Annotated in this window: 64 protein-coding genes (2 of these 64 running past the window's edge); 62 read left to right on the top strand and 2 right to left on the bottom strand. The window is 46.7% G+C overall.

Annotation, left to right across the window (positions count from 1 at the left end; all coding sequences use genetic code 11):
* The 9 genes from NYE36_RS12125 to fni form a co-directional block, all read left to right on the top strand.
* Nucleotides 1-283 carry the end of a YpdA family putative bacillithiol disulfide reductase gene (locus NYE36_RS12125; RefSeq protein WP_015417732.1) on the top strand. It extends 701 nt beyond the left edge of the window, so the window shows 283 of its 984 coding nt (coding positions 702-984); the start codon falls outside the window, past its left edge; it ends in the stop codon at nt 281-283.
* 96 nt (nt 284-379) lie between these two features.
* The gene (gene prsW / locus NYE36_RS12120; protein ID WP_064107554.1) at nt 380-1,036 is read left to right on the top strand and encodes a glutamic-type intramembrane protease PrsW; all 657 of its coding nucleotides are present in this window, start codon (nt 380-382) and stop codon (nt 1,034-1,036) included.
* Between the two features lie 130 nt (nt 1,037-1,166).
* Nucleotides 1,167-2,036 carry a spore cortex-lytic enzyme gene (gene sleB / locus NYE36_RS12115; protein WP_094032280.1) on the top strand — a complete coding sequence of 290 codons (870 nt, stop codon included), beginning with the start codon at nt 1,167-1,169 and terminating at the stop codon, nt 2,034-2,036.
* A 24-nt stretch (nt 2,037-2,060) separates the two neighbouring features.
* On the top strand, nt 2,061-3,410 hold the full coding sequence (gene ypeB, locus NYE36_RS12110) for a germination protein YpeB (RefSeq protein ID WP_039254682.1): 1,350 nt from the start codon (nt 2,061-2,063) through the stop codon (nt 3,408-3,410).
* A gap of 87 nt (nt 3,411-3,497) precedes the next feature.
* Nucleotides 3,498-4,154, top strand: a complete 657-nt coding sequence (locus tag NYE36_RS12105) for a flagellar brake domain-containing protein (protein ID WP_094032281.1) — start codon at nt 3,498-3,500, stop codon at nt 4,152-4,154.
* Nucleotides 4,155-4,200: 46 nt separating this feature from the next.
* A complete protein-coding gene (locus NYE36_RS12100; protein WP_003153420.1) occupies nt 4,201-4,377 on the top strand; it encodes a YpfB family protein in 177 nt (58 codons plus the stop codon).
* Nucleotides 4,378-4,455: 78 nt separating this feature from the next.
* A complete protein-coding gene (gene cmk, locus NYE36_RS12095) occupies nt 4,456-5,130 on the top strand; it encodes a (d)CMP kinase (protein ID WP_033574730.1) in 675 nt (224 codons plus the stop codon).
* A 227-nt stretch (nt 5,131-5,357) separates the two neighbouring features.
* Nucleotides 5,358-6,506, top strand: coding sequence for a 30S ribosomal protein S1 (gene rpsA, locus NYE36_RS12090; RefSeq protein ID WP_003153426.1), 1,149 nt, complete (start codon nt 5,358-5,360; stop codon nt 6,504-6,506).
* A 14-nt stretch (nt 6,507-6,520) separates the two neighbouring features.
* A complete protein-coding gene (gene fni / locus NYE36_RS12085; RefSeq protein ID WP_094032282.1) occupies nt 6,521-7,570 on the top strand; it encodes a type 2 isopentenyl-diphosphate Delta-isomerase in 1,050 nt (349 codons plus the stop codon).
* Between the two features lie 34 nt (nt 7,571-7,604).
* On the opposite strand, the gene NYE36_RS12080 is transcribed toward fni, so the two are convergent.
* Complete coding sequence (locus tag NYE36_RS12080; RefSeq protein ID WP_003153429.1) at nt 7,605-7,736, bottom strand: YpzI family protein; 132 nt, start codon at nt 7,734-7,736, stop codon at nt 7,605-7,607.
* Nucleotides 7,737-7,812: 76 nt separating this feature from the next.
* Between NYE36_RS12080 and NYE36_RS12075 the strand changes: the two genes are divergently transcribed.
* From NYE36_RS12075 to NYE36_RS11905, 35 genes are all read left to right on the top strand, one after another.
* Complete coding sequence (locus NYE36_RS12075) at nt 7,813-8,415, top strand: hypothetical protein (RefSeq protein WP_032870086.1); 603 nt, start codon at nt 7,813-7,815, stop codon at nt 8,413-8,415.
* Between the two features lie 192 nt (nt 8,416-8,607).
* Nucleotides 8,608-9,918 carry a ribosome-associated GTPase EngA gene (engA, locus tag NYE36_RS12070; protein WP_003153433.1) on the top strand — a complete coding sequence of 437 codons (1,311 nt, stop codon included), beginning with the start codon at nt 8,608-8,610 and terminating at the stop codon, nt 9,916-9,918.
* Nucleotides 9,919-9,935: 17 nt separating this feature from the next.
* A complete protein-coding gene (locus NYE36_RS12065) occupies nt 9,936-10,973 on the top strand; it encodes an NAD(P)H-dependent glycerol-3-phosphate dehydrogenase (RefSeq protein WP_003153434.1) in 1,038 nt (345 codons plus the stop codon).
* A 318-nt stretch (nt 10,974-11,291) separates the two neighbouring features.
* On the top strand, nt 11,292-11,495 hold the full coding sequence (locus NYE36_RS12060; RefSeq protein WP_003153435.1) for a DUF2768 domain-containing protein: 204 nt from the start codon (nt 11,292-11,294) through the stop codon (nt 11,493-11,495).
* 19 nt (nt 11,496-11,514) lie between these two features.
* Nucleotides 11,515-12,249, top strand: coding sequence for a hypothetical protein (locus tag NYE36_RS12055; RefSeq protein WP_039254695.1), 735 nt, complete (start codon nt 11,515-11,517; stop codon nt 12,247-12,249).
* A 185-nt stretch (nt 12,250-12,434) separates the two neighbouring features.
* The gene (spoIVA, locus tag NYE36_RS12050) at nt 12,435-13,913 is read left to right on the top strand and encodes a stage IV sporulation protein A (RefSeq protein WP_007409454.1); all 1,479 of its coding nucleotides are present in this window, start codon (nt 12,435-12,437) and stop codon (nt 13,911-13,913) included.
* A gap of 374 nt (nt 13,914-14,287) precedes the next feature.
* Nucleotides 14,288-14,566: a non-specific DNA-binding protein Hbs gene (gene hbs / locus NYE36_RS12045; RefSeq protein WP_003153447.1), complete on the top strand. Its 279-nt coding sequence runs from the start codon at nt 14,288-14,290 to the stop codon at nt 14,564-14,566.
* A gap of 186 nt (nt 14,567-14,752) precedes the next feature.
* Nucleotides 14,753-15,325 carry a GTP cyclohydrolase I FolE gene (gene folE, locus NYE36_RS12040; RefSeq protein WP_003153448.1) on the top strand — a complete coding sequence of 191 codons (573 nt, stop codon included), beginning with the start codon at nt 14,753-14,755 and terminating at the stop codon, nt 15,323-15,325.
* 20 nt (nt 15,326-15,345) lie between these two features.
* The gene (gene mtrB / locus NYE36_RS12035) at nt 15,346-15,573 is read left to right on the top strand and encodes a trp RNA-binding attenuation protein MtrB (protein ID WP_003153449.1); all 228 of its coding nucleotides are present in this window, start codon (nt 15,346-15,348) and stop codon (nt 15,571-15,573) included.
* A 156-nt stretch (nt 15,574-15,729) separates the two neighbouring features.
* Nucleotides 15,730-16,485, top strand: coding sequence for a heptaprenyl diphosphate synthase component 1 (gene hepS / locus NYE36_RS12030; RefSeq protein ID WP_015240105.1), 756 nt, complete (start codon nt 15,730-15,732; stop codon nt 16,483-16,485).
* 5 nt (nt 16,486-16,490) lie between these two features.
* Nucleotides 16,491-17,192: a demethylmenaquinone methyltransferase gene (gene menG / locus NYE36_RS12025; protein ID WP_003153453.1), complete on the top strand. Its 702-nt coding sequence runs from the start codon at nt 16,491-16,493 to the stop codon at nt 17,190-17,192.
* 28 nt (nt 17,193-17,220) lie between these two features.
* Entirely contained in the window at nt 17,221-18,183 is a 963-nt protein-coding gene (hepT, locus tag NYE36_RS12020; protein ID WP_003153454.1) for a heptaprenyl diphosphate synthase component II, read from the top strand.
* 120 nt (nt 18,184-18,303) lie between these two features.
* Nucleotides 18,304-18,750, top strand: a complete 447-nt coding sequence (gene ndk / locus NYE36_RS12015; RefSeq protein ID WP_015417727.1) for a nucleoside-diphosphate kinase — start codon at nt 18,304-18,306, stop codon at nt 18,748-18,750.
* A gap of 189 nt (nt 18,751-18,939) precedes the next feature.
* Nucleotides 18,940-19,710 carry a protein-glutamate O-methyltransferase gene (locus NYE36_RS12010; protein ID WP_015417726.1) on the top strand — a complete coding sequence of 257 codons (771 nt, stop codon included), beginning with the start codon at nt 18,940-18,942 and terminating at the stop codon, nt 19,708-19,710.
* A 71-nt stretch (nt 19,711-19,781) separates the two neighbouring features.
* On the top strand, nt 19,782-20,954 hold the full coding sequence (gene aroC, locus NYE36_RS12005; RefSeq protein ID WP_003153459.1) for a chorismate synthase: 1,173 nt from the start codon (nt 19,782-19,784) through the stop codon (nt 20,952-20,954).
* A complete protein-coding gene (gene aroB / locus NYE36_RS12000) occupies nt 20,954-22,042 on the top strand; it encodes a 3-dehydroquinate synthase (protein WP_007409458.1) in 1,089 nt (362 codons plus the stop codon). The genes aroC and aroB overlap by 1 nt, the downstream gene beginning before the upstream one ends.
* Nucleotides 22,039-22,422 carry a chorismate mutase gene (gene aroH, locus NYE36_RS11995; RefSeq protein WP_003153463.1) on the top strand — a complete coding sequence of 128 codons (384 nt, stop codon included), beginning with the start codon at nt 22,039-22,041 and terminating at the stop codon, nt 22,420-22,422. Before aroB ends, aroH begins: the two co-directional genes overlap by 4 nt.
* Nucleotides 22,423-22,645: 223 nt before the next feature.
* A complete protein-coding gene (trpE, locus tag NYE36_RS11990; protein WP_061860672.1) occupies nt 22,646-24,193 on the top strand; it encodes an anthranilate synthase component I in 1,548 nt (515 codons plus the stop codon).
* On the top strand, nt 24,165-25,181 hold the full coding sequence (gene trpD, locus NYE36_RS11985) for an anthranilate phosphoribosyltransferase (protein WP_265451373.1): 1,017 nt from the start codon (nt 24,165-24,167) through the stop codon (nt 25,179-25,181). The genes trpE and trpD overlap by 29 nt, the downstream gene beginning before the upstream one ends.
* A complete protein-coding gene (gene trpC, locus NYE36_RS11980) occupies nt 25,174-25,926 on the top strand; it encodes an indole-3-glycerol phosphate synthase TrpC (protein ID WP_265451374.1) in 753 nt (250 codons plus the stop codon). Before trpD ends, trpC begins: the two co-directional genes overlap by 8 nt.
* A gap of 4 nt (nt 25,927-25,930) precedes the next feature.
* Nucleotides 25,931-26,584 carry a phosphoribosylanthranilate isomerase gene (locus NYE36_RS11975; protein WP_265451376.1) on the top strand — a complete coding sequence of 218 codons (654 nt, stop codon included), beginning with the start codon at nt 25,931-25,933 and terminating at the stop codon, nt 26,582-26,584.
* Complete coding sequence (trpB, locus tag NYE36_RS11970; protein WP_265451377.1) at nt 26,565-27,767, top strand: tryptophan synthase subunit beta; 1,203 nt, start codon at nt 26,565-26,567, stop codon at nt 27,765-27,767. Before NYE36_RS11975 ends, trpB begins: the two co-directional genes overlap by 20 nt.
* Nucleotides 27,760-28,557, top strand: a complete 798-nt coding sequence (trpA, locus tag NYE36_RS11965) for a tryptophan synthase subunit alpha (protein WP_265451378.1) — start codon at nt 27,760-27,762, stop codon at nt 28,555-28,557. The genes trpB and trpA overlap by 8 nt, the downstream gene beginning before the upstream one ends.
* A gap of 11 nt (nt 28,558-28,568) precedes the next feature.
* Nucleotides 28,569-29,651, top strand: coding sequence for a histidinol-phosphate transaminase (gene hisC, locus NYE36_RS11960; RefSeq protein WP_342496856.1), 1,083 nt, complete (start codon nt 28,569-28,571; stop codon nt 29,649-29,651).
* Between the two features lie 51 nt (nt 29,652-29,702).
* A complete protein-coding gene (locus tag NYE36_RS11955; RefSeq protein WP_144664599.1) occupies nt 29,703-30,818 on the top strand; it encodes a prephenate dehydrogenase in 1,116 nt (371 codons plus the stop codon).
* 11 nt (nt 30,819-30,829) lie between these two features.
* Entirely contained in the window at nt 30,830-32,116 is a 1,287-nt protein-coding gene (gene aroA / locus NYE36_RS11950) for a 3-phosphoshikimate 1-carboxyvinyltransferase (RefSeq protein ID WP_251257501.1), read from the top strand.
* A gap of 317 nt (nt 32,117-32,433) precedes the next feature.
* Nucleotides 32,434-33,705, top strand: coding sequence for a tetratricopeptide repeat protein (locus tag NYE36_RS11945; protein WP_265451383.1), 1,272 nt, complete (start codon nt 32,434-32,436; stop codon nt 33,703-33,705).
* 73 nt (nt 33,706-33,778) lie between these two features.
* Nucleotides 33,779-34,318, top strand: coding sequence for a ReoY family proteolytic degradation factor (locus NYE36_RS11940; RefSeq protein ID WP_003153482.1), 540 nt, complete (start codon nt 33,779-33,781; stop codon nt 34,316-34,318).
* Nucleotides 34,319-34,372: 54 nt separating this feature from the next.
* A complete protein-coding gene (locus tag NYE36_RS11935) occupies nt 34,373-34,819 on the top strand; it encodes a YpiF family protein (RefSeq protein WP_158185899.1) in 447 nt (148 codons plus the stop codon).
* A 137-nt stretch (nt 34,820-34,956) separates the two neighbouring features.
* Nucleotides 34,957-35,460, top strand: a complete 504-nt coding sequence (locus NYE36_RS11930) for a ubiquinol-cytochrome c reductase iron-sulfur subunit (protein ID WP_003153484.1) — start codon at nt 34,957-34,959, stop codon at nt 35,458-35,460.
* Nucleotide 35,461: 1 nt separating this feature from the next.
* Entirely contained in the window at nt 35,462-36,136 is a 675-nt protein-coding gene (locus NYE36_RS11925; protein WP_003153485.1) for a cytochrome b6, read from the top strand.
* 31 nt (nt 36,137-36,167) lie between these two features.
* Complete coding sequence (locus tag NYE36_RS11920; RefSeq protein WP_007409471.1) at nt 36,168-36,935, top strand: menaquinol-cytochrome c reductase cytochrome b/c subunit; 768 nt, start codon at nt 36,168-36,170, stop codon at nt 36,933-36,935.
* Between the two features lie 107 nt (nt 36,936-37,042).
* Nucleotides 37,043-37,636 carry a DUF1405 domain-containing protein gene (locus NYE36_RS11915; RefSeq protein WP_061582120.1) on the top strand — a complete coding sequence of 198 codons (594 nt, stop codon included), beginning with the start codon at nt 37,043-37,045 and terminating at the stop codon, nt 37,634-37,636.
* 67 nt (nt 37,637-37,703) lie between these two features.
* Complete coding sequence (ypjB, locus tag NYE36_RS11910; protein ID WP_007612217.1) at nt 37,704-38,486, top strand: sporulation protein YpjB; 783 nt, start codon at nt 37,704-37,706, stop codon at nt 38,484-38,486.
* Between the two features lie 29 nt (nt 38,487-38,515).
* Nucleotides 38,516-39,691: an oxalate decarboxylase family bicupin gene (locus tag NYE36_RS11905; protein ID WP_020955992.1), complete on the top strand. Its 1,176-nt coding sequence runs from the start codon at nt 38,516-38,518 to the stop codon at nt 39,689-39,691.
* Nucleotides 39,692-39,714: 23 nt separating this feature from the next.
* On the opposite strand, the gene NYE36_RS11900 is transcribed toward NYE36_RS11905, so the two are convergent.
* Nucleotides 39,715-40,587, bottom strand: a complete 873-nt coding sequence (locus NYE36_RS11900) for a YitT family protein (RefSeq protein ID WP_094032287.1) — start codon at nt 40,585-40,587, stop codon at nt 39,715-39,717.
* A 142-nt stretch (nt 40,588-40,729) separates the two neighbouring features.
* Between NYE36_RS11900 and NYE36_RS11895 the strand changes: the two genes are divergently transcribed.
* The 18 genes from NYE36_RS11895 to NYE36_RS11810 all read left to right on the top strand — a co-directional run.
* Complete coding sequence (locus NYE36_RS11895; RefSeq protein WP_003153495.1) at nt 40,730-41,065, top strand: nucleotide pyrophosphohydrolase; 336 nt, start codon at nt 40,730-40,732, stop codon at nt 41,063-41,065.
* Nucleotides 41,066-41,073: 8 nt separating this feature from the next.
* A complete protein-coding gene (dapB, locus tag NYE36_RS11890; RefSeq protein WP_003153497.1) occupies nt 41,074-41,877 on the top strand; it encodes a 4-hydroxy-tetrahydrodipicolinate reductase in 804 nt (267 codons plus the stop codon).
* Nucleotides 41,878-41,900: 23 nt separating this feature from the next.
* Nucleotides 41,901-42,314, top strand: a complete 414-nt coding sequence (gene mgsA, locus NYE36_RS11885) for a methylglyoxal synthase (protein ID WP_064115553.1) — start codon at nt 41,901-41,903, stop codon at nt 42,312-42,314.
* Nucleotides 42,307-43,020 carry a bacillithiol biosynthesis deacetylase BshB1 gene (gene bshB1 / locus NYE36_RS11880; protein ID WP_014418244.1) on the top strand — a complete coding sequence of 238 codons (714 nt, stop codon included), beginning with the start codon at nt 42,307-42,309 and terminating at the stop codon, nt 43,018-43,020. Before mgsA ends, bshB1 begins: the two co-directional genes overlap by 8 nt.
* A complete protein-coding gene (bshA, locus tag NYE36_RS11875; RefSeq protein ID WP_007612214.1) occupies nt 43,017-44,150 on the top strand; it encodes an N-acetyl-alpha-D-glucosaminyl L-malate synthase BshA in 1,134 nt (377 codons plus the stop codon). The genes bshB1 and bshA overlap by 4 nt, the downstream gene beginning before the upstream one ends.
* A 4-nt stretch (nt 44,151-44,154) precedes the next feature.
* Nucleotides 44,155-45,345 carry a CCA tRNA nucleotidyltransferase gene (locus tag NYE36_RS11870; RefSeq protein WP_064115552.1) on the top strand — a complete coding sequence of 397 codons (1,191 nt, stop codon included), beginning with the start codon at nt 44,155-44,157 and terminating at the stop codon, nt 45,343-45,345.
* Nucleotides 45,330-46,307: a bifunctional biotin--[acetyl-CoA-carboxylase] synthetase/biotin operon repressor gene (locus tag NYE36_RS11865; RefSeq protein WP_044802159.1), complete on the top strand. Its 978-nt coding sequence runs from the start codon at nt 45,330-45,332 to the stop codon at nt 46,305-46,307. The genes NYE36_RS11870 and NYE36_RS11865 overlap by 16 nt, the downstream gene beginning before the upstream one ends.
* 244 nt (nt 46,308-46,551) lie before the next feature.
* Entirely contained in the window at nt 46,552-47,385 is an 834-nt protein-coding gene (gene panB / locus NYE36_RS11860; RefSeq protein ID WP_064115551.1) for a 3-methyl-2-oxobutanoate hydroxymethyltransferase, read from the top strand.
* Nucleotides 47,386-47,388: 3 nt separating this feature from the next.
* The gene (panC, locus tag NYE36_RS11855) at nt 47,389-48,249 is read left to right on the top strand and encodes a pantoate--beta-alanine ligase (RefSeq protein ID WP_064115550.1); all 861 of its coding nucleotides are present in this window, start codon (nt 47,389-47,391) and stop codon (nt 48,247-48,249) included.
* 1 nt (nt 48,250) lies between these two features.
* Nucleotides 48,251-48,634 (top strand): aspartate 1-decarboxylase, encoded by a 384-nt coding sequence (gene panD / locus NYE36_RS11850; RefSeq protein ID WP_003153510.1) that lies wholly within the window; start codon nt 48,251-48,253, stop codon nt 48,632-48,634.
* Between the two features lie 121 nt (nt 48,635-48,755).
* Nucleotides 48,756-51,542 (top strand): ATP-dependent DNA helicase DinG, encoded by a 2,787-nt coding sequence (gene dinG, locus NYE36_RS11845; protein WP_342496855.1) that lies wholly within the window; start codon nt 48,756-48,758, stop codon nt 51,540-51,542.
* 147 nt (nt 51,543-51,689) lie between these two features.
* Complete coding sequence (locus NYE36_RS11840; RefSeq protein WP_003153512.1) at nt 51,690-51,860, top strand: YpmA family protein; 171 nt, start codon at nt 51,690-51,692, stop codon at nt 51,858-51,860.
* Between the two features lie 9 nt (nt 51,861-51,869).
* Nucleotides 51,870-52,355 carry a cell wall elongation/penicillin-binding protein regulator TseB gene (gene tseB / locus NYE36_RS11835; protein WP_007409483.1) on the top strand — a complete coding sequence of 162 codons (486 nt, stop codon included), beginning with the start codon at nt 51,870-51,872 and terminating at the stop codon, nt 52,353-52,355.
* Between the two features lie 22 nt (nt 52,356-52,377).
* Nucleotides 52,378-53,559 carry a pyridoxal phosphate-dependent aminotransferase gene (locus NYE36_RS11830; RefSeq protein ID WP_020955983.1) on the top strand — a complete coding sequence of 394 codons (1,182 nt, stop codon included), beginning with the start codon at nt 52,378-52,380 and terminating at the stop codon, nt 53,557-53,559.
* A 134-nt stretch (nt 53,560-53,693) separates the two neighbouring features.
* Complete coding sequence (gene asnS, locus NYE36_RS11825; protein ID WP_012117840.1) at nt 53,694-54,986, top strand: asparagine--tRNA ligase; 1,293 nt, start codon at nt 53,694-53,696, stop codon at nt 54,984-54,986.
* A gap of 94 nt (nt 54,987-55,080) precedes the next feature.
* Nucleotides 55,081-55,779, top strand: coding sequence for a DNA replication protein DnaD (gene dnaD, locus NYE36_RS11820; protein ID WP_003153516.1), 699 nt, complete (start codon nt 55,081-55,083; stop codon nt 55,777-55,779).
* A gap of 18 nt (nt 55,780-55,797) precedes the next feature.
* Nucleotides 55,798-56,457 (top strand): endonuclease III, encoded by a 660-nt coding sequence (gene nth / locus NYE36_RS11815; protein WP_007612187.1) that lies wholly within the window; start codon nt 55,798-55,800, stop codon nt 56,455-56,457.
* Nucleotides 56,454-56,923 carry the 5' portion of a YpoC family protein gene (locus tag NYE36_RS11810; RefSeq protein ID WP_064115547.1) on the top strand. The gene runs 22 nt beyond the window's last position, so 470 of the gene's 492 nt are visible here — the first part of the coding sequence; its start codon is at nt 56,454-56,456; its stop codon lies off the right edge, out of view. The genes nth and NYE36_RS11810 overlap by 4 nt, the downstream gene beginning before the upstream one ends.

Raw genomic sequence — 56,923 nt, 5'->3', positions numbered from 1 at the left:
CCGAAATGAGACGGTCCGGCTGAAAAACGATTTCGTATTTGCCATGACGGGATACCATCCCGATCACGGTTTCCTCGAAAAAATCGGTGTGCGGATTGATGCGGAATCAGGCCGGCCGTTTTTCCGGGAAGAAACGATGGAAACAAATGTTGACGGTGTTTTTATCGCCGGAGTCATTGCGGCTGGAAATAACGCCAACGAAATTTTTATCGAGAACGGCCGTTTTCACGGCGGCTTGATCGCAAATGAAATATCAAAACGGCTGGGTGCAGAGAGCATATGATCATTCATATGCTCTTTTTTAAAAAAATTGAAAGATGTAAAAATATGAACAACATGGTACGATAGATATAGGAATATAAAGGAAAGAGGTTGCCTGATGTTTGCAATCATCTCTGCAGGAATTGCTCCCGGCATTGCGCTGTTAAGCTATTTTTATTTAAAAGATCAGTATGACAATGAACCCGTACATATGGTGCTGAGGTCTTTTTTTCTCGGGGTTGTCCTTGTGTTTCCGACCATGTTTATCCAATATGTTCTTGAAAAAGAGCATGTGGGGGGAGGAAGCTTTTTCGTTTCGTTTTTGTCTTCGGGATTTCTGGAAGAATCGGTGAAATGGTTCGTTCTGATGATCAGTGTGTATCCGCATGCTCATTTTGATGAGCATTATGACGGAATCGTTTACGGGGCCAGTGTGTCTTTAGGATTTGCCACGCTTGAAAATATTCTGTATTTATTCGGCCACGGCGTTGAACATGCTTTCATCAGGGCGCTTCTGCCGGTCTCCTGCCATGCGCTGATCGGAGTGATTATGGGATTTTATCTCGGAAAAGCCCGCTTTTCGCAGAAAAAAGCCTGTGTCAAATGGCTTGTGATTTCGCTGGCCGTGCCTTCATGTCTGCACGGTTCTTACGATTTTATTCTTACCGCCCTCAATCATTGGGTATATTATATGCTGCCGTTTATGCTGTTTTTATGGTGGTTCGGGCTGCGAAAGGCAAAAAAAGCACGCTCCGTCAATATGATCCAAGTGTGAAGAAACCGCGCGTCGCGTGCGGTTTCTTTTTTATGCCTTGACAGGGGATAAGAAGGAAACGTGCATAAAAATAACCTCGTGACAGACAATACGGGTACACTTTAAATTTTGCAGTAGGAGGCTTGAAGAGATGAAGTGCAAAGGAGCCTTTATGGCATGTCTCATTCTATTTTCTTTCGCCGCCGCTTTCTTCGATCATCATGAAACGGTTCATGCGTTTTCAAATCAAGTGATTCAAAGAGGCGCGACGGGTGATGATGTTATAGAATTGCAGGCCCGTCTTCAATATAACGGATTTTATAACGGGAAAATCGATGGTGTTTACGGCTGGACCACATACTGGGCCGTGAGAAATTTTCAGGAGAAATTCGGCATGAAACCGGTTGACGGCCTCGTCGGCGCGAAAACCAAACAGGTGCTGATTTCAAAATCAAAATATTACCGTGAATATGTAATGGAGCAGATCCAAAAAGGGAATACGTTCACTCATTATGGCAACGTCCCATTGGAAAACCAAACAAAACCGAGAGCCGGAACGCAGAAGCCGACGGGAACGAATAAGCCTGCTCAAAAGCCGCAAAACAATACAGGCGGTCAGTCAAATCAAAAGCAAAATACGACAGCGGCCAATATGCCTGGCGGTTTCTCAAACAACGACATCAATCTTCTGGCACAGGCTGTGTACGGGGAAGCGCGCGGTGAGCCGTTTGAAGGGCAGGTTGCCATCGCCGCGGTTATTTTAAACCGTATTAAAAGCCCGTTATTTCCGAATACGGTGGCCGGCGTCATTTTCGAACCGCTCGCGTTTACCGCCGTTGCCGACGGCCAAATATATATGCAGCCGAATGAAAGAGCAAAAGAAGCGGTTCTTGATGCGATCAACGGCTGGGATCCTTCTGAAAACGCAATTTATTATTTCAATCCTGATACGGCGACAAGCAAATGGATTTGGGGACGTCCGCAGATAAAAAGAATCGGAAAACACATTTTCTGTGAGTAAAAGTACGCAAAATGAGGTGTTAACATGATTAGAGGAATCATTATCGCTGTTCTCGGTGTCGCGATCGCCGCAACCGGATACTGGGGATATAAAGAGCATCAGGAAAAAGATGCGGTCCTTCTGCATGCGGAAAATAATTATCAGAGGGCTTTTCATGAATTGACGTACCATGTAGATCAGCTTCACGACAAAATCGGGACGACGCTTGCGATGAACAGTAAAAAATCTCTGTCTCCGGCGCTCATTGATGTATGGAGAATAACATCTGAAGCTCATAACAATGTGAGCCAGCTGCCCCTGACTCTCATGCCTTTTAATAAGACGGAGGAGTTTTTATCCAACATAGGAGATTTCAGCTATAAAACATCCGTCCGGGATTTAGACCAAAAACCGCTTGATAAGAAAGAATATACAACACTGAACAGTCTGTACAAACAGGCGGAGAACATTCAAAACCAGCTCCGCAGCGTTCAGCATCTCGTCATGAGCAAAAATTTACGGTGGATGGATGTTGAGATGGCGCTCGCCTCTGACAAAAAACAAAGCGATAATACGATCGTCGACAGCTTTAAAACAGTGGAAAAAAATGTAGGCGCTTTTTCTGAAGACAGCATCAGCCCCACATTTACGGGAGCAAATACAGAACGAAAAGGTTTTACGCATCTGAAAGGAAAACAAATTACGGAAAAAGAAGCGGTCAAAATCGCACAACGGTTTGCGCCTGATCATAATTATTCAATTAAAGTGGTCAAAAGCGGCAGGAAAACGAATCGGGACGTATACAGCATCCGCATGAAAGACGCGGACAACAAGTCTTTTATCTATATGGATATTACCCAAAAAGGCGGACATCCGGTCTATTTGATTCAAAAACGGGCCGTGAAGAAACAAAAGATCAGCCTCAATGAAGCATCTAACCGGGCCGTCGCGTTTTTAAAGAAAAATGGATATGAAACAAAAGGCCTCGAAATTGATGAAAGCGCGCAATATAATAACATCGGCGTCTTTTCTTTTATCCCCGTGGAGAAAAACGTCCGCATTTATCCGGAAGCCATCCGAATGAAAGTGGCGCTGGATGATGGTGAAGTCGTCGGTTTTTCCGCGCGTGATTACCTGTCGGCGCACCGCACGAGAACGATTCCGGCTCCCGCTTTGTCAGCTGATGAAGCGAAAGCGAAGCTGAATAAAAATGTTGAAGTGCGGGAGACCCGGCAGGCGCTGATCACGAATGAGCTCGGTCAGGAAGTGCTTTGCTACGAAATGCTCGGGACGATCGGGAAAGACACGTATCAAATGTTCATTAATGCGGACGACGGAAAAGAGGAAAAAATAGAAAAGTTAAAAAGTGCAGAACCTATATATAAAGACCTATAAAAATAAAGGAGGAAAGGACTAAAAGTCTTTTCCTTTTTTTCGTTACATGCTTTAATAAAAGCATAAATAATGAAAGAGTGAAGGCCCATGATAGCTGTCGGAGATTATATTTGGATTGAATACATAGAGAACAATGAGCCCAAAAAAGCGAGGAGCAAAGCAGTAAGCGTTGAAAACGGCGAACTGCACATCTCATATCCCGTCGATCTGGATTCGGGACGGACGGTCTTTTTGCATAAAGGAGTGGAAATAACAGCGGAATTTATGGGGGATGGCCAAGTGCCGTATCAATTTAAAAGCATAATCAAAGGAAAGAAAAAAGACCCCATCCCGATGATCGGATTGGACATCCCCCCTCAGGAGGAAATGAAGCGGATTCAAAGACGCCGATACGTCCGTGCAGACGCAGTATTGGATGTATCCGTCAAAATGGAAGCGGAAAAAACCGCTTTCCAAACGGTTTCCTCTAATATCAGCGCCGGCGGAATCGCTGTTGTGATGCCTGAGCATATTTCCGCGGAACCAGGTGAAAAGCTGTATGTCTCATTTTCTCTTCCCGGCAAGGAAAATACAGCCGATATTACGGCCGAGGCTGTTACCCAGCGGATTTTTTATGATGAAAAGGCGGATAAACAAAAAATGACGCTTGAATTTGCAGAAATCGATCCCGCATCACAGCAGCTTTTACTCCAATATTGTATGCGCGCGCAGCTTCAGCAGAGAAGAAACAGTCTGTCGGAATAAACAGCAGCGCACTTTTCCATACTAATCCTAATGGAGGTGCGCGTGTATGAAAACGTTTGAACGTCTGCTGGTTAAATTGGTCTGCATTCAGCTTATCATTTTGGGCGCGGTGCAGTTTTTGCTTCATTATCAGCCTATTGAACCTTATATTTCGAAAGCTGTGAAATATGAGGGAGTTGATAAAATGGAGAAAAAAGAATGGATTGAAACGGTAAAGCGGTAAATCAGCTCAATTTTTTCGCCCCTTTTCCGGCAGTTCATGATACAATCCATAGAGGAGTAAAGAGCAAGGAGAGAGATTATGGACAAGAAATTATCAATTGCGATCGACGGGCCGGCCGCTGCCGGAAAAAGCACCGTTGCTAAAATAGTGGCTGAGAAAAAATCATATGTGTACATTGATACAGGAGCGATGTATCGTGCCATTACATATACGGCGCTCAAGCAGAATGCCGATTTAACTGATGAAGCCGCGCTTACAGAGCTGCTGAAGCGTACGGAAATTGAGCTTGTATCCGCTCCGGAAGGACAAATCGTTCTGGTAAACGGAGAAGATGTGACAGAAGAAATCCGTAAAGACGAAGTCAGCAACCAAGTATCAATCGCCGCCAAGCATAAAGGCGTCAGAGAAGAAATGGTCAAAAGACAGCAGCAGCTCGGACAAAAAGGCGGTGTCGTCATGGACGGCCGTGATATCGGTACTCACGTGCTGCCTGACGCCGAAGTGAAAATTTTTCTGCTCGCGTCCGTAGAGGAAAGAGCGAAGCGCCGATATGAAGAGAATAAGAAAAAAGGCTATGACGTGAATTTCGAGACGCTCATTGAAGAAATTGCCAGACGCGACAAGCTCGATTCAGAGAGGGAAGTTTCCCCGCTGCGCAAAGCGGAAGACGCGATTGAAATCGATACGACGTCACTCAGCATTGCCGAAGTCGCAGGAAAAATTCTGGAGATCGTCGAACAGAAATCACGTTAACTTCGGGCGGAGCGCTTTATAATTTTTTTCGAAAGACAAGATGTTATTGCTTGACAAACCAGTCCATTTATTAGAAGTTAATACTAATAAAACTTTTTATTGATCATTCAAAATCTTTTTTGGATGATTCTTTAATACATATTCGGCTGAAAAGCGGACATTCACATGTTCAGCTTTCAAACCGTATTAATTAAGCTGTGTAGGTTTGGACCAAGGAGGTTATTCAAATGACAGAGGAAATGAATCAAATTGATGTTCAAGTGCCAGAGGTTGGAGATGTAGTAAAAGGGATTGTGACAAAGGTAGAGGACAAGCATGTAGATGTCGAAATTGTCAATGTCAAACAGTCCGGAATCATTCCAATCAGTGAATTATCAAGTCTTCATGTAGAGAAAGCATCGGATGTCGTAAAAGTTGACGACGAGCTTGACCTGAAAGTAACAAAAGTGGAAGACGATGCTTTGATTTTATCTAAACGTGCCGTTGATGCTGACCGCGCTTGGGAAGACCTTGAAAAAAAATTCGACACAAAAGAAGTGTTTGAAGCTGAAGTGAAAGATGTGGTGAAAGGCGGTCTCGTCGTTGATATCGGCGTTCGCGGCTTCATTCCCGCATCACTTGTCGAAGCTCATTTCGTCGAGGATTTCACTGACTATAAAGGGAAAACCCTCTCTCTTATCGTCGTTGAACTCGACCGTGATAAAAACCGGGTGATTCTGTCACACCGGGCTGTAGTGGAAAAAGAACAGACAGCCAAAAAGCATGATTTTCTCCAAACGCTTGAGGTTGGAAGCGTGCTTGAAGGGAAAGTGCAGCGTCTGACTGATTTCGGCGCATTTGTCGACATCGGCGGAATTGACGGGCTTGTTCATATTTCGCAGCTGTCTCATTCACACGTCGAAAAACCGTCTGACGTGGTTGAAGAAGGTCAGGACGTAAAAGTGAAAGTACTGTCCGTAGACCGCGATAACGAACGTATTTCTTTATCTATTAAAGAAACGCTGCCGGGACCTTGGAGCCAGATCGGCGAAAAGGTAAAACAGGGAGATGTGCTTGAAGGAAAAGTGCAGCGCCTTGTAAGCTTCGGCGCCTTCGTTGAAATTCTTCCGGGCGTGGAAGGACTTGTGCACATTTCGCAAATTTCCAATAAACATATCGGAACGCCGCATGAAGTGCTTGAAGAAGGACAGACTGTTAAAGTGAAAGTGCTTGACGTGAACGAAAGCGAAGAGCGCATTTCCTTAAGCATGCGTGAGCTTGAAGAAGCGCCGAAAGCCGATCAGGAGGACTTCCGCCAATACCAGGCGAAAGAAGAGCCGAGCACCGGCTTCCAGCTTGGCGATTTAATCGGAGACAAGCTTAATAAATTAAAATAAATTGGTGATAAAACGTGACACGAGCAGAACGAAAAAGAGAACATATAAATCATGCGCTGTCTACCGGCCAAAACCGGGAAACGGGGCTTGATGATATTACGTTTGTTCATGTCAGCCTACCGAACCTAGCATTGGAAAAAGTGGATATATCAACGAAAATCGGCGGACTCACAAGCAGTTCGCCGATTTTTATCAATGCGATGACAGGCGGCGGCGGACAGCTTACATACGAAATTAACAGATCGCTGGCAAGAGCCGCGCGCAAAGCCGGCATGCCGCTGGCTGTCGGTTCGCAAATGTCAGCTTTAAAAGATCCCTCCGAACGGTGTTCTTACGAGATCGTCAGAAAAGAGAATCCGGACGGGCTGATATTTGCCAATTTAGGCAGCGAGGCGGATGCCGAGCAGGCGAAAAGGGCAGTTGATATGATTCAAGCAGATGCCCTCCAGATTCATTTAAATGTGATTCAGGAGATCGTCATGCCAGAGGGTGACAGAAGCTTTACCGGCGCTCTCGGCCGCATTGAGCGGATTGCGGCGGAAGCGGGAGTGCCCGTTTTTGTCAAAGAAGTCGGCTTCGGAATGAGCAGGGAATCGGCACGGCAGTTATTTGATGCTGGCGCAGCAGCAGTTGATGCCGGCGGATACGGCGGTACGAATTTCTCTAAGATTGAAAATATGCGCAGAGAGAAGGCGCTTCATTTTTTTAATACGTGGGGAATTTCCACTGCCGCAAGCTTAGCGGAAATCCACTCGCTCTCCGCTGATCAATCAATTATCGCATCCGGCGGGCTGCAAAGCGCCCTGGATGTCGCCAAATCGATTGCCCTCGGCGCTTCCGGCGCGGGAATGGCGGGCACTTTCCTGAAAGCTCTCACCTCTAAAGGAGAAGAGGGCCTGTTTGACGAGATGACGGCGCTTTTGCAAGAGCTGAAAATGATTATGACCGTCCTCGGATGCCGATCGGTTGCCCAATTGCAAAAGGCGCCTTTGGTCATAAAAGGTGACACACATCACTGGCTTTCTGAACGGGGGATTGACACGTCCCGTTTCAGCAGACGTTAAAAGGCATGCGAACCCGCATGCCTTTTTCTGTTTTTTACGATTTTCTTTTTCGGAATTCCCCGTTCTGCTCAAGGCTTGTCGCTCCTTTATGGTGAATCGAATCATCGCGATCAGATTCCACCCGGCGGGAGGCTTTCAGTTTTTTCTCCTGTCTGTCTTTTCCCATCCTTATCCGCTCCTTTCAGGCATAATTGGTTTAAAAAATGCGTTCCCGCTCCATACTGATCAGAGGAGGAGCGATTATGGAACCGTTTTATTATTACTGGTCAATGTGGTTTTTATGGATACTAGCGACTTTTATTTTTGCCAAAACGAAAAGCCGTTTTTACGTATCAGTCTTTATTTTGACTAATATGATGGCAAGCATACATCAGATTACGGCTTATTTTACGCTGAATGCGGCATATGTCATGTTTTTTGCTGCGGCATTTGTTTATGCGGGAAGCCTCGGTATGCATAAACGGCTCCGTAATATTGTGATTCATCTGACGGCGGCTGCGGCGTACGGCTTTATTTTTCTTTTTGCATTATATGATCCTGTTTGGTTTATCATAAAACCTGAATGGGCGGCGGTTATACTGCTTACCGTTATTACGCTTTCCGTTGAGGGGCGGTTCCCTGAGAGGCTTTGTCTTTTTGTTCTCGGCATGTGCCAGGGGGAGCTATTGTATGCTGCGGTCATCCGCAACATTGCGGGTGCGGCAGCCGTCGGGGATTATCAATGGCTTTCAGGCTGTTCGGCGGGAGTGATTCTCCTCGTCGGGCTGACTACATATGAACAGCTTGCGGCGCGCATCAGCCAAAAAAGCAAAAAGCAGGGCAAAGGAGCGACAAAAATGTCTTGAAAACAGACGGAGACTGTTACATGAATGCGAAACATTTTGAAGAATACATTGTGATCTCAGTGAAAACTGATATAATAAATGAGTTAAGCCCTTCTGTTTGAAGGGTTCTTTTCATAACGAAGATGATTTTTAATAACCGGTTGAACAATTTTTTGTGAAAATGTAAGCGGCTGGATTGAAAGGAAGGGTACTATGGGTAAACCTGTCGTAGCCATTGTCGGAAGACCGAATGTGGGAAAATCCACAATCTTTAACCGGATTGCGGGTGAAAGAATTTCAATAGTAGAAGATACCCCCGGAGTGACGCGGGACCGGATATACAGTTCGGCGGAATGGCTGAATTATGATTTTAACCTGATTGATACGGGCGGAATTGATATCGGAGACGAACCGTTTCTGACACAGATCCGCCAGCAGGCTGAAATCGCCATGGACGAGGCTGATGTGATCATCTTTATGGTGAACGGCCGCGAAGGTGTGACGTCTGCGGATGAAGAAGTGGCAAAAATACTGTACCGGACGAAAAAACCGGTCGTATTAGCCGTAAATAAATTAGATAATACCGAAATGAGAGCGAACATCTATGACTTTTATGCGCTCGGCTTTGGAGAACCGTATCCGATTTCGGGCACACACGGTTTAGGATTGGGAGATTTGCTCGATGCTTGTGCCGAGCATTTTAAGAACATTCCGGAGACGAAGTACAGTGATGATGTCGTTCAATTCTGCCTGATCGGCCGCCCGAATGTCGGAAAATCATCCCTTGTCAATGCGATGCTCGGCGAAGAGCGGGTTATCGTGAGCAACGTAGCCGGAACGACTAGAGACGCTGTGGATACGGCGTTCACCTACAATCAGCAGGAATTTGTAATCGTTGACACGGCGGGAATGAGAAAAAAGGGTAAAGTATATGAAACAACAGAAAAATACAGTGTGCTTCGGGCGTTAAAAGCCATTGACCGCTCAGACGTCGTCGGCGTTGTGCTGAATGCAGAAGAAGGCATCCTTGAGCAGGACAAGCGGATCGCCGGGTACGCCCATGAAGCCGGGAAAGCCGTCGTCATTATCGTAAACAAATGGGATGCCGTTGATAAAGACGAACGCACGATGAAAGAATTTGAACAGAATATTCGGGAACATTTCCAATTTCTCGATTACGCGCCGGTGCTGTTTATGTCGGCACTGACGACAAAGCGGATTCATACACTCATGCCTGCGATTATTAAAGCGAGTGAAAACCACTCTCTCCGCGTACAGACAAATGTCTTAAATGATGTCATTATGGATGCGGTCGCCATGAATCCGACTCCGACGCACAACGGCTCCCGTCTGAAAATTTATTATGCGACTCAAGTCGCTGTTAAGCCGCCGAGCTTCGTTGTTTTTGTCAACGATCCGGAACTGATGCATTTTTCTTATGAACGCTTTTTAGAAAACCGAATCCGGGACGCTTTCGGATTTGAAGGTACGCCAATTAAAATATTTGCAAGAGCAAGAAAATAAAAAGGTGTGATACAGAGATGAAAAAAGTGGCAATGCTTGGAGCGGGAAGCTGGGGCACTGCACTTTCTTTAGTGCTGGCTGATAACGGACATCAAGTCATGATGTGGGGACACCGTGCCGAATTGATCGATCAAATCAACGAACTGCATGAAAACAAAGATTACCTGCCGGGGGTGGAGCTATCAAGTTCTATCATCGGTACAGCTGATTTAAGCGAGGCTTTAAAAGGAGCTGACTTCATCATTGTGGCAGTTCCGACAAAAGCCATTCGGGAAGTGCTGAAAAAGGCTCTGCCGTACATCCCGAAACAATCGATTTTTGTTCATGTCAGCAAAGGAATTGAGCCGGATTCGCTTCTCCGCATTTCAGAATTAATGGAAGAGGAGCTGCCTGAGGAGTACAGAAAAGACATCGTCGTGCTTTCAGGGCCGAGCCACGCTGAGGAAGTCGGATTAAGACACCCGACGACTGTTACATCATCTTCAAAAAATATCAAGGCTGCAGAAGCGGTTCAGGATTTATTTATGAACCAGCATTTCCGCGTCTATACCAATCCGGATATGATCGGTGTTGAAATAGGGGGAGCGTTAAAGAATATCATCGCTCTTGCAGCGGGGATTACAGACGGATTGGGATACGGAGATAATGCAAAAGCGGCCTTAATCACCCGAGGTCTTGCTGAAATCGCCAGACTCGGCACAAAGATGGGCGGAAATCCGCTCACCTTTTCCGGCCTGACCGGCGTAGGCGATTTAATCGTGACGTGTACAAGCGTTCATTCCCGAAACTGGCGCGCCGGCAACCTGCTCGGCAAAGGATATAAGCTGGAAGCTGTCCTGGATAAGATGGGGATGGTTGTTGAAGGCGTGCGGACGACGAAAGCTGCGTATCAGCTGTCTCAAAAATACCAAGTGAAAATGCCGATCACAGAGGCGCTTCACCAAGTATTATTTAACGGGCAGAAGGTAGAAACGGCCGTAGAATCCTTAATGGCCAGAGTGAAAACCCATGAGATGGAAGACTTGGTCAACACATTCGAAAATCGGGTGAAGTGACAATAACATGCCGTCAGCATATTCTGAAGTGACGAAAGTCCAAAACGCAGAACTCTCCGGCTGAAATCGCTTAAAACATTTGCTGATTTAGGCAGAAGAGGATGCAGACGTATGCATCTGCGCATACTATAGCATCGAAGTCCAAGAGAGTGTATCTCAGACGTACAGGTGAATATAGTCAACTTGACTGAAGCAAAGTCCCCCTCTTTGCTTCAGTTTTTTTGTTTTTTCAATAGATGGAAAACCTGTTGATCTTTTCAACATTTGTATATTAAAATGAAATATAACGCTTACAATGATGGGACGGGGGGCACGAACATGAGTGTGGCATTGATGAAAATGTGGTTTGCGCTTGGTGCTATGGGATTAATGTTTGTTGCGGTGGCCTCTATTTATGTCAGCAGGTACAAAGTGAAAAACAAACTGATAAAAGCAGCGGTTTCTTCACTCGCTTATGCCTGCATGGTCATCTCGGGATTGATCGTGTTAATGGTCGTTTTCAGCGGGCCTGTCAATGAATAAAGCAAAAAGGGGGCGCGGAATGCATAAGTTAAAAATGGCCGTCATAACGGCAATGGCGGTGCTTCTGCTGTCCGGCTGTCTGTACCCTGAAGCAAAAAAAACTGAAAATAAAGTATCTTACAAACATCAGCTTCAGCAGGTGCAAGCGGCAGTGGATGAATTTAAAAAGGCGAACGGCGGACTTCTGCCGATTCAGACAAAAGATATGAAAACACCGCTCTATCAAAAATATCCGATAGATTTTAAGCGGCTCGCGCCCAGATACATAGAGGAGCCGCCGGCCTCAGCTTATGAAAGCGGAGGAATGTACCAATACGTGCTTGTCGATGTGGAAAATAAGCCGACCGTCAAGCTGGTCGATCTCCAAATGGCGGAAGCAATCCGCGACATGAAGCTTCGTGTCAAAATGTATCAGGAAAAGCATACATATCCTCCTTATGAGGACGCCGTTTCACAAGGGCTGTTCACTTTAAATAAAAAAAAGCTCGGCATGAAAGACTCTCCTTCAGTCAAAAGTCCGGTTTCAGGCACGTCTCTGCCGCTTTTAATCGGCGCTGACGGAGAAATCTATGCCGACTATCGCGTCGATCTCGCCCGCTGCCTGAAGGAAAACAAAAAGAAAATCAAACCGGGCGCGGAAATTCAAGATATTTTATGGAAAGAGACTCCTTTCGTCCCGGCCTTTTCAGTCACATACACCGTAAATGAAAAACAGGAACCCGTTTTTTTAGAAAGTCAGACGAAACAGGAATGAACCTTTTTCCCGCGCATACAAATAGGGAGAAAGGTTTTTTTGATTTTGATAGAAAAGACTGCCTGAAAATTTTCTAAAGATGTCATATTGAAATAGGACAACGTCATACACATATAGTGTCCTGTATTTGATTGGAGAATGGTGAATGAAAAATGATAAGGATAGGAAGTCCGGGAGGGGATCACTTGGAAAAGGTCGATATTTTCAAGGATATCGCTGAACGAACAGGGGGCGATATATACTTAGGAGTCGTTGGCGCTGTCCGTACAGGGAAATCTACATTCATTAAAAAATTTATGGAGCTCGTGGTGCTCCCGAATATCAGCAATGAGGCCGACCGAGCGCGGGCGCAGGATGAGCTTCCGCAAAGCGCAGCAGGAAAAACGATAATGACCACAGAACCAAAATTTGTCCCGAATCAAGCCATGTCCGTTCATGTCGCGGAAGGACTTGATGTCAACATCCGTCTTGTGGATTGTGTGGGATATACGGTTCCCGGGGCGAAGGGATATGAGGATGAAAACGGCCCGAGAATGATCAATACACCTTGGTACGAAGAACCGATTCCCTTTCATGAGGCAGCGGAAATCGGTACGAGAAAAGTCATCCAGGAACACTCCACAATCGGGGTCGTCATTACGACAGACGGCTCAATCGGCGATATTGCGCGGGGCGATTACGTGGAAGCGGAAGAAAGAGTCATCGACGAGCTGAAGGAAGTCGGCAAACCGTTTATTATGGTTATCAACTCGGTAAAACCGTACCACCCGGAAACAGAAGCGCTCAGAGCTGAATTAAGCGCGAAATATGATATTCCCGTCCTCGCCATGAGTGTTGAAAGCATGCGGGAAACAGATGTGTTAAGCGTCCTCAGAGAAGCGCTTTACGAGTTCCCTGTGCTGGAAGTCAATGTCAACCTTCCGAGCTGGGTCATGGTGCTGAAAGAAAATCACTGGCTCAGAGAGAGCTACCAGGAATCAGTGAAAGAAACCGTAAAAGATATTAAACGCCTGCGCGATGTCGACCGGGTTGTCGGCCACTTCAGTGAATTTGAGTTTATTGAAAGCGCCGGATTGGCCGGAATCGAACTTGGCCAGGGTGTCGCAGAAATTGATTTGTATGCGCCGGATCATTTATATGACCAGATTTTAAAAGAAGTGGTCGGCGTTGAAATCCGCGGGAAAGACCACCTGCTTGAATTAATGCAGGACTTCGCCCACGCGAAAAAAGAATATGATCAGGTATCAGATGCGCTGAAAATGGTGAAACAGACCGGCTACGGCATTGCCGCCCCGGCCTTAGCCGATATGAGCCTTGATGAACCGGAAATCATCAGACAGGGATCAAGATTCGGAGTAAGGCTCAAAGCGGTCGCTCCGTCCATTCATATGATCAAAGTGGATGTGGAAAGTGAATTCGCGCCGATCATCGGGACGGAAAAACAAAGTGAAGAACTTGTCCGTTACTTAATGCAGGACTTTGAAGATGATCCGCTTTCTATCTGGAACTCCGATATTTTCGGCAGATCATTGAGCTCTATCGTAAGAGAAGGAATCTCCGCAAAACTGTCACTCATGCCGGAAAATGCGAGATATAAATTGAAAGAAACGCTGGAGAGAATTATTAACGAAGGCTCAGGCGGCCTGATCGCCATTATTTTGTAAGCTGAAGGACCTCTTCCTGAAACGGGGGGTCTTTTTTTATTCTTTTTAGATACTGGAAATCAATCAAGGATTAGGAGGAAAAAAGCAAAAAAAGGAATATTTGTTCGGTAAAACACGTGAAAACCTTGACGAGCAAGGGATTGAGGCTTTAAAATGCTTGATATGGCTTTTTATATGTGTTACTCTACATACAGAAAATCTTCACTTTGTTGGACAAACGTTCCTCAAAGTGTCTGTTTTCTTTTGAAAAGCCGTTTACTTGTCTGTTCTTCCCTGCTTTGATTTTTTATCAGACAGGTTTAGAATCAGGCTGAACTGTGAAGAAATGATAATAAACTGCTGATTTGATACCCTTTTGGGAGGAGGTGAAAGGCATGAACAAGACAGAACTAATCAATGCGGTTGCTGAAGCAAGCGAATTGTCTAAAAAAGACGCTACAAAAGCAGTTGATTCTGTTTTTGATACGATTTTAGATGCACTTAAAAACGGTGATAAAATCCAACTGATCGGTTTCGGTAACTTTGAGGTGCGCGAGCGCTCTGCACGTAAAGGACGTAACCCGCAAACAGGTGAAGAAATCGAAATCCCTGCAAGCAAGGTACCTGCTTTCAAACCAGGTAAAGCTCTTAAAGACGCTGTTGCAGGAAAATAATTGTGAATATAGATCGTGTATGCATCTGATACATACACTTTGTTTCTTCACAGAAAAGCCCCTTGATAAAGGGGCTTTTCATATTTAAGCAGCCTCGGTCACCGGGCAGGACTTTCGTTTTGCTTTTGGCGCGGCAAATGTGCTAGAATCGAAATTAAATGTATTCAATGGTGGAGGACACAGACAATGAAAGAAGTTAATAAAGAACAGATTGAACAGGCGGTTCGCCAGATTTTAGAGGCGATTGGAGAAGACCCGGACCGGGAAGGGCTTTTAGATACGCCGAAACGCGTGGCGAAAATGTACGCGGAAGTATTCTCGGGATTAAATGAAGACCCGAAAGAACACTTTAAAACCGTTTTCGGAGAAGACCATGAGGAGCTTGTTCTTGTAAAAGATATCGCGTTTCATTCCATGTGTGAACATCACCTTGTTCCTTTTTACGGAAAAGCGCATATTGCCTACATTCCGCGCGGCGGCAAAGTGACGGGCCTGAGTAAATTGGCGCGGGCGGTGGAAGCCGTCTCAAAACGCCCGCAGCTGCAGGAGCGCATCACTTCAACGATTGCAGAAAGCATCGTAGAGACCTTAGATCCCCACGGCGTCATGGTTGTCGTCGAGGCTGAGCATATGTGCATGACAATGAGGGGCGTAAGAAAGCCAGGTGCAAAAACAGTGACTTCCGCTGTAAGAGGTATTTTTAAAGATGACGCAGCGGCGCGTTCCGAAGTGTTAGAACATATTAAACGTGCGGATTAATAATGATAGAGGGTGCAGATATGAATTCAAAGCATTCAAGTGATTTTGTCGTCATTAAAGCGGTCGAGGACGGCGTGAACGTCATCGGTTTAACGAGAGGAACGGATACGAAATTTCACCATTCCGAAAAACTGGACAAAGGCGAAGTGATTATCGCTCAGTTTACTGAGCATACCTCTGCCATCAAAGTGAGAGGCAACGCCCTCATCCAGACCGCTTACGGAGAAATGAACAGCGAAAAAAAATAAGCCGGCTGTTTCCCGCTTTTGCCAAATGCCCGCAAACGGCGGGAGAATACAGCCAATTTCTTTTTTTTATGCTATAATGATACCTGCGTATAATAATGACGAGTAAATCTCATACATATTAGAATAAATGTGAATTTGGGGACAAGGGTGATATTTTTGCAAGACATCTACGGAACTTTAGCGAATCTAAATATGAAATTAAAACAAAAGCTGTCTCATCCTTATTTAGCGAAACATATTTCTGCGCCTAAAATCGATGAGGATAAGCTTCTTCTTTTTCACGCTTTGTTTGAAGAGGCGGACATTAAGAACAACGACAGAGAAAATTACATAGTAACTGCGATGCTTGTCCAAAGCGCCCTTGATACCCACGATGAAGTGACAACAGCCAGAGCGTTAAAGCGAGACGAAAATAAAAACCGGCAGCTCACCGTGCTTGCCGGCGACTATTTCAGCGGACTGTATTATTCGCTTTTATCTGAAATGAAGGATATCTATATGATTCGGACGCTCGCTACGGCAATTAAAGAAATCAATGAGCATAAAATCCGTCTGTACGATCGGTCTGTCAATGACTTGAATCAATTGATCGAAAGCATGGCGATTGTGGAAGCGGCCCTGTTTCACAGAGTGTCAGACCACTTTAATCTTCCGCGCTGGAAAGAGCTGGCGAGTGATTTTTTTGTATATAAGCGGCTGATGAACGGCAATGCTATATTTCTCGATGTCATCGGCAATATTGTAAAGTCAGGGAAATCAAAGGCTGACATAATGGAAGATAGCTTCCGAAAGGCAAAGCAAAGCATTGAAACGCTGCTGCCGCTCAATTCACCAATCCAAAACCTCATGCTGAACCGGCTTAAAGCGATCAGCCAGGACAAAACATATCATCAGAAAGTGGAAGAAGGGTAATCAACATGCAGGAGTCAAAAGAACAGCGCGTACACGGCGTGTTTGAAAAAATCTATAAAAATTATGACCAAATGAACTCTGTCATCAGTTTTCAGCAGCATAAAAAATGGCGCGATAAAACGATGCAGATCATGAATGTAAAAGAAGGCGCAAAAGCGCTTGATGTCTGCTGCGGAACGGCTGACTGGACGATTGCCCTCGCAGAAGCGGCCGGAAAAAGCGGCGAAATCAAAGGACTGGATTTCAGCAAAAATATGCTGAGCATCGGTGAGAAAAAAGTGAAAGAGGGCGGTTACAGCCAAATTGAGCTTTTGCACGGAAATGCGATGGAGCTTCCTTTCGCTGATGATTCTTTTGATTTTGTCACCATCGGCTTCGGGCTGCGGAACGTTCCCGACTATCTGACCGTGCTGAAAGAAATGCGGCGGGTCGTCAAACCGGGCGGGCAGGTCGTATGTCTGGAAACATCCCAGCCGGAAATGTTCGGATTCAGACAGGCGTATTTTCTTTATTTTAAATACATCATGCCTTTCTTCGGAAAAATGTTTGCGAAGAGCTATAAAGAATATTCTTGGCTTCAAGAATCGGCAAGAGAATTTCCCGGTATGAAAGAACTTGCGCGTCTGTTTGAAGAAGCGGGCCTGACGAATGTCAAATACCATTCGTTTACCGGCGGAGTGGCCGCTACGCATATCGGTTGGAAATGATGAATATACAGATGTTTGGGTGAATGATATGAAATTTAAAATGGCCTATTCTTTTTTAAATGACGATATTGATGTGATCGAAAGGGAGCTTGAGCAAACGGTGCGGTCAGACTATCCTTTGCTGAGTGAAGCCGGGCTTCACCTGCTCCAGGCGGGCGGCAAGCGGATCCGCCCTGTTTTCGTATTGCTTTCCGGAATGTTTGGCGACTATGACATTAATAAAATAAAATATGTTGCGGTGACGCTGGAAATGATTCATATGGCGTCCCTCGTGCATGACGACGTCATTGATGACGCCGAGCTGCGGAGGGGAAAACCGACCATCAAAGCCAAATGGGACAACCGCATCGCCATGTATACCGGTGATTATATGCTTGCGGGCTCACTTGAGATGATGACGAGATTGGATGAGCCGAAAGCCCACCGGATCCTGTCCAAAACCATCGTAGAAGTATGCCTCGGAGAAATTGAACAGATCAGAGATAAATACAATATGGAACAAAACCTCAGAACCTATTTGCGCCGCATCAAACGGAAAACGGCTCTTCTCATTGCCGTCAGCTGCCAGCTCGGCGCCATCGCTTCGGGAGCTGATGAGAAGATTCACAAAGCATTATATTGGTTCGGTTATTACGTGGGCATGTCCTATCAGATTATTGACGACATTCTTGATTTCACTTCAACGGAAGAGGAACTGGGAAAACCGGTCGGAGGGGATCTGCTGCAAGGAAATGTCACTCTGCCCGTTTTGTACGCGCTCCGTCAGCCTGAATTAAAAAATCAGCTGAAATTAATTAACAGTGAAACAACACAGGAGCAGCTCGCCCCCATTATTGAAAATATTAAACGCACAGACGCGATTGAAAAATCAATGGCCGTCAGTGACAGGTACTTAAAAAAAGCGTTTGAAAAACTGAATACACTGCCGAGAGGACGTGCGCGCTCATCATTGGCCGCCATCGCCAAATATATCGGCAAACGGAAATTTTAAATTCCTTTTACGAACAAGATGTGAACATTCTCCGCCCTGGATTGATTAATTGTCAGAAAGATGTTACGATTTCGGTGTGCAACTTGAAAGCCTATACATAATGATGGGGTGGAGAATCTTATGGAAAAAACTTTTATCATGGTAAAACCGGACGGCGTACAGCGTCAGCTAATCGGAGAGATTTTATCCAGATTTGAGCGTAAGGGCTTACAATTGGCAGGAGCCAAGCTAATGCAAGTTTCAGAACAGATGGCTGAAAACCATTATGCTGAACATAAAGGGAAGCCGTTTTTCAGCGAGCTTGTGGAATTCATTACATCAGGACCCGTATTTGCAATGGTATGGGAAGGGGAAAATGTAGTAGAGATCACAAGACAGCTGATCGGAAAAACGAACCCGAAAGATGCACTGCCGGGCACGATCCGCGGTGACTACGGCATGTTTGTCGGCAAAAATATCATTCACGGTTCAGACTCCTTAGAAAGCGCTGAGCGGGAAATTGACATTTTCTTCAAACAGGAAGAGCTTGTACCGTATCAAAAATTAATGGCCGACTGGGTGTACTAAGCCGTCAGCCTTTCTTTTTCTCTTGTTATGAAAAGGTTTACATATTTTAAGAAAGACAGAGGCTGCGCTGCCCTGTCTTTTCATTTCTCACAAATCAGCCTGCGGGCTGATTTTTTTATTGAAATCGTACAAATTAGAAAGAAAACAGGCTATACTAGGACAAAAGACAGCGAGATTGGGAGAGAAGCAATGGAGCCTTACGACATTTTTATCACCAAGTGGAAACAAATAACCGGCGTTGATTTATCTTTATACAAAGAAGCACAGATGAAAAGGCGGCTGACGTCCCTTTATGAAAAGAAGGGGTTCAGAGATTTTCAGGAATTTGCCGCCGCTTTGGAAAAGGACAAGCTTTTATTAAACGAAACATTGGACAGAATGACGATCAATGTTTCTGAATTTTACCGAAATTATAAACGGTGGGAAGTTCTTGAAACCTCAATTCTTCCGTTAATAAAGCATAAAAAACCGTTAAAAATATGGAGTGCGGCCTGTTCAACGGGAGAGGAGCCCTATACTTTGGCTATGATTCTCAATCAGCAGACGGGACTGGCCGGATTTGATATATTGGCGACAGATATTGATGAAAAGGCGCTAAGCAAAGCTAAGCGGGGCATCTATCAGGAACGCTCGCTGCAAGAGGTGCCGGCTTCCGTGAAAAGCCGTTATTTCACTAAGCAGGCTGACAACAGTTATCAAGTAAAACAAGAGATTCAGAAAAACATCCGGTTTAAGCGGCACAACCTGCTTGCCGACAGCTATGAACAGGATTTTGATCTGATCGTCTGCCGCAACGTCTTTATTTATTTTACTGAAAAAGCAAAAGAAGAGCTGTATGTGAAAATGGCGGGCAGTCTGAAAAAGAACGGAATTCTGTTTGTAGGCAGTACAGAACAAATTTTCAGCCCGGAAAAATTCGGCCTTGAGAGCACTGATACATTTTTTTATCAAAAAAGATAGAAGACATTTAATGAAAACTTGTGGTATAGTTTTACTTAAAAGCGTTAATGCGATGAAGGGAGAAGAAAAAAATGAGATACTTAACAGCCGGAGAATCACACGGTCCGCAGCTGACGACAATTATAGAAGGTGTGCCTGCGGGGCTTTATATAACTGAAGAAGACATTAATTTTGAGCTTGCCAGACGTCAAAAAGGGCACGGCCGCGGACGCCGCATGCAGATTGAAACGGACAGAGCGAAGATCACAAGCGGCGTGCGGCATGCCCGGACACTCGGTTCACCCATCGCGCTCGTTGTAGAAAATAAAGACTGGACCCACTGGACAAAAATTATGGGCGCAGCACCGATTACAGAAGAAGAAGAAAGTGAAATGAAACGCCAGATTTCAAGACCGAGACCGGGACACGCAGATTTGAACGGTGCTATTAAGTATAATCACCGTGATATGAGAAATGTGTTAGAACGATCTTCCGCGCGTGAGACAACGGTTCGCGTGGCTGCCGGAGCCGTCGCTAAAAAGATTTTAGCGGAGCTTGGCATTAAAGTCGCCGGGCATGTCCTGCAAATCGGCAGCGTAAAAGCAGAGAAAACCGATTACACATCCATTGAGGATCTCAAACGGGTAACGGAAGAATCACCGGTCAGATGCTACGATGAAGAAGCAGGCCGTCAAATGATGGCAGCCATTGATGAAGCGAAGGCAAACGGCGACTCGATCGGCGGAATCGTTGAAGTGATCGTCGAAGGTATGCCGGTCGGTGTCGGAAGCTATGTCCACTATGACCGTAAGCTGGACAGCAAGCTCGCTGCTGCCGTTCTGTCGATTAACGCGTTTAAAGGCGTAGAGTTCGGCATCGGTTTTGAAGCGGCCGGCAAAAACGGCAGTGAAGTTCATGATGAAATCGTATGGGATGAAGAGAAAGGCTATACACGCGCCACAAACAGGCTCGGAGGATTAGAAGGCGGTATGACGACGGGAATGCCGATTGTCGTCCGCGGCGTTATGAAACCGATCCCTACTTTGTACAAGCCGCTGAAAAGCGTCGACATTGAAACGAAAGAACCGTTTACAGCGAGCATTGAACGTTCAGACAGCTGCGCGGTTCCGGCAGCAAGTGTAGTGGCTGAAGCAGCAGTGGCCTGGGAAATCGCAAATGCTGTCGTAGAACAATTCGGGCTTGACCAGATCGACCGAATTAAAGAAAATGTTGAAAACATGAAAAAATTATCGAGGGAATTCTGATGAAAGAGCTTGAGGTTCGGACAGCTTCCTCCGCATATCCGGTGTATATCGGTGAAGGCATAAGGAAACAGGCCGCTGCCCTTTTGTCTTCACTGAACAGGCCGCTGACAAAGATCCTTCTCATCATTGATGCTGAAGTTGACCGGCTTTACGGTGATGAGATGTTCCGGCTTTTAAACGAAACATGGTCCGTGAAAAAAGTGATCGTTCCAAGCGGAGAAGAAGCGAAGTCTCTAAAAGAGTATGAACGGATTCAAACGGAAGCGATCGCTTTCCATATGGACCGCTCCTCATGTATGATCGCCTTTGGAGGCGGCGTGACGGGTGATTTGGCCGGCTTTTGCGCAGCAACTTTTATGCGCGGAATTGATTTCATTCAAATGCCGACGACACTGCTTGCCCATGACAGCGCGGTCGGCGGCAAGGTGGCCGTCAACCATAAACTCGGAAAGAATTTAATCGGCGCGTTTTATCAGCCGAAAGCGGTGATTTACGATACGGAGCTACTGAAAACCCTGCCGGAACAAGAGCTGAGATCGGGCATGGCTGAAGTGATCAAACACGCGTTTATCGCCGATCATGCTTTTTTAGAAAAACTTCTCACGTTTGACACGTTGCAAGGACTGACAAGCGCTGAGCTGAATGAAATGATTTATAAAGGAATTTCAATCAAATCGGCTGTCGTGCGTGAGGACGAAAAGGAAGAGGGGATAAGAGCTTTTCTGAATTTCGGCCATACGCTCGGCCATGCTGTTGAGGCGGAATACGGCTACGGACGGATTACACATGGAGATGCGGTCGCCCTCGGCATGCAGTTTGCCCTTTACGTGAGTGAACAGGTTGCGGGTTGCAAGATGAACAGGAAAGAACTCACACAATGGCTGATTGGGCTCGGCTACCCGGGAAGCATCAGACAAGATATTGAAACGCCGGTTCTCTCCGCCCGGATGATGAATGATAAAAAAACGCGCGGAGGCATGACACAGTTCATCGTGTTAAAAGAATTAGGCGAAGCGCGGGACTGCATGCTTTCAAAAGATGAGCTCGAAAATTTGCTGAATAAATGGCGAATGGAGGAAACAGCATGATGATACGCGGCATTCGCGGAGCAACAACGGTGGAACAAGACACCGAACAAGAAATTTTAGAAAAAACACAGCAGCTGCTTGAAAAAATCATTGAACAAAATGGATGCAAGCCGGAAGACGTTGTACAGATCCTGTTATCCGCCACGCCTGATATCCATTCCGTATTTCCGGCAAAAGCGGTCCGCCGCCTTTCCGGGTGGCAGTACGTCCCGGTGACGTGCATGCAGGAAATGGATGTCACCGGGGCTCTGCAAAAGTGTATCCGTGTCCTGATGACGGTTCAGACGGATACGCCTCAGGATGAAATCAAGCATGTCTATTTAGAAAAAGCCGTTGTGTTAAGGCCGGATTTATCATTGACAAAAAATACTGACATGTAATACGATAAACAAAGCTTAGAAATACACAAGAGTGTGTATAGAGCTGGTAAGTAAGACATTGAACAGTTGAGTTTAGAATAGGGTAGCAGAGAATGAGTTTAGCTGAGCTGAGATAAACACGTTTTTATTCTGCCCAAAAGAAGCCTTTCTTTTGGGTTTATTTCTTATACGCAAGACTCCTCTCACTCTTCATCTCATTCTCCTTACCGTAAGGAGGAGAATCATGAATTTACAATCGGATGTTTCTTTATTTTTAAAGGACAGTCTGACACACCGCACCATTCCAATCGCAGAGACTTTTACGGTCGACACGATCACACCCATTCAGATGGTTGAAAAACTGGACAGAAACATTACGTATCTTTTAGAAAGCAAGGATGAGTCGTCAAGCTGGTCGAGATACTCTTTTATCGGCCTTGATCCTTTTATCACCATTAAAGAGAGTCATAACACATTCACTGCCGCTGATCCAAACGGGCATACGCTGTTTGAAGCCGGAGAATTAAAAGCCGTGCTTGACTGGATGAATGAGAGCTTTCGCATTAAAACACCCGAGCTTGATATCCCATTTTCGGGAGGGGCGGTCGGTTATCTGAGCTATGACATGATTCCTTTGATTGAGCCTTCCGTGCCAAGCCACGCGAAAGTAACAGATTTCGAAAAATGTATGCTGTTTGTCTGCCGGAAAATCATCGCGTACGACCACGAAACGAAACAAGTGCATTTCATTCAATATGCGGCGCTTAACGGCCGGGAGACGGAGGAAGAAAAGCGGGCCGTTTTTAAAGAAAATTGCGCGGAGCTTCGTAAGCTTATCGGTATTTTGACAGAATCGAAAGATATGAAAGAGCCGTTTTTTTCTAAAGAAACGTTTGACACGCCAAGTTTTGCCGCTGTGACATCCAATTATACGAAAGAAGAGTTTATGGCCGGCGTCAATAAACTGAAAGAATATATAAAAGCGGGAGACATTTTTCAAGGGGTGCTTTCGCAAAAGTTTGACATTCCGGTATCCAGACATTCATTTGAGCTGTACAGGGTGCTCCGCATCATCAATCCTTCACCCTATATGTACTATATCAAACTGCCTGACAGAGACATTGTCGGTAGTTCGCCTGAACGTCTGATCCGCGTGCATGACAGGCACCTGGAAATTCATCCGATTGCCGGAACGAGAAGAAGGGGCGCCGGAAAAAAAGAAGATGAACGCCTGAAAAAAGAGCTGATGAATGACGAAAAAGAAAAAGCTGAACATTACATGCTCGTCGATCTTGCGCGCAATGACATCGGCAGAGTTGCGGAGTACGGTTCCGTAGCCGTTCCGGAATTCACAAAGGTCGTTTCTTTTTCACATGTGATGCACATCATCTCTGTTGTAACCGGCCGTTTAAAGCAGGGCGTCCATCCCGTTGACGCGCTGATGTCGGCATTCCCGGCAGGAACACTCACGGGCGCTCCGAAAATCCGCGCGATGCAGCTTTTAAATGAATTAGAACCGACTTCCAGAGAAACCTACGGCGGATGTATCGCTTATATCGGATTTGACGGGTCAATTGATTCGTGTATTACCATCCGCACCATGAGTGTCAAAAACGGTACGGCGTCGGTGCAGGCGGGTGCGGGAATAGTCGCCGATTCCGTCCCTGAAGCCGAATATGAAGAAAGCTGTAACAAAGCGGGGGCGCTTTTAAAAACGATTCAAATTGCAGAAGACATCTTTTCTGGCGGGGAGGAGAAGACGGATGAACAAATTTCTGCAATCGTGCGTTAATGGCCGTACGCTGAAAACCGGAGAAGCCGAAAAGCTGATGGAGATGATGATGAACGGGGACATGTCGCAGTCTGAGATCGGCGGGATTTTATCGGTATTAGCCCACCGAGGTGAAACGGCGGAGGAGCTTGCCGGATTTGTAAAAGTGATGCGGGCGCGGGCACAGACATCAGGTGGCTTGGCGGATGTCGTTGATACGTGCGGAACAGGCGGAGACGGGATTTCTACGTTTAACATATCCACGGCAGCGGCGATTACAGCTTCTGCCGCCGGAGCTAAAGTTGCCAAGCACGGAAATCGCTCCGTTTCGTCAAAAAGCGGCAGCGCGGATGTGCTGGAAAAGCTGGGGGTTTCCATTCAAGCCACTCCAGAAAGCGTTAAACGCAGCATTGAAATGAAACAAATGGGGTTTTTGTTTGCGCCGCTGTTTCATTCGTCAATGAAGCACGTCGCCGCCGCAAGAAAAGAGCTTGGCTTCCGAACCGTATTTAATCTGCTGGGCCCGCTCAGCAACCCGCTGCAGGTGAAGCGGCAGGTGATCGGCGTCTATTCATTAGATAAAGCGCGCCTGATGGCAAGCGCGTTGGAACAATTTGATGTCAGACACGTCATGCTTGTGTCGGCCCGTGACGGATTAGATGAACTGTCCATCACAGCACCGACCGATATTATTGAACTGAAAAACGGTGAACGTCTGGAATATTCCGTTTCACCTGAACAATTCGGTTTTGCAGAAGGTTCACTAAAGGATATTCAAGTGAGTTCATCGGAAGAAAGCGCGCTCCTCATTCAGAATATTTTTGCAAATAAAGCTCCGTCATCCGCTCTGCATATTACCGCCTTAAATGCGGGCGCGGCCATTTATACGGCAGGTCTTGCAAACGATCTGAAAGAAGGAACGAAAACCGCCTTAGAAGCGATTCAAAACGGAGATGCCAAAAGGCAGCTCGAACGTCTGAAACAGAAAGAGGAAGAAATGTATGCTTGATCAAATCATTCAGCAGAAAAAAGAAGAAATCAAATCCATCGTGCTGCCGGAAACCTGTCAAATTGAACGGAGATCCTTTAAAAAAGCGCTCCAGAACCCGAACCGTTTTATCGGGCTGATTGCCGAAGTGAAAAAAGCTTCGCCGTCTAAAGGATTGATTAAAGAGCATTTTGTTCCGGAAACGATTGCGGCGGGTTATGAAGCGGCTAAAGCCGACGCCCTTTCGGTTCTCACGGATACCCGTTTTTTTCAGGGGAGAAATCAATTTCTGACAGATGTTAAACAAACCGTGTCTCTTCCCGTGCTGAGAAAAGATTTTATTATTGATTCCCTTCAGGTGGAGGAATCGTTCAGGATCGGCGCCGATGCCATTTTGCTGATCGGGGAAGCGCTGGAACCTTCAGAGCTTCATGAGCTTTATCTGGAAGCCCGCGAGAAGGGCATGGACGTTCTCGTTGAAGTCCATGATGAAACTGTGCTTGAACGGATTTTACAAGTGTTTCAGCCGGACATTCTCGGCATAAACAACCGGGACTTAAAAACGTTCCGTACTTCTGTTTCGCAAACGGAAAAAATAGCGCAGCTTGTACCGGACGGCTGTCTGCTGGTCAGCGAAAGCGGCATCGGTTCTTTGGCTGACCTGCAATTCGTCAACAAGCACGGGGCGCAGGCTGTATTGGTCGGAGAATCCTTAATGAGAGAGGATTCGCAGCAAAAGGCGATCCGCGGACTGTTCGGGGAGTGATGATATGAAAAAGCCTGAGGTAAAGTACTGCGGAATACGATCGAAGCGTGATTACGAACTTGCGGCAGCTTCAGGAGCGGATTATCTGGGATTTATTTTTGCCGCAAGCAAACGGAGAGTAACGCCGGATGAGGTCCGGAAATGGAAAGAGCAGGTCCGGACAGACAAGAAACATGTCGGTGTATTTGTAAATGAAACGATAGAAAACATCGCGCAAATCGCCTCTCATCTGGCACTTGACGCCATCCAGCTTCACGGTGATGAATCGCCTGAGGATGCCCTCCGTCTCCGTCCGCTTGTGCGCTCGGAGATATGGAAAGCCCTCCATCACGGGGAAGGGACGCTTCGTCAGATGGCTCAATTTGCACCTGCTGTCGACGGATATGTCATTGATTCTTCAGTAAAAGGAATGAGAGGCGGCACGGGAATCGCGTTTTCATGGGCTCGTGTCCCCATGTACCGAAAGCAGGCTCAAAATGCAAACAAGCGCTGTTTTATCGCGGGCGGCGTTAATCCTGAAACGATTACCGGCTTACTGAGATCGCGTCCGTGCGGTATAGATCTTGCCAGCGGAATTGAAAAAAACGGACAAAAGGATCAAACACTGATCCGGCTTTTAGAAGAAAGGATGAACCACTATGTATCCATATCCAAATGAAATCGGAAGATACGGCGAATTCGGCGGCAAATTTGTCCCTGAAACATTGATGCGGCCCCTTGAGGAAATCGAAACGGCTTTCAAAGAATTAAAGAATGATCCCGTTTTTCATGCCGAATATAAAAAGCTATTGTTTGATTACTCCGGAAGACCGACCGCATTAACGTTCGCAGACAGGGTGTCAGAGTATTTGGGAGGGGCGAAAATCTATCTGAAAAGAGAAGATTTAAACCATACCGGCTCTCATAAAATTAACAACGCGTTAGGCCAGATTCTGCTTGCCAAAAAGATGGGCAAAACGAAAATCATCGCCGAAACCGGTGCGGGACAGCACGGTGTGGCTGCCGCGACAGCCGCCGCAAAATTCGGTTTTAAGTGTACAGTTTTTATGGGTGAAGAAGACGTTGCGCGCCAGTCGCTGAATGTATTCCGGATGAAACTGCTCGGCGCGGAAGTGGTGCCGGTCACAAGCGGCAACGGCACGCTGAAAGATGCGACGAATGAGGCGATCAGGTATTGGGTCCAGCATTGTGAAGATCATTTCTACCTTATCGGTTCTGTAGTGGGGCCGCATCCGTATCCGTATATCGTTCGCGAATTTCAGAAAATCATCGGAGAGGAAGCGAAAGAACAGCTCCGCCGGGTTGAAGGAACGCTCCCGGACAAGGTTGTTGCATGTGTGGGCGGCGGAAGCAATGCGATGGGCATATTTCAGGCCTTTTTAGACGAAGATATTAAGCTGATCGGCGCCGAGGCTGCCGGAAAAGGAATTGATACGCCGCTGCATGCGGCAACGATCGCAAAAGGGACGCTCGGGGTGATTCACGGATCAATGACCTATTTAATACAAGATAAATACGGGCAGATTATCGAACCGTATTCCATTTCAGCAGGCCTTGATTACCCGGGGATCGGCCCTGAGCACGCCTATCTGCATAAAAGCGGCCGTGTAACGTACGAAAGCGTGACAGACGAAGAAGCGATTGCCGCGTTACGTCTGCTTTCTGAAACAGAAGGTATTCTTCCGGCTATTGAATCTGCCCACGCCCTGGCAAAAGCGTTTGAAATGGCAAAAGACATGGATAAAGATAAAATCATTCTCGTCAGTTTATCGGGAAGAGGAGATAAAGACGTTCATACGCTGATGAATGTTTTGGAAAACGGGGTGGAGACACATGTTTAATCTGCGAGAGTCTGAAAAATTATTTATCCCTTTTATCACAGCGGGCGATCCGCTTCCTGACATTTCTGTTGAACTGGCAATATCATTGCAGAACGCAGGCGCTTCTGCCCTTGAAATCGGCGTTCCTTACACAGATCCGCTTGCGGACGGACCCGTCATACAACGGGCTTCAAAACGGGCTCTGGAAAACGGAATGAATATCGTAAAAGCAATTGAACTTGGCGGCAAAATGAAAAAAAACGGCGTTCATATTCCAATTATCCTCTTTACGTATTACAATCCTGTGTTACAATTAGAAAAAGAATGCTTTTTCGCTTTACTGCGGGAAAACGACATAGACGGTCTGCTTGTACCCGACCTTCCATTAGAGGAAAGCTCCCTTTTGCAAATGACATGCAAAAAGGAGAATATCGCTTATATCTCACTGGTTGCGCCGACAAGTGAAGACCGTTTGAAAATAATTACTGAACAGGCCTGCGGCTTTGTGTATTGTGTATCCTCTTTAGGAGTGACGGGCGTACGCAGCGAATTCGATCCGTCTGTATACTCTTTCATCCGTAAGGTGAAAGAATTCAGCTCTGTTCCGGTGGCGGTCGGTTTTGGCATCTCGAACCGCAAACAGGTTGACAGGATGAATGAAATATCTGACGGTGTTGTTGTCGGCAGCGCGCTTGTCAAAAAAGTTGAAGAGCTTAAAATAAAGCTTGTGAATCCCGGAACAAGAGCTGATGCGCTTCTTGAATTTGAAGAATACGCAAAGACGTTCGGACGACTGTACAGTGTAAAATGAGGTGACTGGATTTGCAGATAAAAGCACAGCTGCGGCAGCTGAAACCGTATCAGCCGGGCAAACCAATAGAAGAAGTGAAAATGGAATACGGGCTTGAGAAAGTAGTAAAACTCGCTTCTAACGAAAATCCGTTCGGCTGTTCACAGGCCGCTAAAGATGCGCTTCATCAGGAGATTGAGCAGCTTGCGCTGTATCCCGATGGTTACAGTGCCGCCTTGAGAACGCGGCTCAGTGAGCATCTGCAGGTCAGTGAATCTTCGATCATTTTCGGCAACGGCTCTGATGAGCTAGTGCAGATTATCTGCCGTTCTTTATTAAATGATCAGGCAAACACGATTACCGCCGCCCCGACTTTCCCGCAATACAGACACAATGCGGTGATTGAAGGCGCTGAGGTGCGCGAGGTGCCGCTCCGCAGTGACGGCGCTCATGATTTGGACCGGATGCTGGAAGCAATTGACGGCGAGACGAAAGTCATATGGGTATGCAACCCCAATAATCCGACGGGGACATATACTTCTGAACAAGAGCTAATTGCCTTTTTAAACAGAGTTCCCGAGCATATACTCGTTGTACTTGATGAAGCGTACTACGAGTATGTTACGGCGGAAGATTACCCAGAAAGCATTCCGCTTGTAAAGCAATATCCGAATGTTATGATCCTCCGCACCTTCTCTAAAGCGTACGGACTTGCCGCGCTGCGCGTCGGATACGGCATTGCGGACGAAGCGCTGATCCGCCAGATTGAACCGGCGAGAGAGCCGTTCAATACGAGCAGAATCGGTCAGGCTTCGGCACTGGCAGCGCTTGATGACCAGACATTTATTCAGGAATGCGTCGAGAAAAATAAAGCAGGCCTTAAGCAGTATTATGATTTTGCAGAAACTCTCGGATTAACTTGTTATCCTTCACAAACCAACTTTGTGCTCATTGATTTTAACCGCCCGGCGGATGAACTGTTCCAAGCCCTGTTGGAAAAAGGATATATCGTCCGCTCAGGACAGGCGCTCGGATTTCCGACAGCGTTAAGGATTACGGTCGGTACGCAAGAGCAGAATGAGGAAATTCTCACAATTTTAGCTGAAATATTATAAGAGGTGATCAGGCATCACCTCTTTGCTCTATTAAAATAGTTGAAAAAGGAAATGAGTGAAATGAAGGATACTATATTGCTTGCGGGGATCGGGCTGATCGGCGGATCGATCGCATTGGCCATCAAAAAGGAGCATCCGCATAAACGGATTATCGGTGTGGATATTTCGGAAGAACAGCTCACTGCCGCGCTGAAGCTCGGAATTATTGACGAGCGGGCCGGCTCATTTACGGAAGGGGCGCAGCAAGCGTCTGTTGTCATTATCGCCACGCCTGTCGCCCAAACGCTGAAAATGCTCGATGTGCTGGCCGCATCAGACATCACCCATGAACTCCTGATTACGGATGTGGGCAGCACGAAACAGAAAGTCGTCAGCTACGCTGACAAAGTGCTTCCGGCTCACTATCAATTTGTCGGCGGCCATCCGATGGCGGGATCTCATAAATCCGGGGCCGCTGCCGCGAAAGAATTTTTATTCGAAAATGCGTTTTACATTTTAACACCCGGAAAATCAACTTCTAAAGAGTCAGTAACGCATCTGAAGGAACTCTTGAAAGCGGCAAACGCCCACTTTGTGGAGATGACTCCCGAGGAGCATGACGGCGTAACGAGCGTCATCAGCCATTTCCCTCATATCGTTGCTGCAAGCCTCGTACATCAGGCTCATCATGCTGAAGAAGATTATCCGTTTTTGAAACGTTTCGCAGCCGGCGGTTTTCGGGACATCACCAGGATCGCCTCAAGCAGTCCGGCGATGTGGAGGGACATACTTCTTCATAACAAAGATAAACTGCTTGACCGCTTCAAAGAATGGAAACGGGAGATTGACACGATCGAATCTTATGTAGAAAATGAAGATGCGGACAGCCTGTTCGGATATTTTAAAAAAGCGAAAGATTATCGCGACGGTCTGCCGCTCCGTCAAAAAGGAGCGATCCCATCCTTTTATGACCTTTATGTCGATGTTCCCGATCATCCGGGGGTCATTTCGGAAATTACGGCGATATTGGCAGAAGAACAAATCAGTATCACCAACATCCGCATTATCGAAACAAGAGAAGATATTAACGGAATTCTCAGAATCAGTTTCCAGACTGATGATGACCGGAAGCGCGCGGAAACCTGCATTCAATCCCGCGCCAAATATGACACATTTTACGCTGACTGAGGTGGAAAACATTGAAAAGAGAAAAAGTGACGTCTTTAAACGGTGAAATTCATATTCCAGGGGATAAATCCATCTCCCACCGTTCTGTTATGTTCGGAGCGCTTGCGGAAGGAACGACAACGGTAAAAAACTTTTTGCCCGGAGCCGATTGTCTGAGCACCATTGCCTGCTTCAGAAAAATGGGTGTCTCCATTGAACAAAACGGAAGTGATGTAAAGATATACGGAAAGGGCATTGACGCACTTTCTGAGCCTGACAGCCTTCTTGATGTCGGAAATTCCGGCACGACCATCCGCCTGATGCTCGGCATTTTAGCCGGACGCCCATTTCACAGTACGGTAGCGGGCGACGAAAGTATTGCAAAGCGCCCGATGAAGAGGGTGACGGAGCCTTTAAAACAGATGGGAGCCGCGATTGACGGAAGAGCGGACGGAGGATTTACGCCTTTATCCGTAAGAGGCGGACAATTGAAAGGCATTGATTACGTCTCCCCTGTTGCAAGCGCGCAGATCAAATCCGCCGTGCTGCTTGCCGGATTGCAGGCAGAAGGGACGACGACCGTCACTGAGCCTCATAAATCGAGAGACCATACGGAACGGATGCTGAACGCTTTTGGCGCCGAGCTTGCGGAAACGGAGACGAGCGCTTCCGTAACGGGCGGTCAGAAGCTTCGGGGAGCTGATATTTTCGTGCCCGGCGATATTTCTTCAGCGGCCTTTTTCCTCGCGGCAGGTGCTGTCGTTCCCGGAAGCCGGATTGTGCTGAAAAACGTCGGCCTGAACCCGACACGCACGGGAATACTTGATGTCTTAAAGCAAATGGGGGCTTCACTTGAAGTGATTCCTTCAGAAGCGGACAGCGCTGAGCCTTATGGAGACCTGGTTATTGAAACTTCAGATCTGAAAGCGGCAGAAATCGGCGGAGAAATCATTCCCCGTTTAATTGACGAGATCCCGATTATCGCCCTTTTGGCAACGCAGGCTGAAGGCACAACTGTCATTAAAGACGCTGCGGAGCTGAAGGTGAAGGAAACGAACCGGATCGACACCGTCGTATCAGAGCTCCGGAAAATCGGCGCAGACATTGAACCGACTGAAGACGGCATGAAAATACACGGCAAAAAAATGCTTGCGGGCGGAGCCGATGTGTCAAGCCACGGCGACCACCGCATCGGCATGATGCTCGGTATCGCTTCGTGCCTTACAAAAGAGCCGATTGACATCCGTGATACTGAGGCGATCCATGTCTCATATCCGACATTTTTTGAGCATTTAGATCAATTAGCCAAAAAAGCCTGAAGACGATTCTTCGGGCTTTTTTCTTCATGTGTCATAAAACTTTGGGCTTTGACATAGCTTGTCTTAAACAGAAAAATAAAAGAAAGGGGGAATGCGTTTTCGTTACAGAAACAGCCGGAACAAATTGCGCTGTTTGCGTATAAAGATGCCGTCCCCCTTTTTGCCGTTTTCCTCTTAACCATTTTCTGATAAACTATAATGCCGGGTGAAGCATCTTATTTGCGGGCAGGCCCTGTCTGAATTATGATAAGAATAACCCGAATAAAAACCCTTTTCATTGGTTGATGAGGTATAGGAAAAGAAAGGACCGGTCTGATTTGAATACATTGATTCAAGAAGCCATAAAATTAGTTGAAGCAGGTGAAACCGAAAAGGGACTCAAAGCGCTTTCAAAAGCTGAAACGCAGCTTCATGACGAAGACAAAGCCATTGCAGCCCAGCTCTACTATGAATGGGGAAACGCCGAAAAAGCATTAGCGCTGATCAGTGATCTGCATGACCTTTATCCGGATGAGTCTGAGCTGACGAATTTTTACGCCGAATTGTTAATAGATATTGATGAAGAAGAAAAAGCTCTTGAGGTGCTGGAGACAATTTCTCCGGAAGACCCGTCTTACGCGGAAAGCCTTCTTTTAATGGCTGATCTGTATCAGATGCAGGGCTTATTTGAAGTAAGTGAGCAAAAGCTGTTACAGGCGAAAACGATGTTACAAGATGAACCTGTTATTGATTTCGCTCTGGGGGAATTATACTTCACTCAGGGGTCATACGCAAAAGCCGTTCCTTACTATGAAGAGACGGCAAAAGAACGGCACGAAATCGGCGGCGTAAATGTTCATCAGAGGCTGGCTGAGTCATTGAGCGCGGCGGGTGAATTTGAGGAAGCGATTTCATGGTATGAAAAAGCGGCGGCAGAACATACAGAACCGAATACGATTTTCGGGTACGGGTTCACAGCCTATCAGGCGGGAATGGTCAAAACAGCCATCAAGCAGCTGTCTGATTTAAAAGGGCTTGATCCTTCCTATTCATCGCTTTATATGCCGCTTGCAAAAAGCTATGAGGCAGAAGGCATGTATGAAGATGCATTAAAAACCGCTAAAGAAGGTATTACTTACGATGAATACAATAAAGAGCTTTTTCTCTATGCGGCGAAAATGGCGTTAAAGCTCGGCAACGAAGAGGAAGGCAAAAAGCTTCTTCAGGAAGCGCTGGCGCTCGATCCGGGTTACGTGGAAGCGCTCCATACGCTTTTAGCCGTCTATCATAAAGAAGAAAGCTTTGAAGAGATTATTGATCTGATTAAGGAAGTCCGCGGCTACGGAGAAGAAGATCCGAAATACAATTGGTATTTGGCGGGTGCCTATACAGGCCTTGAGCAATACGCTGAAGCGAAAAAAAGCTTCGAAGCTGCGTATCTCCATTATCAGGATGATCGGGATTTCTTATATGAATACGCTCACTTCTTATTGGAAGAGGGTCTCCAGAAAGAAGCGCTGCCGCTTTTAAAACAAGTGCTTTCAATGGATGGAACAAACGAAGAGCTTGAAGAAACAATCTTACGGATAGAGGATGAATTTTTAAGATAAGCAGGATTTTGGACCATGCTTGCTGAATGTATAAGTGATGTCAGATTATACGATCGATAGAGGAGGGAATTACATGCAGACCCCTGTTTCTGTCAATGAAAAAAAGGATTTTATCCGTTGGTTTTTAAATCATTATCAGCTTAAACGCCGGGAGTGCGTCTGGATTTTAAATTATTTAATGAGTCATGATTCATTAATGGAAAAAGTCCATTTTGTAGAACAAGCCGAATTTTGCCCGAGAGGCATTATCATGTCTACTCATTGCGTTGATGAGGTGCCGTTTAGGTTTTATAAAGAAAATGTCATGACTACGGACGCGGAAAAATCTTTTCACGACATCCGGTTAAATAAACAGCAGGATTTATTTATCCAGCTGAATTTCCGTTCGGCCTACAGCTCACCGGAATATGCCGCTGTTCTTGAATCAAATCCGCATCTGCCGAAAGACCTGTTTGAAAATAAACAGGATCAGGGGATGGCCGAAAAAATATTAGAACATGCCATTTCCACTTTCCAGCGGGAAAAGCTGCTTAAAGATATCGACGAGGCGCTGGACCGCCACGACAAAGAAACATTTGAAAAGCTTTCCCGCCAATTGAATCAGCTCACATAAATGACAGCCTTGCAGAATATGCAAGGCTTGTTGCGTAAAGAGGAGGAACGAGACATGAGATGGAGGGCCGCTGATGCCGATGCCTATATACAATCTGCGGATTACATTGATACCGCTGTCATTCCGTTAATTTCCATAACGTCTTCAGGAGGCTTAAAAGAGGCCGTTGAACAGGGGGAAAGCACTCAATTGCTTTCTGAAGAGCTTGAGCGCCAATTGAAGGGACGGGTATATTTATTCCCCTCTTATACATATGTTGATATAGACCAATCACAAATCGCCCTGCTTCAAAAACTCAAAGAAGAGGTGATGACCAACTTCCGGCACGCCTTGTTTCTGACGGCAGACGAAAAATGGAAGGATTCTGAAATAGGGTCTGATGTCATATACATACCTGCCGTTCCGTTTGAACATATGAAAGACTCTTTAAAGAGAAAAATTGCGGATGACAAGTGCGGAGAAATTTTGAACGTTTTGTTACAGAAGTGGAACAATTCTTAAAAACACCAGGCATCCCGCAAAACACCCGTTTTGCCTCTGTTGACCTTGCTGAAAGATTCATATATTATGAGGGTGTCAAATCTCAGAATTATTTTCTATTTTAGTTAATTTTTGGTCAATCTTTAGGGGGGGAAGAGATGGGCGGAAAACAAGATATATCAAGAAGACAATTTTTAAACTATGCGCTCACCGGCGTGGGGGGATTTATGGCCGCCAGTGCGCTTATGCCCATGGTCCGTTTTGCGCTGGACCCGGTATTAAAACCGACGGGAGATCAAAAAATGGTGCAGGTTGTCAGTGTGGATGAGCTGACGAAGGAGCCGAAGCGGTTTGACTTTAAAATTCATCAAGTCGACGCCTGGTACGAATCGGAAGAATCCAGGTCAGCCTGGGTTTACAAGCATGGGGATGAAATTATAGCGCTTTCTCCGATCTGTAAGCATTTGGGCTGCACCGTAAACTGGAACAATGATCCTAAAAATCCGAACAAGTTCTTTTGTCCCTGCCATTACGGGCTGTATGAAAAAGACGGCACGAACGTTCCGGGCACGCCGCCGCTCGCGCCTCTTGACCGTTATGAGCAAAAAGTAAAGGACGGCTTTTTGTATCTTGGAAAAGCAAAGCCTAGGGGGGAAGGGTGACATGCTGAACAAAATTTATGACTGGGTGGATGAACGTCTCGATATTACGCCGATGTGGCGGGATATCGCCGACCATGAAGTGCCGGAACATGTAAATCCCGCTCACCATTTCTCGGCTTTTGTCTATTGTTTCGGCGGTTTGACGTTTTTTGTAACCGTTATCCAAGTGCTGTCCGGGATGTTTTTAACGATGTATTATGTGCCGGATATAAAAAACGCGTGGGAATCTGTGTATTATTTGCAGAATGAAGTCGCTTTCGGGCAGATTGTAAGGGGTATGCACCATTGGGGCGCAAGTTTAGTCATCGTGATGATGTTTTTACATACGCTGCGGGTTTTCTTTCAGGGAGCTTATAAAAAGCCTCGGGAATTGAACTGGATCGTCGGTGTTCTGATCTTTTTTGTGATGCTCGGTCTCGGTTTTACAGGGTATCTGCTTCCATGGGATATGAAGGCGCTGTTTGCGACAAAGGTAGGTCTTCAGATTGCGGAGGCGACGCCATTGATCGGAGCGCAGGTGAAAACTCTTCTTGCCGGCCACCACGATATTGTCGGCGCCCAAACGCTGACGAGATTTTTTGCGATTCACGTATTTTTTCTCCCTGCCGCTTTGTTTGCGCTCATGGGCGCCCACTTTGTCATGATCCGCAAGCAGGGAATTTCAGGACCGCTTTAATACAAATCTGATATAAAAGGGAGGGGATGACATGCACCGGGGGAAAGGAATGAAGTTTGTAGGAGATTCAAGGATACCGGCTGAAAAAAAACCGAATATACCGAAAGACTATTCAGAGTATCCTGGAAAGACAGAGGCGTTTTGGCCGAACTTCCTGCTGAAAGAATGGATGGTCGGGGCCGTTTTCCTCGTCGGATTTCTCGTTTTAACGATTGTGCACGAGCCGCCTTTGGAACGGGTGGCGGACCCGACGGATACAGGGTATATTCCGCTGCCGGATTGGTATTTTCTATTTTTATACCAGCTATTAAAATATGAATATGCCGCAGGGAGCTACACCGTTATCGGCGCGATGATTATACCGGGTCTTGCCTTCGGGTCGCTGCTTTTGGCTCCGTTTCTCGACAGGGGGTCTGAAAGAAGGCCGTGGAAGCGTCCGGTTGCGGTCGGCATGATGCTTTTGGCGCTTTGCGCTACGGTCTTTTTAACGTGGCAGTCAGTCGCGACGCATGACTGGGCGAAGGCGGAGGAGCAAGGGAAAATCAAAAAAGAAGCCGCCATTGATACTGAATCAGACGGTTATAAGGTATTTAAAGAACAAGGCTGTATTTCTTGTCACGGGGATAATCTTCAAGGCGGAAGCGCCGGTCCGTCCCTGGTCGATAACGGGCTGAGCCCGGAAGAAATTAAAAAAATCGCCGTCAAAGGGAAAGGGCAGATGCCAGCCGGTATTTTTAAAGGGAATGACAAACAGCTTGATCAGCTGGCGAAGTTCATTTCTGAAACGACAGCGAAATAACGTATTGTGAAGTAGACAATAGCAGGATATACTTTTATGAAAAGAGCTGACCGGATGTCAGCTTTTTTTGCATGATACATACTTTTTACGGACTGAGAGTTGATGGTATGAGGTGGATTTCTTATCTTTTAGGGTTGCGCGGCATGCTTCTGCTTGTTCTTGCCGTTAATTTTATCGGTACGGTGTACGGCTATTATTGGTATGTGCCTCAGCTTGCGGACACGCCGTTCCGATTTCTGATATTTGTGCCTGACAGCCCGACGGCGACGTTTTTCTTCCTGTTCGTGCTTCTGGCATTTCTCATGGGAAGAAACGCGCCGCTGTTTGAAGCGCTGGCTCTTGTAACCCTTGTAAAATACGGGCTGTGGGCGGTCGGAATGAATGTCTTTGTGCTGGTCAAAATGGGGCAGATGCCTTTGGAAGGGTACATGCTGATTGCTTCACATTTTGCCATGGCCGTTCAAGGCGTTTTATACAGCCCGTATTTTCGGTTCCGGTTATGGCATCTTGCCGTTGCCGCTGTTTGGACGCTTCATAATGATGTCATTGATTATCTTTTCGGCATGATGCCCCGCTACTCAATGCTCAATGACTATATGCAAGTGATCGGCTATGCTACATTCTGGCTGAGCATATTTTCACTCGGCCTTGCATACTATTTGGTGATTTCCAAAAGACGGATAAAGCTTGACTTACACTGATAGAATCTTGGTCTAACCTTGTCCCGCTCCTCATATTCTGTAAAGAGAAGGAGTGGGAGGGACCTCTATGAAACGAAAGCTGACGATCTGTCTTTTACTTGCTCTTATGTGTTTCATCACAACTGCCAAAGCTGAAGATGAGGGCGGTCTCAAGGAACTGAACGACCTTTCGGATACCGTTTTCCAAATGACGCGGCATTCGCAGTATGATGAGGCTCTGCAAGTGCTTGGCTACTTTAAGAAAAAAATGACACACGTAAACTCACTGAGCGGCGCCGAAGTCAGGCAGGTGACTCTGGGTTTCAATGATTTAGTGCGCGTTCTGAAACAGGCAGACGCCTCAGATACCGAAAAAATCCGGGCAGCCGCCCAGTTCAGGTTGGTAATGGATGCGATGGAAGACCACTCCGATCCGCTGTGGGGTTCGCTTGAAAGACCGATTATGGCGACATTCAGCGCCTTAAAAGAAGATGTCAGCGGAAACGGAAGTGAAAATTTCAATGAAAAGTGGAATGAATTTATATCATTATATGATTTAATTTATCCCAGCCTGACAATGGATGTGTCGGCCGGCCAGCTTGATACGGTGGCGAAACATATCGAGGTGATTGAGCAGGACGGGTTTCAGCAGATGACAAAAGGAACAAAGCTTGAGCGTCTGACGCTCCTGCAGCAGGATTTAAAGCGGGTTTTTGACAAGGTGGAGCGGGATGACGCTGACCCTTCGCTGCTCTGGGTCATTCTGACAACAGGCGGTATCATTATTACTGCGCTGACATATGTCGGCTACCGAAAATACAGAGCGGAAAAAAAGAAAGAGAAAAAGCGTGAGTATCCTAAGTCTAAATAAACACAAATTGCTGTAAAGGAGCTAAGCCAGTGAAAAAACTCATCCAGCAATTGGCTTCAAAACACCTCCCGCAGCCGATCAGAGGCAGAAAAGGGGCGACTGACGAAGGACCGCGAAACCTCGCGCGTGACTTCCAGAATCCTGACATGCTCGTTCCGCCTTCAACGGATGCAGGAACGGTTCAAAACTTAAAATTCTCATTTTCTGATACGCATATGAGGCTTGAAGACGGCGGATGGTCCAGAGAGGTGACGGTCAGGGAACTGCCGGTATCCAAAAACATCGCGGCGGTGAACATGAGACTGAAGCCGGGAGCTGTGCGGGAGCTTCATTGGCATAAAGAAGCCGAATGGGGATATGTGATTAACGGAGGAGTCCGTTTAACTGCGGTCGATCAAAATGGGCGGAATTTTATTGACAACGTAAGTGAAGGGGACCTGTGGTATTTTCCTTCCGGCATTCCTCATTCCATTCAAGGATTAGAGCAGGGCAGTGAGTTTTTGCTCGTCTTTGATGACGGCTCTTTTTCAGAAAACAGCACCTTTTCAGTAACGGACTGGTTTGCCCATACCCCGCGCAGCGTGCTGGAGGCGAACTTCGGTGTTCCCGGATATGACTTGGCCTACATTCACAAGAAAGAGCGTTACATGTTCCAGCTGGAACCGCCTCCCCCGATTGAAAAGGCAGCAGTTTCTTCCCCGGAAGGCACCGTTTTGGAGCCGTTCAGCTACAAGCTTTCCCGGCAGGAGCCCCTTGTTACCAGCGGGGGAAGAGTAAAGATTGTCGATTCAAAAACGTTTAAGGTGTCAAAAACGATTGCCGCAGCTCTCGTGGAAGTCGAACCCGGAGGCATGAGAGAATTGCATTGGCATCCGAATACGGACGAGTGGCAGTATTATCTTTCAGGAGAAGCGAAAATGACGGTGTTTGCTGCGGAGGGAAGAGCGCGGACATTTAACTATCAAGCAGGTGACGTAGGATATGTTCCTTTTGCAATGGGACATTATGTTCAGAATACCGGTGACACCGTGCTTCGCTTTCTGGAAATCTTCAAAAGCGACCGTTTTGAAGATGTCTCTTTAAACCAATGGCTGGCACTGACGCCGCAGCGCTTCGTCGAGCAGACGCTCAATGTCAGTCCGGCATTCGCCCGCCGATTGAAGAAGAAAAAATCACCGGTTGTCAAATGGAAACACAAACAGTAAAGGCGGCAAAAGCCGCCTTTTTATTATCGTCTGATCGGATTTTTATTTTCATCAAGCGTAAATCCTTCGCCGAGCACATCATGGACGTCGCTTACTGCAACAAAGGCGTGCGGGTCAACGGAAGTGATGACGCTTTTCAAAAGCACAATTTCGTTTTTCGGAACGACGCAGTAAAGAACGTCCCTGTCTTCTTTTGTATATGATCCCTGTCCTTTTAAAACAGTGACGCCGCGCTCCATCTCTTCAATGATTTTTTGCTGGATCAAATCGTTTTTCGAAGAAATAATCGTTGCCCCTTTTGCCGCATAGCCGCCTTCCTGGATAAAATCAATCAATCTCGCAGCGACAAAAACGGCTACAAGCGTGTACATCGCTTCCTTGTAAGAAAGATACGTAAACAAAGAAAGCAGAATGACACAGGCGTCAAAGGCAAACATCGTCCGGCCCATCGGAATTCTGAAAAATTTGTTGATCAGCCTGGCGATGATATCGACCCCGCCCGTCGTGCCGCCGTATTTAAAAATAATGCCGAGACCCGCGCCGATAAATACACCGGCGAATAAGGCGGCCAGCGCTAAATCATGCGACAGCGGCATATGAATTTCGTAACGCTGAAAAACACTCAGAAAAACAGAAAGAGAGACGGTGCCGATCAGGGTATAGACAAACATCGTCCGGCCGAGCATACGCCAGCCGATGAAAAAGATAGGAATGTTCAATACCAGGTTGGAAATAGAAGGGCTGATGTGGAATAACGCATATAAAAGCAGCGTAATGCCGGTAAATCCGCCTTCCGCCAAATTGTTCTGCATATTAAAGTGAACCAGTCCGAATGAAAAAACAGCGGCGCCGATTAAAATAAAGCAAATGTTTTTGATTCTGATTTCTCCAAGCATTGCATCAAACCCCTTTTCCTTCCATAGGATTGCGTAAATATTATAGTGGATACAAAAGAAAACAGCAAACTGCCGTTTTTAACATTTGTCAAATGTACTTGAATTAGCTAACATGGAAGAGATGACAGGAGGTATTCGCACAGTGAGTGACAAAACGATGAAAGACTTACAAGCTGAGGTCGATGAATATATCGGCCAATTCAAAGAAGGCTATTTCAGCCCGCTTGCCATGATGGCCCGTCTCACGGAAGAACTGGGCGAACTTGCAAGAGAAGTCAACCATTATTATGGGGAAAAGCCGAAGAAAACGACGGAAAATGAGAAAAGCATGGAAGAGGAAATGGGCGATGTGCTGTTCGTCCTGATCTGCCTCGCCAACTCCCTTGATATTTCATTGGAGGAAGCTCATAACCGCGTCATGCATAAATTTAATACACGTGATAAAGACCGCTGGACTAGAAAAGAAGAAGGAAAGTAGGAGAAACCATGTCAAATGAAACCATTAAAGTCGTCATCGCCGGACCGAGAGGCAGAATGGGCCAGGAGGCCGTAAAACTTGCCGTCCGCACGCCTCATTTTGAGCTTGTCGGCGCCATTGACCATACATACGATCAGCAAACATTGCGGGAAGTGATGTCAGCTGATTCAGACGCTCTTATTTATACGGATATCCGCGCATGTTTCCAAGAAACAAAACCGGATGTGCTGATCGATTTGACAACGCCTGAAATCGGCAAAAAACATACGAAAGCCGCTCTTGAACACGGCGTCCGCCCCGTTGTGGGAACGACCGGATTTTCTGAAGCGGATTTAGAGGAGCTTCAAGCCTTGACTGAAGAAAAAGGAATCGGCGCCATCATCGCTCCGAACTTTGCATTGGGCGCGGTGCTGATGATGAAGTTCTCACAAATGGCCGCCAACTATTTTGAAGATGTAGAAATCATTGAGCTTCATCATGATCAAAAGCTGGATGCCCCGAGCGGAACGGCGCTGAAAACAGCGGAAATGATCTCAAGCGTCCGTACAGAAAAGCAGCAGGGCCATCCTGATGAAAAAGAAATTCTGCCGGGCGCCCGCGGTGCTGAATTAAACGGCATCCGCCTTCACAGCGTGCGTCTGCCGGGCCTTATCGCCCACCAGGAAGTCATGTTCGGCATGGACGGCCAGACGCTGAAACTGCGCCATGACTCCTATAACCGGGCTTCCTTTATGTCAGGAGTGAAGCTGTCAGTGGAGCAAGTGATGAAAATCGACCAGCTTGTATACGGACTCGAAAATATTATCGACTGAATCGGCAAGGGGGAGAACATCAAATGAAAATCGCTTTGATTGCTCACGATAAGAAAAAGCAGGATATGGTTCAGTTTACGACCGCATATAAAGATATACTGAGCCATCATGAGTTATACGCGACAGGTACGACAGGCCTGAAAATCCAGGAATCGACCGGATTGTCCGTTGAACGTTTTCAATCCGGCCCGCTCGGCGGAGATCAGCAAATCGGCGCATTGATTGCGGCAAATGCCCTGGATCTTGTCATTTTTCTGCGCGATCCGTTAACTGCGCAGCCTCACGAACCGGATGTCTCGGCGTTGATCCGGCTGTGTGACGTATACGCGATCCCGCTCGCCACAAATATGGGAACAGCGGAAATCCTCGTCCGGACGCTGGACGGCGGGGCATTTGATTTCCGCAATCTTGTGCGCGGAGGAGAGCCGAATGTCTGAACACGTTGATATTCTGGCGTTCGGCGCCCATAGTGATGATGTCGAGATCGGTATGGGCGGCACGATCGCAAAATTTACGGCTCAAGGAAAAACCGCGGTGATATGCGATTTGACCGAGGCCGAACTATCATCCAACGGAACGGTAGGGATAAGAAAAGAAGAAGCGGCAAAGGCGGCCCGGATTCTCGGCGTAAAAGAGAGAATCCAGCTTACGCTTCCCGACCGCGGGCTTTTGAAAAGTGAGGACGGCATCCGCCGGATTGTCAGTGTCATCAGAGCCTGCCGGCCGAAAACCGTTTTCATGCCTTATCCGAAAGACCGCCATCCTGACCACGGCAATGCGGCGGCTTTGGTCGAAGAAGCGGTGTTCTCGGCGGGAATTCATAAATACAGAGATCACCAGGAACTGCCGGCTCATAAGGCACAGCGCGTATACTATTATATGATCAACGGGTTTCACCGTCCGGACTTTGTAATCGACATAACGGAAACCATCGATCTGAAAAAAGAAAGCCTGCACGCCTATCAAAGCCAGTTTATTCCTACGGCGCAGTCAGTGAACACACCGCTGACCAACGGTTATATCGAAATGGTGGAAGCGCGGGAAAGACTGTATGGCAAAGAAGCCGGGACGGGGTATGCCGAAGGCTTCTTTTCAAAACAGCTTCCCGTTTTGAATGATGATGTTTTTGGGGGCGGACAATGAGACCATTAAAAATAGGGATTACATGCTACCCGAGTGTCGGAGGCTCGGGTATTATTGCGACGGAACTCGGCAAGCTGCTTGCGGAAAAAGGGCACCAGGTTCATTTCATCACATCAAGCATCCCGTTCAGATTAAATACATATCATCCGAATATTCATTTTCATGAGGTGGAAGTCAACCAATACGCGGTATTTAAATATCCGCCTTATGACCTTACGCTGGCGAGCAAAATCGCCGAGGTTGCCGCGAGGGAAAATCTTGATATCATTCACGCGCACTATGCGCTGCCGCATGCGGTATGCGCTTATCTCGCCAAACAGATGCTCAAGCGTGACATCGGCATCGTGACGACGCTTCACGGTACGGACATCACCGTTTTAGGATATGATCCGTCATTAAAAGATTTAATCCGTTTTGCCATCGAAGCGTCCGACAGAGTGACGGCGGTATCAACCGCGCTTGCCGGAGAAACATATGACTTAATCAAGCCGGATAAAAAAATTGAGACCATCTACAACTTTATTGATGAACGTGTTTATCTTAAGAAAAATACAGAGAGTATAAAAGAGAAACATGGCATTTTGCCGGATGAAAAGGTCGTCATCCATGTTTCGAACTTCAGAAAAGTAAAACGTGTTAAAGATGTCATCCGCGTTTTCCGTAATATCGCAGCCAAAACAAAGGCGAAGCTCCTGCTTGTCGGCGACGGACCGGAAAAGTGCGTCGCTTGGCAGCTTGTCGAAAAATACGGACTGCAGGATCAAGTGCTGCTCCTCGGAAATCAGGACAGGGTGGAAGAGCTGTATTCCATCAGTGACCTTAAGCTCCTTCTTTCTGAAAAAGAAAGTTTCGGACTCGTACTTCTGGAGGCGATGGCCTGCGGCGTGCCGTGCATCGGAACAAATATCGGCGGAATACCGGAAGTGATTAAAGATCAAGTAAGCGGTTTTCTGGTGGAAGTCGGCGATATTCAGGCGGCATCTGAAAAAGCGCTTGCCGTTTTAGAAGATAAACAGCTCAGCAAACGATTGACTGATCATGCGCTGAAAATGGCGGAGACCGCCTTTTCTTCGCAAAGAATCGTCAGTCAGTATGAACGGATTTATGACGAATTGGCAGGACCGGAGTGATCTTATGGAACAGGAATTTGTCAAAGCCCTCCCCATCCTTCATCATCTGATGAAGGCGGGCCATCAGGCGTACTTTGTCGGGGGAGCCGTCAGAGACAGCTATATGAAACGAAAAATAGGTGATGTGGACATCGCAACCAGCGCTTCGCCGAATGAGGTGGAGCGTCTCTTTAAGCGGACTGTCGATGTAGGAAAAGAGCACGGCACCGTCATCGTCCTGTGGGAAGATGAAACCTATGAAGTCACCACTTTTCGTGCCGAATCAGAATATAAGGATTACCGGCGCCCTGAAGCTGTGCGGTTCATTACTTCTTTATCAGAAGACTTAAAGCGGAGAGACTTAACGATTAATGCGATGGCGATGTCTGCCAAAGGAGAGCTGCTTGATTATTTCGGAGGCGCACATGATATCGGACAAAAGCTGATCCGTACGGTGGGTAATCCTGAAGACCGTTTTCGGGAAGACGCTCTGCGGATGATGAGAGCCGTCCGCTTTATGAGTCAGCTCGGCTTTCTGTTAGAAAAAGAAACAAGAGAGGCCGTCATAAAAGACAGGGAGCTTTTGGCACATGTATCAGTAGAACGAAAGACCGTCGAGTTTGAAAAGCTGCTGCAGGGCGCTTTCTCACAGGATGCAATTCAAACGATGGTGCAGACAGGTCTGATACAAGAGCTGCCCGGCCTTTCCGGTTATGAGCAGCAAATGCTGGAAGCAAGCGGATTTCCGTTTTCTTCTTTAGATGCACGCGAAGAACGCTGGGCAGCGCTGTTATTGTTTCTCGGTCTTTGTCCGAAAAGCGCCGAGGCGTTTTTAAAACAATGGAAACTGCCGGGAAAAGTCATAAAAAAAGCGGTGCAGATTATAAGCGTTTATCCGGCGCAGCTGGAAGCAGAAGCGATGTACCGGGCGGGAGAGGCGCTGTTTGCAGCCGTTAAAATCGGGATGCTGAAAAAGCATAAGACGATTGATGAACAAAAGCTGAAAGAGGTTCAGAGCCTGTATGAGCAGCTGCCGATCAAAAGCCTTCGAGACCTCGACATCTCAGGCGCTGATCTGATGGAGCTCAGAAACCGCCGCGCGGGTAAATGGGTGGCCGAAGAACTTCGCCGGATTGAAGAAGCGGTATTGGCAGGGAAGCTCCCTAACCGAAAACATGACATAAAGGAGTGGCTCGCATCATGGGATCAACATTAAGAACCCGATTAATTGATTTATTTTCTGAGGCGGGTGACGGCTTTATCTCCGGGCAGAAAATAAGTGACGCGCTCGGCTGCTCGAGAACCGCCGTTTGGAAACATATAGAGGAGCTCCGCAAAGAGGGCTATGAGGTTGAGGCGGTCAGGCGAAAAGGGTACAGGCTCATTAAAAAACCGGGGAAACTCAGTGAGTCCGAAATCCGTTTCGGGCTGAAAACAGAGGTTTTGGGCAAACAGCTTCATTACCGGGACGTCCTGCCGTCCACCCAAAAAACCGCTCATGAACTTGCCAATGACGGCGCGCCGGAAGGGACGCTCGTAGTCGCCGATAAACAAACGGCAGGCAGAGGAAGAATGGCCAGAGTATGGCATTCACAGGAGGGAAACGGGATTTGGATGAGCCTCATTCTGAGACCCGACGTTCCTTTGCAAAAAACGCCGCAGCTCACCCTGCTATCCGCCGTTGCGGTCGTACAGGCCATCGAGGCTTTTACAGGTGTACAGCCCGCCATTAAATGGCCGAATGATTTAATGATTCACGGCAAAAAAGCCGTCGGGATTTTAACTGAGCTGCAGGCAGAAGAAGACCGTGTCCGTTCGGTTATTCTCGGGATCGGCATCAACGTGAACCAGCAGGAAACCGATTTTCCCGGCGAGCTTCAGGACATTGCGACAAGCCTCAGCATGGAAGCTGGCGAAAAAATTGACAGAGCGGGTCTGATACAAGAGATTCTGCTGACTTTTGAAAAACGCTATCAGGATTACTTGAACCACGGCTTTACACCGATCAAGCTGCTATGGGAAAGCTATGCGGTCGGACTGGGGAACGAGCTCAGAGCGAGAACGCTGCAAGGGACGTTTTACGGGAAATCGCTCGGCATTGATGATGAGGGAGTTCTTCTCTTGGAAACGAAAGACGGCATAAAGAAGATCTATTCTGCCGATATTGAGCTCAATTAATCTTAGTTGGTACAAGCCTCGTGAATTTGGTATACTTCCTATGGGCAGTATCATAATGAACTGCACCTGATCAGCAGAACAGAGATTACGAAAAGTCTGCCTTGATCCAAAAAAGGACTGGGACAGAGGGATGACATTCGCCGAACGTTAAACAAGTGGGAATCCTTCTTATTTTACAGAAGGCTTTTTTGCTTGCGAAGAATTGGCGGCTCATCTCCTCACCGTTTAGAGGAGGAGAAACAGAATGAAAACAAAACTGGATTTCATGAAAATGAAGGAAAACGGAGAGCCGATCGTGATGCTGACCGCTTACGATTATCCGCAGGCAAAGCTTGCGGAACAGGCGGGAGTCGACATGATTTTAGTCGGGGATTCGCTCGGAATGGTCGTGCTCGGACTCGATTCAACAGTCGGCGTAACGGTCAGTGACATGATTCACCATACAAAAGCGGTAAAACGCGGTGCGAAAAATACGTTTATCGTAACTGACATGCCGTTTATGTCTTACCACCTTTCAAAAGAAGATACATTGAAAAACGCCGCGGCCATTATTCAGGAAAGCGGCGCGGACGCGTTAAAGCTGGAAGGCGGAGACGGCGTTTTCGAATCCATCCGCGCGCTGACTCTCGGCGGAATTCCCGTCGTCAGCCATTTAGGCCTCACACCGCAGTCTGTCGGCGTATTAGGCGGATATAAAGTGCAGGGAAAAGATGAGCAAAGCGCGAAAAAGCTCATTGAAGACAGCATCAAATGCGAGCAGGCGGGAGCGATGATGCTCGTGCTTGAATGCGTGCCTGCTGAACTGACTGTTAAAATAAAAGAAGAAGTATCCATTCCCGTCATCGGAATCGGAGCTGGTGCAAAAGCGGACGGCCAAGTCCTTGTCTATCATGACGTCGTCGGCCACGGCGTGGACAGAACACCGAAGTTCGTGAAGCAATACGCCAAAATCGACGGCACGATTGAGTCGGCCCTCAGCGATTACGTCCGTGATGTGAAAGAACGGGTTTTCCCGGAAGAAAAGCATTCCTTTCAGATAAACCAAACTGTGCTGCAAGGCTTGTACGGAGGAAAGTAAGCGATGAAACAACTGACAGAAACTCAACAGCTGAAAGAATTAATTGCACAATACCGCTCAGAAGGCCGGACGATCGGATTCGTCCCGACAATGGGTTTTCTTCATGAAGGACATCTGACGCTGGTTGAAAAAGCAAGCAAAGAAAACGATATTGTTGTGATGAGCATCTTTGTCAATCCGACTCAATTCGGACCGGGCGAGGATTTCGAAGCATATCCGCGAGATTTAAAGCGCGATGCCCGGCTTGCAGAACAGGCGGGGGCAGATGTTTTGTTTACGCCGTCCTCAAGTGATATGTACAAAGGCGAGCAAAATGTTGCCGTGCAAGTGAAAAGGAGAACTGACGTGTTGTGCGGCGCCTCCCGCGTCGGCCATTTTGACGGAGTGGCCACTGTGCTGACGAAGTTTTTCAATCTCGTTAAACCGACCCGCGCCTACTTCGGCCTGAAAGATGCCCAGCAGGCAGCGGTTGTGGACGGATTAATTGAGGACTTCTTTATGGATATCGAATTGGTTGCAGTGGACACGGTCAGAGAAGAAGACGGACTTGCCAAAAGCTCTCGCAACGTCTATCTGACTGAGCAGGAACGCAAAGAAGCGCCGATGATCTATAAAGCATTGCAGCAAGGCGCCGAACTGATCAGAGACGGTGAAAGAAATCCGGAAACCGTTATAAAAACCGTCACCGATATCATCGAAAACACAAGCGGCGTCATTGATTATGCTGAACTGTACGCTTATCCGGAGCTGACTCCGCTTAAAACATTAAACGGCAAGGTCATTCTGGCCTGCGCCGTCCAATTTTCTAAAGCCAGACTGATTGATAATATCATTATTGATATTGATGAATGGGAGAGATCATAATATGTACCGCACTATGATGGCCGGAAAACTGCACCGTGCTACCGTGACGGAAGCCAATTTAAACTATGTCGGCAGCATTACGATTGATGAAGATCTTTTAGATGCCGTAGGAATGCTCGCTAATGAAAAAGTTCAGATTGTGAATAATAATAACGGAGCGAGACTTGAAACGTATATTATTCCCGGTAAGCGGGGGAGCGGCGTCATCTGTTTAAACGGAGCAGCCGCCCGTCTCGTCCAAGAAGGAGATAAAGTCATTATTATTTCTTATCAAATGATGTCTGATCAGGAAGCAAAAAGCCATCAGCCGAAGGTGGCCGTTCTGGATGATCAGAATAAAATCGAGCAGATGCTGGGTCAGGAGCCGGCACACACGATTTTGTAAAAGAGCCCCCTTCATGGGGGTTTTCTTTTAAGATTTAGGGGCAAAAGCTGTTTTTCCGCTCCATTTCTCAACAAAACGTGTTACACTTTTCTCGTATGCAAGAATTGAGGTGTCCATTTTAATGAACAAACAACGGTTCGTTGTCATAGATGTCGAAACAACAGGAAATTCGCCGAAAAAGGGCGATAAAATCATTCAAATCGCAGCGGTTGTCATTGAAAATGGACAAATAACTGAGCGGTTTTCAAAATATATCAATCCGAATCAGGCCATCCCGCCGTTTATTGAACAGCTGACCGGAATTTCGTCCGGAATGGTTGAAAATGAACTGCCGTTTGAAGCGGTCGCGGAGGAGATTTTTCATCTGCTTGACGGCGCGTATTTTGTTGCCCACAATATTCATTTCGACCTCGGATTTGTCCGGCATGAACTGAGCGAAGCGGGCTATGAGCTGCCGGATTGTGAAGTGCTTGATACGGTTGAGCTTTCACGTATTGTTTTCCCGGGGTTTGAAGGATATAAGCTCGGTGAGTTGTGCGCGGAGCTGAATATTGTTCATGACCGACCTCACCGCGCAGACAGCGATGCGGAGGTTACGGGACTGGTCTTTTTAGACATTTTACATAAACTGAAACATTTGCCTTTACCGACATTAAAGCAGCTTAGAAGGCTTTCACAGCATTTTATCAGCGATTTGACGCTGCTTTTGGATTCTTTTATACATGAAAGCAGGCCGGCGGAAGAAAAGAGCTGCATTCCATACGCCTCTTTTTCAATTAAAGAGCCCGATCACATTCCGGTTTCCCGTCCGGTGAATGCGGCCATTGACCTTGAAAAGTGGAACGAAGAAAAAGAACAGATCTTATCCGATATCATCCCCCGCTATGAAAAGCGGAAAGGGCAGCTTTCGATGATGGATGAAGTGCTAGGCGCCTTCCGCAATCGGGAGCATGCGCTGATTGAAGCGGCACCCGGCATCGGAAAAACGATCGGTTATCTCGTTCCGGCTGTTTTATTTGCCAAAGCGGAGCAAACTCCCGTGATTATCAGCACGTACTCTACTCTTTTGCAGCAGCAGATCATGTCTAAAGATCTTCCGCTTTTGGAGCGTATGTTTCCTTGGCCGGTCAAAGCCGCTATTTTAAAAGGGAAATCACATTATTTGTGCCTGCCTAAGTTTGAACATATTCTGCATGAGGAAGATGACAACTATGATGCGGTTTTGACGAAAGCGCAGCTTCTCGTCTGGCTGACGGAGACTGAAACGGGCGACGCCGCTGAGCTGAATCTTCCATCAGGCGGCAGATTGCTGTGGGAGCGCATGGCTTACGATGAGAATTCTTTTTTAAAAAAAGGGAAGGACTCGGCTGCCGGGTTTTATGAACGGGCTAAAGAAAAGGCGCAGGCCGCAGATCTGATTATCACAAACCATGCTTTGCTGTTTTCAGATCAAAGCAGTGAAACGAAAAAACTGCCTGCAAGCGGAACGGTCATCATTGATGAAGCGCATCATTTCGAACGCGCCGCCAGCGAGCACCTTGGGAAGAGAGCTTCATACATCGGACTGCACACAAAGCTCAGCCGAATCGGAACCTTAAAGGAACACGGACTGTTAAAGCGGATGAGAAAACTGTTTTATACGTATGAACTGCCGGCGGAAAGTTTTTTTGACGCCGATGAGTGGATGAAGCATATTCAATCGGAAAGCGACGCATTTTTCAGTTCAGTGCATTCTTTTGTCAAACGAAGAAAACCTAAAGACGATCTGAACCGTCTCGTTTATAGTCTCAATCATAAAAGCCAGGATAAAGGGTTTCACATGATAACGGACGGAGCCGAGCGGCTTTGTGCGATGCTGGATCAGCTGCTTGACATGTTTTCAGTACAGAAGAAACTGTTACATCAAAAGCTTGATCAGATGAAAAGCGGAGCGGCTTTTTTAGCGGCCGAATATGTAAAGTGTATCAGGGGGCTGAAAGAATATCGCGATACGTTCAGCAGGCTGCTGTTTGAAAATGATGAGAAAGAAGCCGTTTGGGTTGAAATTGACGCGAAGGGCGCAAAAAATGCCGTCAGTATCTATGCGCAGCCTTTGGAGCCCGGTGAAATGCTGGCAGACCAGTTTTTCGCCCGCAAAAAAAGCGTTGTGCTCACATCAGCGACCTTAATGGTGGAGCATTCTTTTCAATTTATGATTGAAAGGCTCGGACTTGCGGATTTTTATCCGCGTACCAAAAGCATCCCGTCTCCTTTTTCTTACGATGATCAGATGAACGTCATCATTCCGAAAGAGATGAAATCCGTTAAATATGACGGAGAGCGGGAAGTCATTGAGCATATTGCCAAGTATGCAGAAATCATGTTAAAGGGAAAACAGCCGAAGATCCTTGTCCTGTTTACGTCTCATGATATGCTGAAAAAAGTGTATCAGGAACTGAAACTCAGTATGGAGATATCAGGCATTCAGCTTCTCGCCCAAGGTATTTCGGGCGGGAGTCCCGGTAAATTAATGAAAACCTTTAAAACGGCAAGCCGGGCGATTTTGCTCGGGACAAATCATTTCTGGGAAGGCGTTGATTTTCCGGGGGATGAATTGTCAACCGTCATGATCGCAAGACTTCCTTTCAGGGCGCCTGACAATCCGCTTCATGCCGCAAAATGCGAATTTGCCAAAAAGCAGGGGAAAAATCCGTTTCAGACGATTTCCCTGCCTGAGGCCGTGTTAACGTTCAGACAGGGGATCGGGCGCCTGCTCCGTACGGCGGGAGACAAGGGAACAATCGTTCTTTTAGATCAGCGTGTAAAGACGGCGGGATACGGACGGCTGTTTCTTGAAGCGCTCCCGACTTCATCTCTTTTGGAGCTGACGGATGCCGAACTCGGGGATTATGTCAGCCAAACGGAATAAAAGCCGCATAAACGCGGCTTTCGTGGTGTGGGATGAGGAATTGTTTTTATAGTAAAAGCGGGTTCATGCCGCCTTGTGATTTTATTATGCCGCGGGCGCATCCCGTTATGACTAACAAAATTTGTTCGACCGATGGAGGGTATAAAAATGGAAAGCAAAATTGAAATTCTGTCAACGATTAATGTGGAGCATTCAGATGATTTATATAAAATCGTCGATACATTAAACCGGACTTTGAAACGGGACAATCTGATGTTCGGGCTTGCGCTCGACGAAGAAAATCAAAATGAAGCGGTCTTCACCATTTATCGCACATAGGTGAAAAAGATGAGAAAAAAAGCATTAATATTTACAGCCGTATTTGGTATTATTTTTTTAGCAGTTCTTTTATTTTCGGCCAGCATTTTTAAATCTGCAATGGCCCAAAAAGAAGAAGGCCACGAAACAGCTGCCGCAGCCGCTAAAGAAAAAACGGATCTGACAGATGCTGAGAAAGTGGAGACCTTTGTCGGCAAACAGAAATATTATGTTGTTACCGGAACGGATAAACATGGAAAAGATATGTATGTATGGGTTCCGGCCGACAAAAAAGCAAAAATTCTCTCAAAAAAAGCCAGTGACGGCATTTCAAGCGGCAAGGCTGCCAAGATCGTTCGGGACGAAGGGCTTGTTTCCAAGCTGAATGGCGTTCACCCGGCGAGAGAAAACAATGTTCCGTTATGGGAAGTGACCTATATCAACAAAAGCGGGCAGTATAGCTTTAGTTATGTGGACTTTACAAGCGGCAAGATTCTCAAAAACATCACACCGTGAGACGTATTAGGGGGAGTTCAAGTTGAAATTGGCAAAAAGAGTATCCGCATTAACACCGTCTGCAACACTTGCAATTACTGCAAAAGCGAAAGAGCTGAAAGCAGAAGGCCATGATGTCATCGGCCTCGGAGCAGGAGAACCGGATTTTAATACGCCTCAGCACATTATAGATGCCGCGGTGCGTTCCATGAATGAAGGCCATACGAAATATACGCCTTCAGGCGGTCTGCCGGCGCTGAAAGACAGTATCGCAAAAAAATTCAAAAACGACCAGGGGATTGAATATAAGCCGTCAGAAATCATTGTCTGCACCGGAGCGAAACACGCTCTGTATACATTATTTCAGGTTATTCTCGATGAAGGGGACGAAGTGATTATACCGACTCCTTACTGGGTCAGCTACCCTGAGCAGGTGAAACTGGCAGGGGGGCGTCCCGTCTATGCAGAAGGGCTGGAATCCAATCAGTTTAAAATTTCACCGGAGCAGCTGAAGCAGGCTATCACCGAGAAAACAAAAGCGCTCATTATCAATTCACCGAGCAACCCGACAGGTGTTATGTATACGAAAGAAGAGCTTGCGGAACTCGGAAAAGTGTGTCTGGAGCATGGCATTCTGATCGTTTCCGACGAGATTTATGAGAAGCTTACATACGGAGGAAAAAAACACGTCTCAATCGCACAGCTTTCAGATGAATTGAAAGAGCAGACGATCATCATTAACGGCGTGTCGAAATCTCACAGCATGACGGGCTGGAGGATCGGCTATGCGGCGGGTTCGGAGACGATTATTAAAGCGATGACGAGCCTTGCGAGCCACAGCACATCAAATCCGACGTCTATCGCTCAATACGGCGCTATTGCGGCCTATAACGGTCCGGCTGAGCCGCTGGAAGAGATGAGACAGGCATTTGAGCACAGACTGAACACCATTTACGCTCAGCTCAGTGAGATTCCCGGATTCACCTGTGTCAAACCTGAAGGGGCGTTTTACTTGTTCCCTAACGCCAAAGCGGCCGCAGAAAACTGCGGATTCAAAGATGTCGATGAATACGTCAAGGCGCTTCTGGAAGAAGAAAAAGTCGCCGTCGTGCCGGGCTCGGGTTTCGGTTCACCGGACAACGTCCGCTTATCTTACGCAACGTCACTCGATCTTTTAGAAGAAGCGGTCGAAAGAATCCGCCGCTTCACGGAAAAACACAGCTGATTCTGAAAAAGCGGCTTTTAAAGCCGCTTTTCACTTGCATTGACCCCGTTAGAGTAGAACGGGTATAATAAAGTGATGAAAAAAGAGATTCAGGCAGATTCCTGAATGTCTTTCTTGTTCTGGAGGGAAAGAGTTTGAAAACAACAATCAACCAAGTGTATAAACACACAGGCGAGGAAGTAATGATTGGAGCTTGGGTCGCTAATAAACGCTCAAGCGGTAAAATCGCATTTTTACAGCTGAGAGACGGTACCGGCTTCATTCAGGGAGTTGTCGTCAAAGCTGAAGTAGAAGAAGACATCTTCCAAATCGCGAAATCAGTGACGCAGGAAACGTCACTTTATGTAAAAGGAATTGTGAAAGAGGACGAGCGTTCACCGCTTGGCTATGAGCTTGCTGTTACATCCATTGAAGTCATTCACGAAGCGACTGATTATCCGATTACGCCTAAAGAGCACGGTACGGAATTCTTAATGGATCACAGACATTTATGGCTCCGTTCGAAACGCCAGCACGCAATTATGAAAATCCGCAACGAAATCATTCGTGCGACTTATGAATTTTTCAACAAAGAAGGCTTCGTGAAAGTTGATCCGCCGATTTTGACGGGAAGCGCTCCCGAAGGCACGACTGAGCTGTTCGCGACGAAATATTTTGATGAAGACGCCTTCTTGTCTCAAAGCGGCCAGCTGTATATGGAAGCAGCTGCAATGGCGCTCGGAAAAGTATTCTCTTTCGGACCGACGTTCAGAGCGGAAAAATCGAAAACGAAACGCCATCTCATCGAATTCTGGATGATTGAGCCTGAAATGGCATTTGTTGAATTTGAAGAAAACCTTGAAGTTCAGGAGAATTATGTTGCATACATCGTACAAAGTGTGCTGGAACATTGTAAGATCGAGCTGAACACATTAGGTAGAGACACATCGAAGCTTGAACAAATCAAAGCGCCATTCCCGCGCATTACGTACGATAAAGCGATCGAATTCCTGAAAGAAAAAGGCTTTGACGATATTGAGTGGGGAGATGACTTCGGTGCGCCGCATGAAACAGCGATCGCAGAAAGCTATGACAAACCGGTGTTTATCACTCATTATCCGACGTCATTAAAACCGTTTTATATGCAGCCTGCCAAAGATCGTGACGATGTCGTGTTATGTGCCGACTTAATCGCTCCGGAAGGCTACGGGGAAATCATCGGCGGTTCAGAACGCGTTCATGATATGGATTTATTGGAAGAAAGATTAAAAGAACACGGTCTGGATTCAGATGCTTACAAATGGTATGCTGAACTCAGACAATACGGTTCTGTTCCGCACTCCGGCTTCGGCCTCGGACTTGAGCGGACAGTGGCTTGGATCAGCGGAGCGCCTCACGTGCGTGAAACGATTCCGTTCCCGAGACTTCTGAACCGTCTGTATCCGTAATAGTTATGAAAAACGAAGTCTCCTGCAAGGGAGACTTTTTCTAAGTAAAGGGGAAAGCTCCCGGAGATAACCTTTTACAGTAAGAGGTGTAAGGATGAAAAAACAGCAATTTATAGATATGCAGGAACTCGGCATTTCAAGCATTCCCAACCTGCTGTTGACACATTACCGGCAGCTCGGGCTGAATGAAACCGAATTGATCCTGCTTTTGAAGATTAAAATGCATTTGGAAAAGGGCTCTTATTTTCCGACGCCGTTTGAACTTCAGTCAGGCATGTCCATCTCTGCTGAAGAATGTACAAGCTGCCTGAGAATGTTTATTCAAAAAGGTTTTCTGTTTATTGAAGAATGTGAAGACCATAACGGCATAAAGTTTGAAAAATATTCTCTGCAGCCGTTATGGGCGAAGCTGTATGATTACATGCAGCATTCACAAAACGAAACGCAGGAAAGAACGTCAGAAAGAGAACAAAAAAGCCTGTATACCATCTTTGAAGAAGAGTTCGGAAGACCGCTGTCACCGCTTGAATGCGAGACGCTGGCCATATGGCAGGATCAGGATCAGCATGATGCGATTCTGATTAAACACGCCTTAAAAGAAGCTGTTTTATCGGGGAAACTCAGTTTTCGCTATATTGACCGGATTTTATTTGAATGGAAAAAGAACGGCTTCAAAACGGTTGAGCAGGCGAAGGCGCACAGCCAAAAATTCCGGCGTGTTCAAACGAAACAAAATGATCCGCAAAAAGAGTATACGAGGCAGGTGCCTTTTTACAATTGGCTGGAACAATAACATGAGAAGGGGAGAAACGTGTTAAATTTAAAGCAGATTGAATATTGTCTTGAAAAAATCGGCGATATGTTTCCGCACGCAGAATGTGAACTTGTCCATTCAAATCCTTTCGAACTGGTTGTGGCAGTCGCATTATCCGCGCAATGTACGGATGCTCTCGTCAACAGAGTGACAAAAACGCTATTTCAAAAATATAAACGGCCCGAAGATTATCTTGCCGTATCGCTGGAAGAACTCCAGCAGGATATTAAATCAATCGGCCTGTACCGTAATAAAGCCAAAAATATTCAAAAGCTGAGCAAAATGATCATCGAAGAGTACGGCGGAGAAGTGCCGAAAGACCGGGATGAGCTTGTGAATCTGCCGGGTGTCGGACGGAAAACGGCAAATGTGGTCGTGTCTGTTGCTTTCGGCGTACCTGCGATCGCAGTAGACACTCATGTGGAGCGGGTCTCTAAACGGCTCGGTATCTGCCGCTGGAAGGACTCTGTTTTGGAAGTAGAGAAAACATTAATGAAAAAAGTGCCGAAAGAGGATTGGTCTGTTACACACCACAGATTAATATTTTTCGGCAGGTATCATTGTAAAGCGCAATCTCCCCGCTGTGCGGAATGTCCTTTGCTTCCGCTATGCAGAGAAGGGCAGAAGCGTGACAAAAAAGGGCTGGTGAAACGGTGACGGCGATTCACATTCTGGCAGGCTATGAAACATACCTGCGCAGCCTTACGGACTTGGAAAGCCTTGAGATCAAAACGGCGCTGCGCCGCCATCCGCTGTATATGGATTTCAGCGGTCAGCCAATCGTGCAGCCATGGAGGGAAAGGGGCGAATATGTCCCGTTTCTGTTTCAGATTTGGAACGAAACGAAAGAAACGCTGCTTCCCGTTTTTCAAACAAGAAAATCGAGATGTGATCAAAATGACATGCTGAAGGGAATTGCCTGTCTGATTGCCGCTTTTCACTGGACGGCAGGGGAGCGGGTCACATCACTCGATTGGTCTGTGCTTGAAACAAAGCATTTTCCCGCCGAACCGATCAATTGGGCGGAGCGAATGGCGTTTATTTTAACAAAACCGACTCAATATCACTCGTTTATTCAGCTTGATGAATTGATGACGGAGATGAAGAAGCAATATCATAAATA

The sequence above is a fragment of the Bacillus sp. FSL R5-0593 genome, from assembly GCF_038603755.1.
Lineage (GTDB): Bacteria > Bacillota > Bacilli > Bacillales > Bacillaceae > Bacillus > Bacillus velezensis.
The sequence above is the reverse complement of the archived record's forward strand: the minus strand, read 5'-3'. Positions and strand labels throughout refer to the sequence as shown.

What these genes read in the sequence shown, in the direction of transcription:
- prsW (WP_064107554.1), top strand. Translation starts at nt 380, where the DNA reads ATGTTTGCAATCATCTCTGCAGGAATTGCTCCCGGCATTGCGCTGTTA.
- sleB (WP_094032280.1), top strand. Translation starts at nt 1,167, where the DNA reads ATGAAGTGCAAAGGAGCCTTTATGGCATGTCTCATTCTATTTTCTTTC.
- ypeB (WP_039254682.1), top strand. Translation starts at nt 2,061, where the DNA reads ATGATTAGAGGAATCATTATCGCTGTTCTCGGTGTCGCGATCGCCGCA.
- NYE36_RS12105 (WP_094032281.1), top strand. Translation starts at nt 3,498, where the DNA reads ATGATAGCTGTCGGAGATTATATTTGGATTGAATACATAGAGAACAAT.
- NYE36_RS12100 (WP_003153420.1), top strand. Translation starts at nt 4,201, where the DNA reads ATGAAAACGTTTGAACGTCTGCTGGTTAAATTGGTCTGCATTCAGCTT.
- cmk (WP_033574730.1), top strand. Translation starts at nt 4,456, where the DNA reads ATGGACAAGAAATTATCAATTGCGATCGACGGGCCGGCCGCTGCCGGA.
- rpsA (WP_003153426.1), top strand. Translation starts at nt 5,358, where the DNA reads ATGACAGAGGAAATGAATCAAATTGATGTTCAAGTGCCAGAGGTTGGA.
- NYE36_RS12080 (WP_003153429.1), bottom strand. Translation starts at nt 7,736, where the DNA reads ATGGGAAAAGACAGACAGGAGAAAAAACTGAAAGCCTCCCGCCGGGTG.
- NYE36_RS12075 (WP_032870086.1), top strand. Translation starts at nt 7,813, where the DNA reads ATGGAACCGTTTTATTATTACTGGTCAATGTGGTTTTTATGGATACTA.
- engA (WP_003153433.1), top strand. Translation starts at nt 8,608, where the DNA reads ATGGGTAAACCTGTCGTAGCCATTGTCGGAAGACCGAATGTGGGAAAA.
- NYE36_RS12065 (WP_003153434.1), top strand. Translation starts at nt 9,936, where the DNA reads ATGAAAAAAGTGGCAATGCTTGGAGCGGGAAGCTGGGGCACTGCACTT.
- NYE36_RS12060 (WP_003153435.1), top strand. Translation starts at nt 11,292, where the DNA reads ATGAGTGTGGCATTGATGAAAATGTGGTTTGCGCTTGGTGCTATGGGA.
- NYE36_RS12055 (WP_039254695.1), top strand. Translation starts at nt 11,515, where the DNA reads ATGCATAAGTTAAAAATGGCCGTCATAACGGCAATGGCGGTGCTTCTG.
- hbs (WP_003153447.1), top strand. Translation starts at nt 14,288, where the DNA reads ATGAACAAGACAGAACTAATCAATGCGGTTGCTGAAGCAAGCGAATTG.
- folE (WP_003153448.1), top strand. Translation starts at nt 14,753, where the DNA reads ATGAAAGAAGTTAATAAAGAACAGATTGAACAGGCGGTTCGCCAGATT.
- mtrB (WP_003153449.1), top strand. Translation starts at nt 15,346, where the DNA reads ATGAATTCAAAGCATTCAAGTGATTTTGTCGTCATTAAAGCGGTCGAG.
- menG (WP_003153453.1), top strand. Translation starts at nt 16,491, where the DNA reads ATGCAGGAGTCAAAAGAACAGCGCGTACACGGCGTGTTTGAAAAAATC.
- hepT (WP_003153454.1), top strand. Translation starts at nt 17,221, where the DNA reads ATGAAATTTAAAATGGCCTATTCTTTTTTAAATGACGATATTGATGTG.
- ndk (WP_015417727.1), top strand. Translation starts at nt 18,304, where the DNA reads ATGGAAAAAACTTTTATCATGGTAAAACCGGACGGCGTACAGCGTCAG.
- NYE36_RS12010 (WP_015417726.1), top strand. Translation starts at nt 18,940, where the DNA reads ATGGAGCCTTACGACATTTTTATCACCAAGTGGAAACAAATAACCGGC.
- aroC (WP_003153459.1), top strand. Translation starts at nt 19,782, where the DNA reads ATGAGATACTTAACAGCCGGAGAATCACACGGTCCGCAGCTGACGACA.
- aroB (WP_007409458.1), top strand. Translation starts at nt 20,954, where the DNA reads ATGAAAGAGCTTGAGGTTCGGACAGCTTCCTCCGCATATCCGGTGTAT.
- aroH (WP_003153463.1), top strand. Translation starts at nt 22,039, where the DNA reads ATGATGATACGCGGCATTCGCGGAGCAACAACGGTGGAACAAGACACC.
- trpE (WP_061860672.1), top strand. Translation starts at nt 22,646, where the DNA reads ATGAATTTACAATCGGATGTTTCTTTATTTTTAAAGGACAGTCTGACA.
- trpD (WP_265451373.1), top strand. Translation starts at nt 24,165, where the DNA reads ATGAACAAATTTCTGCAATCGTGCGTTAATGGCCGTACGCTGAAAACC.
- trpC (WP_265451374.1), top strand. Translation starts at nt 25,174, where the DNA reads ATGCTTGATCAAATCATTCAGCAGAAAAAAGAAGAAATCAAATCCATC.
- NYE36_RS11975 (WP_265451376.1), top strand. Translation starts at nt 25,931, where the DNA reads ATGAAAAAGCCTGAGGTAAAGTACTGCGGAATACGATCGAAGCGTGAT.
- trpB (WP_265451377.1), top strand. Translation starts at nt 26,565, where the DNA reads ATGTATCCATATCCAAATGAAATCGGAAGATACGGCGAATTCGGCGGC.
- trpA (WP_265451378.1), top strand. Translation starts at nt 27,760, where the DNA reads ATGTTTAATCTGCGAGAGTCTGAAAAATTATTTATCCCTTTTATCACA.
- NYE36_RS11955 (WP_144664599.1), top strand. Translation starts at nt 29,703, where the DNA reads ATGAGTGAAATGAAGGATACTATATTGCTTGCGGGGATCGGGCTGATC.
- NYE36_RS11940 (WP_003153482.1), top strand. Translation starts at nt 33,779, where the DNA reads ATGCAGACCCCTGTTTCTGTCAATGAAAAAAAGGATTTTATCCGTTGG.
- NYE36_RS11935 (WP_158185899.1), top strand. Translation starts at nt 34,373, where the DNA reads ATGAGATGGAGGGCCGCTGATGCCGATGCCTATATACAATCTGCGGAT.
- NYE36_RS11930 (WP_003153484.1), top strand. Translation starts at nt 34,957, where the DNA reads ATGGGCGGAAAACAAGATATATCAAGAAGACAATTTTTAAACTATGCG.
- NYE36_RS11925 (WP_003153485.1), top strand. Translation starts at nt 35,462, where the DNA reads ATGCTGAACAAAATTTATGACTGGGTGGATGAACGTCTCGATATTACG.
- NYE36_RS11920 (WP_007409471.1), top strand. Translation starts at nt 36,168, where the DNA reads ATGCACCGGGGGAAAGGAATGAAGTTTGTAGGAGATTCAAGGATACCG.
- NYE36_RS11915 (WP_061582120.1), top strand. Translation starts at nt 37,043, where the DNA reads ATGAGGTGGATTTCTTATCTTTTAGGGTTGCGCGGCATGCTTCTGCTT.
- ypjB (WP_007612217.1), top strand. Translation starts at nt 37,704, where the DNA reads ATGAAACGAAAGCTGACGATCTGTCTTTTACTTGCTCTTATGTGTTTC.
- NYE36_RS11900 (WP_094032287.1), bottom strand. Translation starts at nt 40,587, where the DNA reads ATGCTTGGAGAAATCAGAATCAAAAACATTTGCTTTATTTTAATCGGC.
- dapB (WP_003153497.1), top strand. Translation starts at nt 41,074, where the DNA reads ATGTCAAATGAAACCATTAAAGTCGTCATCGCCGGACCGAGAGGCAGA.
- mgsA (WP_064115553.1), top strand. Translation starts at nt 41,901, where the DNA reads ATGAAAATCGCTTTGATTGCTCACGATAAGAAAAAGCAGGATATGGTT.
- bshB1 (WP_014418244.1), top strand. Translation starts at nt 42,307, where the DNA reads ATGTCTGAACACGTTGATATTCTGGCGTTCGGCGCCCATAGTGATGAT.
- bshA (WP_007612214.1), top strand. Translation starts at nt 43,017, where the DNA reads ATGAGACCATTAAAAATAGGGATTACATGCTACCCGAGTGTCGGAGGC.
- NYE36_RS11870 (WP_064115552.1), top strand. Translation starts at nt 44,155, where the DNA reads ATGGAACAGGAATTTGTCAAAGCCCTCCCCATCCTTCATCATCTGATG.
- NYE36_RS11865 (WP_044802159.1), top strand. Translation starts at nt 45,330, where the DNA reads ATGGGATCAACATTAAGAACCCGATTAATTGATTTATTTTCTGAGGCG.
- panB (WP_064115551.1), top strand. Translation starts at nt 46,552, where the DNA reads ATGAAAACAAAACTGGATTTCATGAAAATGAAGGAAAACGGAGAGCCG.
- panC (WP_064115550.1), top strand. Translation starts at nt 47,389, where the DNA reads ATGAAACAACTGACAGAAACTCAACAGCTGAAAGAATTAATTGCACAA.
- panD (WP_003153510.1), top strand. Translation starts at nt 48,251, where the DNA reads ATGTACCGCACTATGATGGCCGGAAAACTGCACCGTGCTACCGTGACG.
- dinG (WP_342496855.1), top strand. Translation starts at nt 48,756, where the DNA reads ATGAACAAACAACGGTTCGTTGTCATAGATGTCGAAACAACAGGAAAT.
- NYE36_RS11840 (WP_003153512.1), top strand. Translation starts at nt 51,690, where the DNA reads ATGGAAAGCAAAATTGAAATTCTGTCAACGATTAATGTGGAGCATTCA.
- tseB (WP_007409483.1), top strand. Translation starts at nt 51,870, where the DNA reads ATGAGAAAAAAAGCATTAATATTTACAGCCGTATTTGGTATTATTTTT.
- dnaD (WP_003153516.1), top strand. Translation starts at nt 55,081, where the DNA reads ATGAAAAAACAGCAATTTATAGATATGCAGGAACTCGGCATTTCAAGC.